Consider the following 55,052-nt stretch of genomic DNA (forward strand, 5'->3'; position numbering starts at 1 on the left):
ATACGCGGTTGTGGCGATCCTGCTGCTGGCGGCCTTCGCCACCCCGCCCGACATGATGAGCCAGGTGATCCTGTTCTGCGCCATCTATCCGCTTTACGAGGTTTCGATCTTCCTGATCCGTCGCATTGAAAAGCGGCGCGAGGCCGAACTGCGGGCCGAGGGGCTTTGGTTCGAGGATGACGAGGTTGGGGACAGCGCGAAGAAATGACTGACACGATGATCCGCATCGCCGAGGCGCTGGAGCGTCTGGCACCCGTACCCGCTGCCGCCCCCGATCTGGATGCCGCCGATGCGTTCATCTGGCATACCGGCCCCGACAGGCTGGAACCTGTGGCGCGGGTTGCGCGGATCGACATCGGCCTTCTGGTGGGGGTGGACCGTGCGCGTGACACGCTGCTTGAAAACACCCGTCATTTCGCCAAGGGCCTTCCGGCCAACAATGCGCTGCTGTGGGGCGCGCGGGGGATGGGAAAATCCTCTCTCGTGAAATCTATCCACGGCCAGATCCGCGCCGAAGGGCTGCCGCTGAAACTGGTGGAGCTTGCGCGTGAGGATCTGCCCAGCGTTCAGCGTCTTTTGTCGCATCTGCGTGCGTCTTCGCACAGGTTCGTGCTGTTTCTGGACGATCTGTCCTTCAGCCATGATGACCAGCACTACAAGTCGCTGAAGGCGGTTCTGGATGGCGGGATCGAGGGGCGGCCCGACAATGTGGTGCTTTATGCCACATCGAACCGCCGCCACCTTATGCCCCGCGACATGATCGAGAACGAACGCTCCAGCGCGATCAGCCCGTCCGAGGCGGTGGAGGAGAAGGTTTCCCTGTCGGACCGCTTCGGGTTGTGGCTGGGCTTCCACCCTTGCTCGCAGGACGATTACCTTGCGATGATCCGCGGATACTGCGATCGCCACGGCATTTCCATTGACGACGCCACCCTTCGGGCCGAAGCGATCGAATGGCAGGCGACGCGCGGCTCCCGCTCGGGCCGCGTGGCGTGGCAGTTCTTCACTGACCTCGCCGCGCGGAAGGGCGTTGCGCTTTACTGAAGGTAAGGCATCGGGTCGACGCTTTCGAACCCCTTGCGCACTTCGAAATGCAGGAAGGCCGGGTTGCCGGCCCGAACAGCGGCGATCTGCTGGCCGCGCGTGACGCTTGCCCCTTTCTGCATCGACACATTGTCGATCCCGGCGTAAACGGTCAGCGTGTTGTCCGCGTGGCGCAGCACAAGGATCGGCACCTGGTCGGTATCCTTGGTGATGGCGGCGACGGTTCCGTCTGCGGCCGCCACAACCGCGCTGCCTGCGCTGGCACCGATGTCGATCCCCTCGTTCTTGCCCTTCTGATACGGGCGAATGACGCTGCCCGCAGCGGGCATCGCAAAACGCGCCGATGAAGTGGGGGCTTGCGGTGCGGGCGCCGCTTGTTCGGTTTGTGCGGCAGGGGCCTGCTGGGTGCTTGCCGGTTGCGCGGCCGGCGTTGCGGCGGGCGCGGGGTTGGCTGCCCCGACCGGGATCATCAGCACCTGGCCTTCGCGCAGCGACAGGTTCGCATCCAGCCCGTTCCATTCCGCCAGCGCCTTGGGCGAGACGTTGTAGGTTCTTGCGATGGAATACGCCGTCTCTCCCCGCTGGACGCGGTGGCGGGCGGGCTGTTCGGAACTGGTGGATTGCGATGCGGGCGTGGCCGCAGGCGCGCTTTCGATCGCGCTGGATGCCAGCGGCGTCACGTCGATCGTGCCGGTCTGGATGCCGGTGGAAACGGGCGCTGCCGGCTGCGGCGTATCCAGGCGCTGGGGCAGGGCGATCACTTCGCCGCCCCGCAGCACCGCATCGGGCGGGATGGCGTTGTACTGGGCGATCTGCCCTGCATCGGCGCCGATGCGGCTGGCCAGCGAAGCCACCGTGTCGCCCCGCTGCGCCACCGCCACCTGATAGGTGGGATAGGTGATGACGCCGCGCGCATCGGGCTGCGGCCGCGCATCCGTCACGTTCACCGCAGCAGATCCGGTGTTCAGCCCCGACCGCATGTCCCAGTCCATGGGACCGTTGCAAGCTGCCAGCAGAACTGTCCCAGACAGTACGAAAGCCCCGCGCATGTTCATCGCCAACCTCATCCCTTACCTATTCCGAAGCCATTCCCTCGACGAGGGGCACGAAACGCACCGAGCGGAGTTCTTCATATTCGAACCCGTCATCGGTCCGTACGACCTTGATCAGCGTTTGCACGGTATCCGTCTGCCCGACGGGCACCACCATGACCCCCCCCACCTTCAACTGCGCCATCAGCGGGCCCGGCGGATCTTCCGCCGCCGCCGTCACGAGGATGCGGTCGAAGGGGGCCTGATCGGGCAGGCCGTGGCTGCCATCGCCGGTAAAGGCGGTGATGTTGGAAAGGTCCAGCAGGCGGAAGATGTCCTCCGCCTCGCGGACAAGGCGGCGATGCCGGTCAATGGTGTAGACCCGCCGTGCAAGCTGCGCCAGAACCGCCGCCTGATACCCTGATCCGGTGCCCACCTCCAGCACGCGGTCGCGCGGCTGGATCGACAGCGCCTGCGTCATCAGCGCGACCACCGAAGGCTGGCTGATCGTCTGGCCGCAGGCGATGGGCAGCGGCGTATCCTCGTACGCGCGTTCGGCAAAAAGGCCTTTCACGAACGCACCCCGGTCCACCCGTTCCATCGCCGTCAGCACGCGGCCATCGGTGATCCCGCGCGACCGCAGGGCGTAAAGGAACCGCATCTTGCGTTCGGCAATGGTATCGCCGTCCTCTGTCATGCGAGGGCGGCCTCCAGCTCCTTCAGCCGGTCATGTGCGGTCAGGTCGCAGCGCAGCGGCGTGACGGTGACGTATCCCTCAAGGTTCAGCGTGGCATCGCTGCCCTCTTCGGCCGGACCTTGCGCGCTGCCCCGCGCCCACAGGAAGTATTTCCCCGAAGGCGAGACATGCGGTTCCACCGAAAAGGCGCTGCCGGGGCGGAAGCCTTGCGGGGCCACCCGCGTTCCCTTTACATCGGCCCCCGCGCAGGGCGGGAAGTTGATATTGTAGAACAGGCGATAGGCCGCATCATCCCAGATCCCGCGATCCAGCAGGCGGCGCACGACGGCGGCGCCGTGGGTGCGGGCCGCTTCATAGGGATCGGCCAGTTCCTGCGTTCTGGGGCCCATGTATTGCGACAGCGCGATCGAGGGGATGCCCTGCAGCGCCCCTTCCATCGCCCCGCCCACGGTTCCCGAATACAGAACGTTTTCGGCCGAATTGTTGCCGCGGTTTACCCCGGACAGGACAAGATCGGGCTTGTCGCCGCCGAACACCTCGTAGATGGCGGCCAGCACGCAATCGGCGGGGCTGCCTTCGGCGGCGAAGCGGCGTTCGTCCATCTTGGCGAACAGGGTGGGGTGGGTATAGCTGATGGCGTGGCCCACGCCCGATTGTTCGAATGCGGGGGCCACGGTCCAGACCTCTCCCTCCGGGCCGGCAACCTCATTGGCAATCTCGGTCAGGACGGCAAGTCCGGCTGCATTGATGCCGTCGTCGTTCGTGATGAGGATGCGCATGGAGTTCTCCTTTGGCCCCCATGCTTAGACGAGCGATCCCTTGGCGACAAGCCGCCGGTCAGACCAGATGCAGTTGTGCGGTGCCAAGGGCACGTTCCAAGTCGGCAAGATTGAACGGCTTGGGCAGCACGATCGCGTCGGGATAATGTTCCGCAGGGGTGTCGCGCATCCCGCCCGTGGCGAAGATGAAGGGAATGTTCCTGCTGCGCAGGATGTCGGCCACCGGGAAGGACAGCTTCTGGCCAAGGTTGATGTCCAGCACCGCGAAGTCCAGATCGGCCATTCCGGCCAGATCCATCGCGCGGTCCAGCTTCATCGCGGGGCCGATGACGTGATATCCCAGATCGCTCAGGTAATCCTCGATCAGCATGGCGACAAGCAGCTCGTCCTCAACCACGAGAACGCGCGAAGCTCCGGCTGAAGCCGCAGCATGAACCGTCATTTGCCTGATCCTTCCCACTTCACGCGGCGCATCTGCCTTGGGGCAGGGCCACTTTTTCTTCCCCCGAACGCCCCGCCTCGTTGCAATGATCGGGCAGGGTTCCTGATTGCGCCGTCAACGCCCCCCAACGGCTTGTTGTTCCGGTGCGGCAGATGAAATTTCGCGCTGTCACGCGGCCGCTGCGGCACTAGGTCACGCATAGTTTCGCAAGCCAATCCCGGCGGCACAGTCCGCCCGAACAGGAGGCCAGCCATGACTGCCGCTCCCCGACCCCATCCCGTGCCGACCGGCACCTCCGTCCGCCTGACCGTCAACGGGCAACCCGCCGACCTGGTGCTGGACCCGCGCGTGACGCTGCTTGACGCCCTGCGCGAGCATCTGCAGCTGACCGGATCGAAGAAGGGCTGCGATCACGGCCAGTGCGGGGCCTGCACTGTCATGGTGAACGGGCGACGCATCAACTCCTGCCTGTCGCTGGCCGTGATGCATGACGGGGACGAGGTGACGACGATCGAAGGCATCGGCACCCCCGACGCGCTGGACCCGATGCAGGAAGCGTTTGTCAGCCATGACGGGTTCCAGTGCGGGTATTGCACGCCCGGCCAGATCTGTTCGGCCAAGGCCGTGCTGGAGGAGATCCGTCAGGGCATCCCCAGCCATGTGACCCGCGATCTGGAGCATGTCTCATTCTCGGATGACGAACTGCGCGAAAGGATGAGCGGGAACAGCTGCCGCTGCGGCGCTTATGCCAACATCCTTGCCGCCATCCGCGAGGTGGAGGAACGCGCATGAAGCCCTTCACCTATGAACGCGTGTCCACCGCTGCCGCCGCTGCGGCCGCCGCTGCCGCCAATCCCGGTGCCAAGTTCATCGCCGGCGGGACCAACCTGCTGGACCTGATGAAGCTGGAGATCGAGGCCCCGACGCATCTGATCGACGTGAACGCCACCGGCCTTGACAAGATCGAGCCGACGGCAGAGGGCGGGCTGCGCATCGGTGCGATGGTCCGCAACACCGATCTGGCCGCCGATGTGCGGGTGCGGCGCGATTACCCGGTGCTGAGCCGCGCCTTGCTGGCCGGCGCCTCGGGGCAGCTGCGCAACAAGGCCACGACGTCGGGAAACCTTCTGCAGCGCACGCGCTGCCCGTATTTCTATGACACCAACATGCCGTGCAACAAGCGCGCCCCCGGATCGGGTTGCGGCGCGATGGACGGGATCAGCCGCCAGCTTGCCGTGATCGGCGGATCGGATGCCTGCATCGCCACGCACCCGGGCGATATGCCCGTTGCGATGCGCGTGCTGGATGCAGTGGTGGAAACCGTTGACGCGGCGGGCAAGACGCGCAGCATCCCGATGGCCGATTTCCACACCCTTCCGGGTGATACGCCCGAGGTGGAAACCGTGCTGAAACAGGGCGAGTTCATCACTGCCGTCACGCTGCCTGCGCCCGTGGGCGGGCGGCAGATCTATCACAAGGTGCGCGATCGCGCTTCATACGCCTTTGCGCTGGTGTCGGTGGCGGCCATCGTGCAGCCGGACGGCACCGGCCGCGTCGCCTTTGGCGGGCTGGCCCACAAGCCGTGGCGCGTGGAAGAGGCCGAGACCGAGATGCCGAACGGTGCCCGCGCCGTCACCGCCCGCGCGCTGGCGGATGCCGATCCGACGGGCGATAACGCCTATAAACTGTCGTTGGCCGAGCGGACGCTTGCGCTGGTTCTGGCCGAAGCGAAGGAGTAAGTCATGAAGTTCGACCGTCCCGCAACGACAAATCCTTCGGACCGCATGGCGGTTCTGGGCCAGCCCCATACCCGCATCGACGGCAAGCTGAAGACCACCGGCACCGCCGCCTACGCCTATGAACGCCATGACGCGGTGGAAGGGCAGCTTTATGGTTATCCCCTTGGCGCGGGCATCGCGCGGGGGCATGTTCTGGCGATGGACACCCGCGAGGCCGAGGCCGCGCCCGGTGTCGTGACCGTTGTCACCACGCTGCAGATGGAAAAGCTGCCGCAGGATGACCGGAACATCGTGCGCCTGTTCGGCGGGCCCGAGATTGTCCATTATCACCAGGCCATCGCCGTGGTCGTGGCCGAAACGTTCGAACAGGCCCGCGCCGCCGCCAACATGATCCGCGTGACCTATGACGAGGACACGAGCGAGATCTACAACCTCGCGGAAAAGCGCGAGATGGTGGAGGATCAGGACATCCAGACCCACACCAACGTCGGTGATTTCCACACCGCCTTCGGCCAGGCCGAGGTGAAGCTGGACGCCACCTATGTCACGCCGCCCCAGACCCACGTGATGATGGAGCCGCATGCCAGCATCGCACACTGGACGGATGGCAGGCTGCGGGTCTGGACCTCCAGCCAGATGATCGACTGGCACCGGCAGGCGCTGGCCACGACCTTCAGCCTCGATCCTGAGGCCGTGCATGTGGAAAGCCCGTTCATCGGCGGCGGTTTCGGCGGCAAGCTGTTCCTGCGCGCCGATGCTGTTCTGGCGGCGCTGGGCGCGAAGAAGGCGGGCCGTCCGGTGAAGGTTGCGCTGCCGCGCCCGATGGTGATCAACAACACCACCCACCGTGCCGAAACGATCCAGCATATCCGCATCGGCGCCACGAAAGAGGGGAAGATCACCGCGATCTTCCATGACTGCGTGTCCAACACCCCGCCGGGTGGCGCGGGCGAGGATGCGACCAACCAGACGCGCTATTTCTATGCTGGGGAACATCGCCTGATCGTCAATCGGCTGGCGCAGGTGCGGCTGCCCGAATCCAACTCCATGCGCGCCCCGGGCGAGGCTGCGGGCCTGATGGCGCTTGAGGTCGCCATGGACGAGATGGCCGAAAAGCTGGGCATGGACCCGGTGGAGTTCCGCATCGCGAACGACACGCAGGTGGTGCCGGAGAACCCTTCCCAGAAATTCTCGCAGCGCCGCTTCGTGGAATGCCTTCGCCACGGCGCCGAGACGTTCGGCTGGACCAACCCCAAGCCCATGTCACAGCGCGATGGCGACTGGCTGATCGGTCATGGCATGTCGGGGGCCTATCGCGGCGCGCCGGCGCAGCCATCGGGTGCGCGCGTTCGCCTGCAGCCCAATGGCCGGCTGATCGTTGAAACCGATATGACCGATATCGGCACCGGCAGCTATACCATCCTTGCCCAGACCGCAGCCGAGATGACGGGCCTGCCGATGGACCGGATCGAGATGCGGCTGGGCAATTCGTCCTTCCCCGTTTCTTCGGGTTCGGGCGGGCAGTTCGGGGCCGCAAGCTCCACCGCGGGTCTTTATGCGGCCTGCGTGGCGCTGCGTGCGATGATCGCCGAACGGATGCAGGCCGATCCCGACACGCTGGATTTCCGCGACGGGCAGGTGATCGACGGCGCGCGCAGCCTGCCGCTGTCGGGCTTTGCCTCGGAAGGGGAGATGGTGGCCGAGGACAAGATCGAGTTCGGCGATTTCCGCAGCAAGGAATACAAGCTGGCCACCTTCGCCGCCCATTTCGTGGAAACAAGGGTCAACGCCTATACCGGGGAAATCCGGCTGCAGCGCATGCTTTCGGTCTGCGACGCGGGGCGGATCCTGAACCCCGTTACCGCACGCAGCCAGGTAATCGGCGGGATGACGATGGGCGTCGGTTCGGCCCTGATGGAAAAGCTGGACGTGGACGACAAGCGCGGCTTCTTCGTGAACCACGATCTGGCAGGATACGAGGTGCCCGTGCATCTGGACATCCCGCAGCAGGAGGTGATCTTCCTGACGGGCGACGATCCTGTCTCCACCCCGCTGAAGGCCAAGGGCGTGGGGGAGTTGGGGATCAGCGGCGTCGCGGCGGCGGTGGCCAATGCCATCCACAACGCCACCGGCGTGCGCGTCCGCGATTTTCCCATCACGCTGGACAAGTTCATTGACCGACTGCCCCCTGTCTGAGGCGACGGTGCCCGAGGGGGATGTTCCCCTTCGGGCGCTTCTTCGGCCCGGTACCGCGCTGGCTGTCATCACGGGGGTGGAGGGGACGTCCTATCGCCCAGTGGGGGCTGTCATGGCGATCGGGCCAAAGGGGCGGCGGGCTGGCAACCTTTCATCTGGCTGCATCGACGAGGATGTGGCCCTTCATGCCCTTCGCGCGATGCAGGACGGGCAGGAACGGCGGCTGCGATACGGCGCGGGTTCCCCTTTCGTTGATCTGGCGCTGCCTTGTGGCGGCGGGCTGGACATCCTGATCCTGCCGCATCCGGACCGCGACGCACTGGCCGCCGCACAAGACAGGCTGGAAGCGCGGGACACGGCCGTTCTGTCCCTGCCGGGCCTGACGCTGCACATCCTGCCCGAGTTGCGGTTCCTGATCTTCGGCAAGGGGCCTGAGGCGGCCACTTTCGCCGATCTGGTGAACCTTGCCGGGTTCCGCGCCGAGCTGTTTACGCCCGAAGCAATGGATGTCCCTTCCGGCGTGCCCGCCGTGCCGCTGCTGTCGCCGCGCTGGCCCGAAAAGGTGGCGATCGATGCGCGCACTGCGGTGACCCTGTTCTTTCACGATCATGAGTGGGAGCCGCCCTTGCTGGCACATGCCCTTGCCTCGCCCGCGCTGTATGTCGGGGCGCAGGGCAGCTTCCGCGCCCGCATGGCCCGCCGCGCCGCGCTGGAGGGGGCCGGGGTGTCGGCGGAACGCATCGATCGGCTGGCCGATCCCTTCGGGCTGATCCCCTCGGCCCGTGATCCGCGCACGCTGGCGGTGGCGGTGCTGGCCGATGTTCTGGCAAAGGCCCGGTTATGAGGGTGGCGGGCGTTCTGCTGGCCGCCGGCGCCTCGCGGCGTTTCGGGGCGGCGGACAAGCTGCTGGCCCCCCTGAAGGGCAGCCCCCTTGTTGCCCATGCCGCACGGGCGATGGCAGGGCTGCCTTTGCGCATTGCCGTGACATCATCCGATCCCGTTGCTCAGGTTCTGGCCGCGGAAGGCGTGGGCATCCTGTGCATTCTGCCGGGGCAGGGGCAGTCGGCCAGCCTTCGGGCTGCGGTGCTGTCGGTGCCTGCGGAAGCGACGCATCTTCTGGTAATGCTGGGCGATATGCCCTTCGTGACGGCGGATGATCTAGCCGTTCTTCTGGCCGCCGATCCGGCCATTCCGCATTGTGCCGTGCAGGGGGGCGTTCCGCAGCCGCCCGCGCTTTTCCCCAAGGCGTGGTGGCCGCAGCTTCTGGCGCTGGGCGGGGATCAGGGGGCGGGGCGGATATTGCGGGGGCTGGGGCCTGCCTCGTGCCACCGGCTGCCTGCGGCTTCGCTTCGGGACATCGACCTGCCTGCCGATCTGCCCTAGGCGCGGCGCAGGTCGGGCAGGATGCGATCTTCCATCAGGCGCATCAGGTCGCCGAAATAGCCCTCGCTTCGTGCGGGGCGCGTGGGATCGGAGGTGATGATCACGCTCGCCTCGTCTTCGGGGAAGACTGCGATGATCTGCCCGCCATACCCGCGTGCCATGGCCATCGGCGTGCCCGCCAGCCGCCCCAGAAACCACCCATAGCCGTAATCCAGCCCCGAGAACGGAGATCGGGTGCGCGGGGTGAACGATTGCCGCATCCACCCGGCCGACAGAACGCGCGTGCCCTTCAGCATGCCATCCTGCCGCGCCATCTCTGCCACGCGCAGCATGGCGCGGGGTGACAGCGCCATTTCGTTCCCGCCAAGGTACAGCCCCTGCGGATCGCGCGTCCATGCAGGGACCTGCACATCCAAAGGCGCCCCGATCCAGTCCCGCATCACCGCCAGAAGGCTGGCATCCGCCCGTGCCGCAATCACGGCACCAAGGATGTGGAACGAGCCGGTGGAATAAAGCATCCTTCTGCCCGGTTCCGCCACGAACGGACGGGAAAGGGCATAGGCGATCCAGTCGCGGCTGGACACCCATGCGCCGTAATTCGCCCCCGAGGTTCGGGCAAGCCCCGCCCGCATCGTCACAAGGTTTTCCACCGTCAGGCGGGCGGCGCGGGGATCGGCATCGCGTGGAATCAGGTTCGGGATCGCCTCCTCCAGCGTGGTGTCCAGCGTCATCAGGTTCCGGTCGATCGCAGCGCCCGCTGCCAGCGCGACCATCGTCTTCGAAACGGATTTCACGTTCACCGGCACGTCGGTGGCGGGGCCGCGAAATGTCTCCTCCAGCAGAACCTGCCCGCGGCGGGCAACGATCAGGCTGTGCAGCTGGTCCAGCGATCCTGCGGCAGCGCGCGTGGCGGCGTGCGCGTCCTGCGCGCCGCCGGCTGCGGGAATGGCGCAAAAGCCGGCCAGTGCGGCAAGGGCGATGCGGCGGTGCATCGGCAACTCCTTCATGTCCCCGGGGTATACAGGCGGCGGCCGGACCGCTATGCCGGATGCGATACCCGATCAGGAGCGGATATGGCCTTTCTACAGCGGTTCGGCATCGACACCTACATGCTGCTTCTTGTCGCAACCGTCGTGCTGGGCGCGATCCTGCCGGTTTCCGGGGGTGCTGCGGATATCATGGGCGGCGTCACCTTTGCGGCAGTCGCGCTTTTGTTCTTCCTTTACGGGGTCCGGATGAACGCGGCAGAGGTTTGGGCCGGTCTGACCAACTGGCGCCTTCAGGGCACGAGCTTTGCGACAACCTTCATGCTGTTTCCGGTTCTGGGCCTGATCCTTGCCTTCGTGCTGCGCCCCGTTCTGGGCAATGAGCTGGTGACGGGGCTGCTGTTTCTTTCAGTGCTGCCATCCACCATCAACTCCTCCATCGCCTTTACGGGGATGGCGGGGGGCAACGTGTCGGGGGCAATCTGCTCGGCCTCTCTTTCCAACCTGATCGGGGTGGTGCTGACGCCACTGCTGGCGGCGCTGGTGCTGCATCAGGGGGCCGGCGTGGTGACAGGCGGGGCCGTGCTGAAGATCGCGATGCAGATCCTGCTGCCCTTCGTGATCGGGCAGCTGCTGCGCCCCTGGCTGGGCAATTTCGTGCGCGCGCGCAAACGGATGACGACCATGGTCGATCGCGGGGCGATCCTGCTGATCGTTTATTCCGCCTTCAGCGCAGGCACCGTTGCCGGCATCTGGACGCTGATCCCGCCGGTGACGCTGGTTCTCCTGTTCGGCGTGATCTCTGTTTTTCTGGCCATGGGGATGGGCATGACGGTGCTGATCGGCCGCGCCGCACGGCTTGCGCCTGCTGACCGTTCCGCCCTGTTCTTTTGCGGATCAACCAAAAGCTTGGCCAGCGGCCTGCCCATCGCGGCAGCCCTGTTCCCGGCCGACATCATCGGCGTGACGATCCTGCCGGTGATGATGTTCCACCTGACACAGCTTTTCGTTTGTGCATTGATCGCCCAACGGGCGTCATCGCGATGAGCCTTGTTTCTTTTGCTCTGCCGGTAGACTTTCACGTGAACAGGTAAATACTAATATATCAGCATGGCGCGATTCGGGAGTGGAGGCCTGTCCCGCGTCAGCACGACCCAAAGCGGAGGAGGGGTCCCCCATGAAGAACTTCCTTGGGAAGCGCGCTTTTGCCAGCGGTCTGTCGCTGGTAGGGCTCGTTGTCCTTGTATTTTTTCTTTCGCGACTGACAGGCGATCCAACGGATCTTTACCTGCCGCTGGATGCCAGCCTTGAAGCGCGGGAACAGTTCCGCGAGCTGAACGGCTTCAACGATCCGTTGCTTGTGCAGTTCGGCAACTATGTCTGGGATCTTCTGCACCTTGATTTCGGCCAGTCCATCCGCGAGGCGCGGCCTGCGATCGACGTGGTGTTGGAAGGCTTCAGCTGGACGCTGAGCCTTGCGATCGTGACCATGACGATTGTGACCATCGCCGCCGTCGTGATCGGTTCGCTTGCCGCCTTCCGCGTCGGCGGGATCTTCGACCGCATCGCCACCTTCTTTTCGCTGATCGGGGCATCGGCACCCGATTTCTGGATCGCAATCGTCGCCATCGTGATCTTCGCGGTGAACCTTGGCTGGTTGCCCACATCGGGCACAGGCACGATCTGGCACTGGATCCTGCCGGTTGCGGTGCTGTTCGTACGCCCGTTCGGTTTGATCCTGCAGGTGGTGCGCGGGTCCATGATCACGGCACTCTCATCTCCCTATGTGAAGACGGCCAAGGCCAAGGGTGTGCGCCCGCGTCCCATCATCTTCGTGCACGCGCTGCGCAACGGGCTGCTGCCGGTCATCACCGTGATCGGCGATCAGGCTGCGGCGATCCTGAACGGCGCGGTGGTGGTGGAAACGATCTTCGGCTTTCCCGGCATCGGCAAGCTGATGATCGATTCCATCCTGCAACGCGATTTCACCGTCGTGCTGGCCGCCATCATGATCTCGGCCCTCGCGATCTTTATCATGAACCTGCTGATCGATCTGGCTTATGCCGCCCTCGATCCGCGCATCAGGTATTGAGCCATGGCGATGAGTGACACCGCAACAACCAGTCCGCGCCCCAAACGCCCCTTCGGCACGTTCCTGAGCCTGCTTTGGGCCGACAAGTTCGCTTTCGTGGCCATGCTTTTCCTGCTGGTGGTGATCTTCTGCGCGATCTTCGGCCCCTGGCTGATGAGCGATGCGGCAGGCTCGCTTAACCTGCGCGGCCGCAACGCGCCGCCGTTCCAGCTTGATCTGGGCTGGGCGATGATCCTTGGCGCGGATTCGCTGGGCCGCCCGCTGCTGCCGCGCGTGATCATCGCCGCGCAGAACACGATGATGGTCGCTGCCGGTGCCGTGGTCTTTTCGATGATCATCGGCACCACGCTGGGCATGATCGCGGGTTATTCCCGCGGCCGGCTGGGGCAGATCATCCCGCGCCTTGCGGATGTGATCATGTCCTTCCCGTCGCTGCTGCTGGCGGTGATCGTGCTTTACATGCTGGAGCCTAGCGTTTCCAACATCATCATCGTGCTGGCGATCACCCGCATCCCCGTTTATCTGCGGACCGCCCGCGCCGAGGTGCTGGAAATCCGCGAGCGGATGTTCGTGCAGGCCGCCAAGGTCATGGGCGCATCCACGGGCCGCATCATCTTCCGCCACATCCTGCCGGTCGTCCTGCCCACGCTGGTCACGATCGCGACGCTGGATTTCGCCTTCGTGATGCTGGCCGAAAGCTCGCTTTCCTTCCTTGGCATCGGCATCCAGGCCCCCGAGGTGACGTGGGGGCTGATGGTGGCGCAGGGACGGGCCTATCTGACGAATGCGTGGTGGCTGTCGTTCTGGCCGGGTCTGGCCATCATCCTGACGACGCTGTCGCTGAACCTGATCTCCCACTGGCTGCGCATCGCGCTTGACCCCGCGCAACGCTGGCGGCTGGAAATGGGAGGACGCAAGAATGGCTGATCATCTGCTGGAAGTGCAGAACCTGTCGGTGGAATTCCACACGGCGCAGGGCACGGTGAAGGCGGTTCAGGATGTCTCGTGGCATCTGGACCGGGGGGAAACACTCGCCATCCTTGGTGAAAGCGGATCGGGCAAATCGGTTTCGGCCAGCGCCGTCATGAACCTGATCGACATGCCGCCGGGCCGGATCAGCCAGGGCCGCATCCTGCTGGACGGCCGCGACCTTCTGAAGATGACCGACGAAGAGCGCCGCCGCATCAACGGCAAGCGCATCGCCATGGTGTTCCAGGACCCGCTGGCCCACCTGAACCCGGTTTATACCGTCGGCTGGCAGATCGCCGAGATCATGTGCGTGCATGGCACCGCCCGCGAAAAGGCCCGCGCCCATGCGCTGGCCTTGCTGGAACGCGTCGGCATGCCCGAACCGGAAGCGGCGCTGGACAAGTATCCGCACCAGTTCTCGGGCGGGCAGCGCCAGCGGTTGATGATCGCGATGGCGGTGGCGATGAAGCCCGACATCCTGATCGCGGACGAACCGACGACCGCGCTGGACGTGACCGTTCAGGCCGAGGTTCTTTCCCTGATGCAGGAACTTCAGCGCGAAACAGGCATGGGCATCCTGCTGATCACGCACGATCTTGGCGTCGTGGCCGAAATTGCGGACCGTGTTGTGGTGATGAATGGCGGCCGGATTGTCGAAACGGGCGACGCCGCAGAAGTGTATCGCAATCCCCAGCACCCCTATACCAAGAAGCTGATCGGCGCGGCCCCCGGCAAGGGCCAGATGCCCGAGGAGATGGACCGCGACGGAGAGCCACTTCTGAGCGTCCAGATGCTTCGGAAGAACTATGGCGCGTTCCAGGCATTGAAGGGCGTCAGCTTCAACATCATGCAGGGCGAAACGGTCGCCGTGGTCGGGGAGTCCGGTTCGGGAAAATCCACGCTTGCCCGCGCCATTCTGCGGCTGGAGGAACCTGACGGAGGCAAGGCGCTGTATCGCGGGCGCGATCTGGTCTCGATGGACCTCAAAGAGCTGTTCAGCCTGCGCCGCGATATCCAGATGGTGTTCCAGGACCCGACGCAATCGCTTAATCCACGCATGACGGTGTTCCAGCTTATCTCTGAAGCGTGGGTCATACATCCGCAGATCCTGCCCAAGCCCCATTGGCGCGCGCGGGTGGCAGAGCTTCTGACCAAGGTCGGGCTGCATCCGGAAATGGCGCAACGCTATCCGCACCAGTTCTCTGGCGGGCAGCGCCAGCGGATCGCCATTGCGCGCGCGCTGGCGATGGAACCCAGCTTGATCATCTGCGACGAGGCGGTTTCGGCGCTGGACGTTTCCATTCAGGCGCAGGTGATCGAACTTCTGGACGGGCTGCGCCGCGAATTCGGGCTATCCTATCTTTTCATTGCCCATGACCTGCCGGTGGTGCGTGATTTCGCCGATCGCGTGATCGTCATGAAAGCCGGCCAGATCGTGGAGGAGGGGGCCGTTCGCCAAGTGTTCGAAGCCCCGCGTGAGGATTACACACGCGCGCTTCTGGCGGCGAGCCTTGATCCCGATCCCGAGGTTCAGGCCGCCCGCCGCGAGGCGCGCCGCAAGATGGAGACTGCTGCAGCATGAAGCCGGACCTTCTGGTGGCCTTCACCCCCCGCGTGCGCCAGATGGCGCAGCTGGAGGAGGCCTATACCTGCCATCGTTACGACACCGCAGCCGACAAGGAGGCGACGCTGGCCGAGGCGGGCCCGCGCTGCCGCGCCATGTTATGCAACGGCCATTTCGATCTGGACCGGGCTTTTCTTGACCAGATGCCCAACCTTGAACTGGTTGCCGTGACGTCTGCCGGTTTCGAAACGATCGATGTCGAGGCGCTGAAGGAACGCGGCATCAAGCTGACCAACACATCAAACGCGCTGGTGGACGATGTGGCCGACATGGCAGTGCTTTTGATGCTTGCCGCCCGCCGCCAGCTGGTGGAGGGGGACGCCTATGTCCGGTCGGGCGATTGGGGGCAGATGGGGATGTTCCCGCTGACCACCTCCACTGCCGGAAAGAGGCTGGGTATCGTCGGCCTTGGCAATATCGGCAGTGCGATCGCGAAGCGGTGCGAGGCGTTCGGGCTGCAGATCGGGTATTCCGGTCGAACGAAGAAGGACGTGCCCTATGCCTTCTTCGACAATCCCAAGGATCTTGCGGCGTGGTCGGACATCCTGATCGCCGCCACCTCGGGTGGGGCGGGCACGTCCCACCTGATCTCGGCCGAGGTTCTGGCCGCGCTGGGGGAAACGGGCAGTTTCGTCAACATCTCCCGCGGGACGGTGGTGGATGAAGACGCGCTGATCGCCGCGCTGGAAAACGGCACCATCGCCAGTGCCGGGCTGGACGTGTTCCTGAACGAACCCACCCCTGATCCGCGCCTGACAAAGCTGCCGAACGTGGTGCTTTATCCCCACCATGCCAGCGGTACGACCGAAACGCGCGACGCGATGCACCAGCTTGCGGTGGACAATCTTGCGGCCTTCTTTGCCGGCAGGCCGCTGCTGACGCAGGCGGTTTAAGTGAAATAGTCGGGGTGCTTCTTGCAAAGCGCCTCGACCTGCGTGACGGTGCGGCTCAGGTGGTTGCGGACGGCCGACATGGCGGCATCGGGATCGCCCGCCTCGATTGCATCGGCGATGGCCCCATGACATTCAAGAATCTTGGCGATCTTGCCTGCTTCGGGCAGGTGCAACTGCCGGACGCGTTCCATGTGGCCGGACCGTTCGCGCACCAGCCGGTTCAGTTCCGGCTGACCGACGGCGATGAACAGCGTCTGGTGGAACAATTCGTCCAGTTCCTGAAAAATGCGGTATTGGGACGGATCATCCGCCACCGCCTGCTGCATCCGGATGATGGACTGAAGCCGCGATCCCAGCCCCTCGGGCCGGGACGAGGCAAGACGGCGGCTGACCTCCGTTTCAAGGGCCAGTCGCAGGAACTGCGCTTCGCGCAGCTGTTCCGTGTCGATCCGGCTGACGATCGTGCGCGACTGCGGACGAATCATCACGAGCCCGTCCTGCGCCAGCTTCTGCAGCGCCTCGCGCAGCGGGGTCTGGCTGACGCCGTATTCGTCCGTCAGCTCGGTCCGCGACAGGGTTGAACCGGGCGGCAGCTCCAACGTGATGATCCGTTGGCGCAAACTGTCATAGATGCGCTGGACGGTGTTGCCCGTCGGCGCGTCGTGAATGGCAAGTCCTGACAAGGTTGGATTGGGCATTCTGCCTCCTATGCAGGCGATCTATTGCGACATGAACCGACAGACAAGCAAACTTCTTTCTTGATAGGTCTACCACACTAATATATCAGTTGGAGGACGCAAGCGCGAGGAGGCGCCAGCGTGACGGAGGGATATGATGAAAAAGACCTATGCCGACCTTCGCTCGGCCCGCTGGATGGTCCCGGATGACCAGCGCTCCTTTGGCCACCGCTCCCGCACGATGCAGATGGGGTACGATCCCGCCGACTGGGAGGGAAAGCCCATCATCGCGATCATCAACACATGGTCCGAGGCGCAGCCCTGCCACGTACATTTCAAGGATCGCGTGGAATGGGTGAAGCGCGGCGTCCTTCAGGCTGGCGGTTTCCCGATGGAACTTCCGGCGCTGTCGCTTTCGGAAAACTTCGTCAAACCGACGACGATGATGTACCGCAACCTGCTGGCGATGGAAACGGAGGAGCTTTTGCGCTCTCACCCTGTTGATGGCGCGGTGCTGATGGGCGGCTGCGACAAGACAACCCCGGCGCTGACGATGGGTGCCATCAGCATGGGCATTCCGTTCATCTTCCTGCCTGCCGGCCCGATGCTGCGCGGCAACTATGCAGGCAAATACCTCGGCTCGGGCACGGACGGGTTCAAGTACTGGGACGAGCGCCGCGCCGGCACGATCACGAAGGAAGAGTGGACGGGGATCGAAGGCGGCATCGCCCGATCCTATGGCCACTGCATGACGATGGGCACGGCCAGCACCATGACCTCCATCGCAGAAGGCATGGGGCTGACGCTTCCGGGCGCATCCTCCATCCCGGCTGCCGATGCCAGCCACCAGCGGATGAGCACGCAATGCGGCCGCCGCATTGTCGACATGGTGTGGGAAGACCTGACGCCGGAAAAGATCATCACCCCCGCCGCCGTGAAGAATGCCGTGACCGTCGCGATGGCCACCGGCTGTTCCACCAACGCCATCATCCACGTGATCGCGATGGCGCGCCGCGCCGGCATCGATCTGAAGCTTGAGGATCTGGACACGATCGGCCGCACGACGCCGGTGATCGCGAACATCCGCCCGTCCGGCACGACCTATCTGATGGAAGATTTCTATTACGCGGGGGGGCTTCGCGCGCTGATGAAGCAGCTGGGCGACAAGCTGGACCCGACCGCCATCACCGTGACCGGCAAGCCGCTGACCGACGGGCTGGAAGATGCGAAGATCTGGAACGAAGACGTGATCCGGCCGCTGTCGAACCCGGTTTATCACGAAGGCTCGCTGGCGGTGCTGAAGGGCAACCTGTGCCCGGATGGCGCGGTCATCAAGCCGGCCGCCTGCGATCCGAAGTTCCACAAGCATACCGGCCCCGCGCTGGTGGCCGACAACTATCCCGCTCTGAAGAAGATCATCGACGATCCCGATTATCCGCTAACGCCCGATACGGTTCTGGTGCTGCGCGGGGCGGGTCCGCAGGGCGGTCCGGGGATGCCCGAATGGGGCATGATTCCCATGCCGAAGGCGCTGCTGAAGCTGGGCCTTCGCGACATGGTGCGGATTTCGGATGCGCGGATGTCGGGCACGTCCTTCGGGGCCTGCGTGCTGCACGTCTCGCCCGAGGCGTATGTCGGCGGGCCGCTTGCGCTGCTGAAAACCGGCGACATGGTGGAGCTGGACATCCCGAACCGCAGCCTGAACATGATGGTGGACGAGGCAGAGCTTGAAGCCCGCCGTGCCGCATGGACCGCACCCGAACCGAAGTTCGAACGTGGCTATGGCTACATGTTCTCCAAGCATATCGAACAGGCCGACAAGGGCTGCGACTTCGACTTCCTGAAAACCGAGTTCGGCGGCAAGCCCCCCGAGCCTGTCATCTACTGAGGTCCCCGCGATGAATCCCGAAACCAAACGCAAGCTGATGGGCGTGTCGGTCGCAACGTTGTGTTCGGCGCTTTTCAAGCGCGGGCTGCGCAACCAGACGATCCAGGACGTGCGGCCCCTGCGCCCGCGCGGCAAGAACATGGTCGGCCCCGCTTTCACGCTGCGCTATATGCCGGCCCGCGAAGATCGCAACCCGATGAGCATCTTCCGAGATCCCAGGCATCCGCAGCGCGTCGCGATCGAAACCTGCCCCGAAGGCCATGTTCTGGTCATGGACAGCCGCAAGGACCCGCGCGCGGCCTCGGCGGGCGATATCCTGATCACGCGCCTGATGCAGCGCGGCGGTGCGGGGGTCGTGACCGATGGCGGCTTTCGCGATGCGATGAACATCGCGGCGCTGGACATGCCTTCTTATCACAACCGCCCGTCCAGCCCCACGAACCTGACCCTGCACGAGGCGATCGACATCAACGTGCCGATCGGTTGCGGCGATGTTGCCGTGTTCCCGGGCGACGTGGTCGTGGGCGATGATGACAGCGTCATTATCATTCCCGCCGATATCGCGGACGAGATAGCGGATGAGGCCGTGGAGATGACCGCCTACGAGGATTTCGTGATCGAGCGCGTGCGCGAAGGCCAGTCGATCATCGGCCTTTATCCTGCAACGGACGAAAAGAATCTTGAGCTATTCGCCGAATGGCGCAACGCCAACGGGAGGTAATTTCATGCTGCGCGAGAAGCTGACCGGCATCTCGGGCATTCTTGTCACCCCTTTCGACGAGGATGACCGTATTGCCCCGAACCGGTTGCGCCCGATCATCGACCGGGCCTTGAAGGCGGGGATGCACATCCCCGTCGTCAACGGCAACACGGGCGAATTTTATGGCCTGACCATGGATGAGGCCGAAACCATGATCGGCGCCGTGACCGAAATGGTCGCGGGCCGCGCGCCGGTTCTGGCGGGCGTGGGGCGCAGCGTGGGCGATGCCTGCCGCCTTGCCCGCGCCGCCAGGGCCGCCGGTGCAGCCGGCCTGATGGTGCACCAGCCGCCGGATCCATTTGCCGCACCGCGCGGCGTCAAAACCTATCTTTCGCGCGTGGCCGAGGCTGCGGACGGCCTGCCGCTGGTTCTTTATCTGCGCAATGACGCGATGGGCACGAAGGCCATTGCCGATCTGTGTTCGGTTCCGGGCGTGGCAGGCGTGAAATGGGCAACGCCCAATCCGTTGCGGCTGGCCGAGGCAATGGCCGCGTCCGATCCCGATATCGTTTGGGTGGGCGGGCTGGCCGAGGTCTGGGCGCCTGCACTTTATGCCGTGGGCGCGCGCGGCTTCACCTCTGGCCTGATCAACATCTGGCCCGAACGGTCGATGGCGATCCATGCCGCGCTTGAAGGGGGCGATTATGCCCGTGCCCGCGAATTGATCGCCGCCATGGCCCCGTTCGAGGAGGTTCGCGCCGAGGAGATGAACGGCACGAACGTGACCGGCGTGAAGGCGGCGCTGGCCGCCGTTGGGAATGACTGCGGGCCAACGCGGGCGCCATCAGCATGGCCGCTGACGCAGACGCAGGATGCAAGAATGCGCGCCTTCCTGCATGACAATGGTCTTGCACCGAAGGGCACAGCATGAGGATGTAATGAAACGCGGCCCGGGGAGGGGCCGCGTTGTTCTTTCAGGGAGGAAGACATGAGACTGACACTGGCCGGCGGCCTTGCCGTCTTGCTGATGGGTACCAGCGCCTTCGCGCAGGATCAGAACCGCAACATCACCGTAGTGCTTTCCGAAAACGTCGATCTGGTCGATCCCTGTATGGCCGCGCGCCAGCATATCGGGCGTGTCATCTCGGAAAACGTGAACGAGATGCTGGTCGAATTCGATTACGTCAATGGTGGGCTGAAGCCGCGCCTTGCAACCGAATGGAACCAGCTTGACGACAAGACGTGGCAGTTCAAGCTGCGCGAGGGCGTCAACTTCCACGACGGCAAGCCGTTCACTGCCAAGGACGTGCAGTTCACGATCGAGCGGAACAAGAACCCGAACATCACCTGCGAGGTGGGCGGCAAATATTTCGGCGGGATCGAGTTTTCCTTCAACATCGTCGATGACCACACCATCGACATCACGACGGAACCGGCGCTGCCCATCCTGCCGCTGCTTTTGTCGGTCATGCCCATTTCTTCGGCCGAAGCGACGCCGGAAAACGAATATACCCGTTCGCCCGTGGGCACCGGCCCCTATGTCTTCGATACATGGAACGTGGGCCAGTCTGTCGTGCTGACGCGCAACCCCGACTACTGGGGCGAACAGCCCGAGGTGGAGCAGGCGACGTATATCGCCCGCAGCGACAGTTCGGTCGCGGCGGCGATGGTGCAAACGGGCGAGGCGGATATCGTGCCGTCCATCGCGATGCAGGATGCGACCAATCCCGAAACGGATTTCGCCTATCCCAACTCCGAAACCACCTATCTGCGGATCGACCTGCGCCATTCGCCGCTGGATGACCGCCGCATCCGGGAGGCGCTGAACATTGCCGTCGACCGCGAGGCGATGATCGGGACGCTGCTGCCCGAGGAGGCGAAGATCGCAACCCAGCTCGTGGTGCCGACGACGATCGGCTATAACGAGAAGATCGAACCTTGGCCCTATGATCCCGAACGTGCTGCCGAACTGGTCGCAGAAGCGAAGGCCGATGGCGTCCCGGTGGAAAAAGAGATCAAGATCATCGGCCGGAACGGGCTGTTCCCGAACGGGACCGAGACGATGGAAGCCATGATGGCCATGTATCAGGCCGTTGGCCTGAACGTGACGCTGGAAATGAACGATGTGTCGGTCTGGAACAACTATTTCGTCCGGCCCTTCTCGAACGAGCCGATCCCGACGCTGACCCAGGCGCAGCATGACAACGCCACGGGCGATCCCGTCTTCACCGCCTATGTTAAATATGCCTCGGACGGGATCCAGTCGATGGTGGAGGACGAGGAGCTGGACCAACTGATCGCCGATGCCACCGTTGCCGCCGGCGAAGAGCGCGAGGAGCTGTGGAAGCAGGTCTTCTGGAAGGCCGAGCACGAGATCATCGCAAACGTGCCGATGTTCCACATGGTTGGTTTCACCCGTGTTTCGCCGCGTCTGGATTATACCCCGACAATCGCGGCCAACTCGGAACTGCAACTGGCCCAGATCAGCTTCCGCTGATCGGATCGCCGCGCCCTTCCGGGGCGCGGCCATTTTCGCGGAGGTGCGGATGCCGCTGATCCACCATCAAGAATTGCAGAATTTCGCCGAAGCCATGCTTCTTGCTGCCGGCATGGAGGAGGACAAGGCCGAAGCCACCGCCGCCGTTCTGGTGGAAGGTGACATGATCGGCCATGACACGCACGGCGTCAGTCTGATTTCATGGTACATGGACGCGCTGGCCGACGGGTCGATGAACGGGCGCGGCGCGTACGAGGTTGTCAGCGATCGCGGGGCAAGCTTCGTCTGGGACGGGCACATGCTTCCGGGGGCGTGGCTTTTCACCAAGGCGCTGGATCAGGCGATGGACCGCGTGGCCACGCATGGCGTGGTGACGGCGGCGATCCGCAATTGCCATCATACCTGCGCCCTGTCGGCCTATCTTCGGCGAGTGACGGAACGCGGGCTGATTGCGCAGATTTCTTGTTCCAACGCGGGTGCGGCGCGGGTTGCGCCTTTTGGCGGTCGTAAGGCGGTGCTGACGCCGAACCCCCTGGCGGTGGGCATGCCCACACGGTCCGACCCGATCCTTGTGGATGTTTCCACCTCCATCGCGACAACAACGATGGCGCAGCAACTGGCAAAGCGGGGGGAAAGGTTTCCGGGCGACTGGGCGCTGACGGCCGAAGGCGTGCCGACGGATGATCCCGCCGCCATGACCGAGCGCGGCGGCAGCCTGATGCCATTGGGCGGGGCGGAAAAAGGCCACAAGGGCTTTGGCCTTGCGCTTATGGTGGATGTGCTGGGGCAGGGGTTGTCGGGCAAGGGCCGCGCCACGACGCCTGCGGGCACATTTTCCCAGTCGGCAATGATACAGGTGATCGACCCCGAGGCGTTCTGCGGCGTCGATGCCTTTACCGAGCAATCGGAATGGACGGCGCAGGCCTGCCGCAGCAACCCGCCCGCCGAAGGGCAGGGGCCGGTGCGGGTTCCCGGCGACAGCGCCGCCCGCAAACGCCGCAGTGCGCTGGAGGCGGGGGTGCCCATCTCGGACGAGCTTCACGCAAAGCTGCGGCGTGCCGCCGCCCGTTCAGGCGTTTCGCTGCCGGCTGCGCTGGCTTAATCGGCTTCGGGCATCACCGTGACGCTGGCCGTCATGCCGTTGGCCAGCGCAAAGCTGTGGGGGGCGCCTTCCAGCGCGATTTCCACGGGAATGCGCTGCGCCAGCCGGATCCACTGGAAGGATGGGGTCGGCGCCTGCAGCATCGAGGTCGACATGTCCTCGGAGAAGGAAATGCCGGTCGAGATGCCGGAAACACGACCCGAAAGCTCCTCGTCATGCGCGATCAGGCGCACGCGGACGGGATCGCCCACGTCGATGCCGGAGATCTGCGTTTCCATGAAAAAGGCGTCGATGCGGAAGCTGTTCGTGTCGACCATCACCATGGCATTGTTGCCCGCAGCCGCGAAATCCCCGACATTCGCCGTCAGGTTGGTGATCTGCCCGTCGCGCGGGGCGTGAACCTCGGTCCGTTGCAGATCAAGCCGCGCGCGCTCCAGCGCGGCTTCGGCCGAGCGGACCTCGGCATCGGCGGCATCGGTGGCCAGAACCGCGGAGCGCACCTCCACCTCGGCGACGGATCGGGGGCTGCTTTCCTGCTGACGAAGCAGCCGGTCTGCCTGCTGGCGGTTGTTTTCCGCGCGGGCGCGGGCGCTTGCAAGGCTTGCCTCGGCCTGCGTGACGGCAAGGCGATAATTGGAAGGATCGATCTTCATCAGCAGATCGCCCTTGCGCACCATCTGGTTGTTGGTCACCGGCACCTCGGTCACGGCGCCGGATACCTGCGGGGCGATCTGGATCAGATCGGCGCGCACATGGGCATCGCGCGTCCACGGGTCGCGGAACACATTGTCCCAGACATAGATGCCGGCGAACATCGCGGCGATGGCGATCAGCGTGGTCAGGATCAGACGGATCAGGATCATCTTAAAGGTCCGGTAGAAGCGCGACGACAAGGCCGAGGAGAACAAAATAAAGCGCAAGGCGCGCCAGCGGAGGATGCCAGAACAGCCGCCATCCTGCCACGCGCAGCATCAGCGCGTCGATCACGAACCACAGCGCCGAGGCGATGATGGCGCAGATCAGAAGGCCGGGCAGGTAAAGGCCAAGGAAGGCAATCTCGGATTTCATGGGGCACCGGCGGCTGGGGACAGAAGGTCTGCGGCCAGAAGCACGCGAAGCGCCTCGGCCTGAAGCAGGAAGCGTCGCACCAACGGATCGGCGCTGTCATGCGCGGCCTGATCAAGCGTGCGGAAGGCCGAAAGGTCGGCGCTGCGCCCGCGCACCCTGTCGCGCGTGGCGGCAAGCATCGGCGGAACCAGCGCGCCCAAATCGGCGGGCAGGGCGGGATCGGCGGCCGTGTTGCGCAGCCGGTCGCAGGCCAGCCCCGCGACCAGCGCACCGCGCGCCCGGCGGATCAGGTGGGCATCTTCCGGCCGGTCGGCATCAAGGCCCGAGGCGTAATCGCTGAACATGTCGATCATCTCGTCGAAGAAGCGAAGGCGCGGCATGTGGTTTCGCGGCGCGGCCATGCGCATCAGAAGGCCGGTGGTGCCGCGGCGCAGATGGCGTTGCAGCCAGCCGTGATCTTCGGGAAAGATCACCGTGATCGCGATGATGAAGGCCGGCGGCAGCAGGGCCATCGTCGCGGCAACGTTGAACAGCGTCGAAGGGCTGAAGGTTGGCGTGTTCGACGGCTGCAACCCGATGGAGATCATGATCATGCTGCCGATCGCCAGCGGCAGAAGCTGGATTGCCCCCGCGATGAAGAAGATGACGAAGACGGTCACCCCCATCAGAAGGGCCAATGCCGGAAACCCTTCCACATGCGCGGTGGCCATCATCAGCCCGATGGAAATGCAAAGCCCCGAGAAAAGGCCCGGGGCAAGCGCCTTGCCCGCCATCACGCGCACGGGGCGCGGCACGATGGTTGGCAGCAGAAGCGACAATGCCGGCACGATCATCGCGAGGGAGTTCCCACCCTTCCAGCCCGTGGCAAGCCAGATCGCGGAGATGAGGATCAGCATGATCGCCGGGCGAAGCCCGTATTGCACCGCCGCCAGCCTGTCACGATACCGGCGGGTGGAGGGAACATGACGGGGCGCTTCGGGCAGGCGGGCCAGCGCCACCTTCGCATCCACCAGCACCGCCCGCGCACGGGCAAGGGCCGCCAGCCGGCTTGCCAGATCCGCCAGCGATTGTTCCAGAACCGCCACATCGACGCGCCGCGCGGGAACCAGTGCCGATGCGTGAACCTCCAGCGACAGGGCGGCAGCCTCGTCCCCTGCATCCAGAAGGTCATCGGCGGCGGCCTCATCGCCCATGATGCGCGCGCAAAGCGCGGCAAGCACCTGCCGGGTGTTGCGAAGGTGGGGGATGTCGAATGCGGTTTCGGGGATATTCTCGCTGGCAAAGCGGATCGCCGTCAGGGCAACGGCCACGCGGTCAAGCTCATGCGCGACGCTGGCCATGCGCGGCTTGCGCCAGTTGTGACGCGACCGTTCATATGTCAGCGAACGCAGTTCGGTATGCGCGGCCCCTATGGCGGACATCACGCCCTTTTCCGGCGCGGCAAGCGGCGGATGCCGTTGCGCCAGAACGCTGTCGGCAAGCTGCCGCACGGCCCGCTGCGCCTGACCCAGCTGCGTGGCGGCGTTATCGGAAACCGACCGTGGGAAGACGGTCAGCATCACCACGAAGCCGCAGACGATGGGAATCATCGTTTCCGTCATCCGCGCCAGCGTCAGCGGCCATGCCTGCGCGGGATCGGCCTGCGTGTCCAGGACGATGACCAGCGCCGTGAATCCGCAGGTGGCATAGCCATAGGCGTCGATCCCGCTTTCCATCCGCGTCAGGTAACCGACAAGGAAAATCAGGATCGCCGTAGCCCCGATCGCCTGCGGGGCCGATTGCGCAAAGCACAGCGCAATGGCAAATCCGGCCAGGGCGCCTGCGAAGGTGCCGGCCATGCGGGCGACGCTGCGCCACACCATGGTTCCCGCCTCGGGCCGCACGATCAGCGGCACGGTCATCAGCGCCCAGTAGGTGTGGTTCAGATCGAACAGGAAGGCGGTGAACAGCGACAGCACGACCGTCAGCGCAACCTTGAAGGCGTAAACGGCCCGCATGCCCGAGAAGTCGGGCATGCCACGGCGCAGTCCGATCGCCATGCTGCCCGCCTGCGTCATTGCCGTCCCGCCCTTCCAATGAATACCGGCCCGAAGCGGATGTTTGTCCGTCGGGCCCGGTTAGAGATAGCGGCGATGGCCGATCAAGGCAAATCGGTCAAAATGTCCAATGCGCGCAAACCGTAAGCACGGATCGCGACCTCACCCTTTAATTGCCGCGATCGATGAAGCCTGCCTGCTCCGAACACAAAAAGATGATAGGGGCTGCGACCTTTGAAGCCGTGCCGCGGCGCTGTGCTTTCAGGAACGAGTCGATGGACGCGGACGAGCACCTTCGTGCCAGTTCCATCGCCATCTCCTTGAAGATCCGGCGCGACAACGGGCGGATGGGCGCTGTTCCGTCAGCACCACGGGGGCACTATATGATCTGGCATGAGTGATCCCATATGCCCCCTGTGCAAGCGGCCCATCCCGCCCGACGTGCCGCAAAGCCTGCATCACCTGATCCCGCGCCTGAAGGGCGGGGCGAAGGGGCCGACAGTGCTTCTGCATCACATCTGCCACAAGGAAATCCATGCTGCCCTTTCGGAGGCGGAACTGGCCCGCCGGTTCAACACCGTCGAGGCGCTGCTGACCCATCCGCGCATCGCCGCCTTTGCCGAATGGATCGCCCGCAGGCCGCCCGGCTTCCTGTCGCGTGTTCCCGGGGGCACGCGCAAACGCCGCTGAGGGAACCGGCAGGCCGTCCTGCGGGTTGGGGTGGTGAACGTGAAAGGAGCTTTCCAATGAGCGATCATGACAAGGAAAAGGTGCCGGGCGACGAGCCGGGCGAGGATGTGCGCCCCTCGGGTCCCGGCCAGATGAAGAACCCGCCCAAGGAATGGGACAAGGCAGACGAGGAATCGGACGAATCCTTTCCCGCCAGCGACCCGCCCGCGAATTACTGACCCAGAAACCCCGGCCTCACCGCCGGGGTTTTTTCCTGTCGGTGCCGCAGCTATGCTGGCCATGAACTGGACAGGACGATCCTCATGACATTGCTGCACTGGTCCGCCGCCGCCGAACGCGCACAGGCATCCTGCGATCTTTGGGGCAGGGATGCTCCGGGCGGGGCGGTTCTTGGGTTTGACCGCAATGGCATCCGCTTCGCAGTGGCCGGCGGCGTGGCGCGGGTGGGGGAACGCGGCGCCTTCACTGCCGATACGGTGGTGCGCTGGGCATCCGTGACCAAGCACGTGTTTGCCTGCTTCGTGCTGGAAAGCGGCCTGCCGCTGGATTCGACGCTGGGTTCCTTGCTGCCGATGCACCCGGTGCCGGGGGCCGTGACGGTTCGGCAGGCGCTGGCGATGCAGGGCGGGCTGCCCGACACGCGCGAGATGCTGACGCTGCTGGGGCTTCCGGCCGAAGTGGAAACGCGGGCTGCCGATCTTCTGGCCTTTTCCTGCGGGATTGACCGGCTGAATGCCGATCCGGGTACCGAGGTCGCTTATTCCAATGCCGGTTACCGCTTAGTGGAGGCTGCGCAGGAAGCGCGGGGCCTGCGCTTTGCCGATTGGGTGGCCCGGCAGGGTCACGGCATGGTCGCGCCGGATTACTGGGCCGAGCCTGTGGCCCATCTTGCGCCCGGGCATGTGCCGAAAGGCGAGGGGTGGGTCTTTGGCGGGCAGGGGATGCACCTTTCGGCGGCAGGCTCTCTGGCCGGATCGGCCACGCATCTGGCGCAATGGCTGATGCACCTGATGGAAGGGGGGCGGCTGACAACGCTTGCAGCCCCTGTGCCGCTGCGGGACGGGCGGAACACAGGCTATGGCCTGGGCATGCGGCTGACGCGGATCGGCAAGCGGCTGCTGCCGGGGCATGGCGGCGCGCAATCGGGCTATCGCTCGGCCTTTTTGCTGGATCCGGAGGCGGGGGTGGGCGTTTGCGTCGTTTCCAACCGCGACGATGCAGATGCTTCGGACATTGCCGAAGCAGTGACGGGCGCGCTGCTGGGGGCATCGCCCGCGCACCAGCCTGCACGGAACTGGGCCCCCACGGGGCTTTACGTGGCCGAAACCGGGAACCTCTGGGCCGAGGTTCGCACTGCCACCATCGTGGTGCGGGATGCGGAGGAGAAGCTGTTCGCAGCGGATGGGGGCGTCATCTCGCATGCGCCGCAATCGGAAATCCGTCTGAAGGTCAGCGGCAAGGCGCTGGTGGGGGCGATCGGCCATCTTCCCGTGCGGCTTCTTCCGGCGCAGGCGGAACCGGCGGCAGGGGCGCTGGATGGATGGTGGGAACGTGACGGTGCTGCCTTCCGGATCCAGAACGACCATGTGCAGTGGGGTGCTGGGCCGCGCCGCGAGGTGTCGCCACTGGTGCCGCTGGGCGGCGGCCGCTGGCTGTTTTCGGCGCTTGGCCGGCGCATCTGCCTGCGCCGGCTGGACGGGGACCGGATCGAGCTGTCTCTGGGCCGTGCGCGCGTGATCGAATACGCGCGGCTTTAACCGTCAGACCTTTTTGGTGGTGCCCAGTTCCTTGCGAAGTTCTTTTTCAAGATAGCGGCGCCCGAAGAAGCTGCCGATCTGCCGTGCCGTCACCTCCGTGGGGCGCAGGTGCCTGATTTCGCCCCCATCATCGCGGATGGTGACGTATTGGCGCGATGCCCCGTGAAGTTCTGCGGCAGCGGCAGTCACCGTTACGACGGTGATCGTCATGCAATGGATCATCATGTCATCGTGCACATCGGTGTTTTCCGCGCGTGCCCGGTCGATCAGCGTGCGGAAGCGGCCGATGTCCTTTTCGCCCGCGCTTGCAAGCGGCCCCATATTCGTGGCGCCGCGCGCATCAATGTCGTCGGGCAGGTCATTGTTGTCCGTAAGCTTCTCGTTCCGCTCGGGGATGATGGCGCGGATGACGGTGCCGTCGTCCAGCGTCAGGTCCAGAATGACGTCTAGAATGAAGACAGGCTCCAGCCCCAGGTTGGTCACGAAGCAGTGGGCGTTCATGCCCTTGCCCCCGCCCGCCGTTATCAGGATCGAGGGTTTGTGCTGCCGGCGATAACTGGCGAGAAAAACGTTCAGATAAACAACCCAGATCAGAGCGGTCACACCGGTCATGGCCGCTGAAATCAGCGGGGCGTAATCAATAAGAGTCTCCACGTGCCGTCAGTCCCACTCTTTCGGGCTGCCGGGCTCTTTCAGCAGCGGTTCCACCGGCTGTTTCCGGATCTTCTGGCGTTCCTCTTCGGACTGGGCGGCGCGGATACGTTCTTCGCGCACTTCCTCGGCTTCTTGATGCGGATCGTCCTTGTCGATGCTCATCCTGATCTCCCGGTTTTGAGTTTACCAACCCGCGGCAAGGAACAGGGTTCCGCCGGAACCGCCCGCAGGGCCGGGTGTTCGCATGGGGAAGGAGAATACAATGACCCCCATCGACTGCGACGTCGCCGTGATCGGCGCGGGAACCGCCGGCCTTGCGGCAGAACGCCATGCCCGTTCGGCCGGCGCACGCACCGTTCTGATCGATCCGAAGTTCCGCGGCACGACCTGCGCCGCCGTGGGCTGCATGCCGTCCAAGCTGCTGATCATGGCGGGCGAGGCCGCGCATTCGGTGCGGCAGGCACATGTTTTCGGGGTGCAGGCCACGCCGCAGGTCGACGGCGCCGCCGTCATGCGCCGCGTGCGGGAGATGCGCGATCACTTCATCAGCGGCGTGATGGAAAGCTATGACAAAGTTCCGCAGAAACTGACGGGGACGGCGCGTTTTACCTCAGTCAACAGCCTGATGCTGGATGACGGGCAGGAAGTGCGGGCAAAGGCCGTCGTGATCGCCACCGGATCCTCTACGCCCGTGCCGGAAGGGTTCGACAGCATCCGTGATCTTGTCCTGACGAACGAGACGGTGTTCGACCTTGAAGATCTGCCGGAAACGTTGGGTGTCATCGGTGCCGGCCCGTTGGGGGTGGAACTTGCGCAGGCCTTCGCGCGGCTGGGCGTGAAGGTGACGCTGTTTGACGGGGGCACTGCGGTTGCCGGCCTGCAGGGCAGCGAGGCGCAGCGCATGGTCGATCTGCTGCGCGCCGAAATGGACGTGCATGTGGGCGTGAAGCCCGACGCTCAGCCGGATGGGGGCGCGGCGCGTCTGAACTGGCCTGCCGGATCGGTGAAGGTGGACCGGGTTCTGGTTGCCGCCGGGCGCCCGCCGAGCCTTGCGTCGCTGGACCTGAAGGCGGCAGGGCTGGAACTGGATGATCACGGCACCCCGCTGTTCGATCCGCAAACGATGCAATGCGGCTCCTCCCCCGTGTTCATCGCGGGGGATGCCAATCATGACCGCCCCGTGCTGCACGAGGCGACATCCGAAGGCACCATTGCCGGCGTGAATGCCGCGAATTATCCGGACGTAAGACAGGCGCGGCGCAAGGTGCCGCTGTCGGTCACCTTCACGCATCCGGCTGTGGCCAATATCGGGGCAGTGCCCGAAGGAGCGGCCACCGTCACCGGCCATGCCGATTACAGCGATCAGGGCCGTGCGCGGGTCGAGGCGCGCAACACCGGTTTCGTGCGGATCGAGGCGGACGAGGAGGGGCGGATTCTGGCGGCCACCCTGTGCATGCCTGAGGCAGAGCACGTGGCCCATCTGTTCGCCATGGCCATTGGCGCGGGAATGACGGCAGCGGATCTTCTGGATCAGCCCATCTATCATCCAACGCTGGAAGAGGGGCTGCGGCACGCCTTGGCCGAAATCTGCGAAGGCTGCCGCATGAAGGTGCCGTGGGACCGCCGGCGCGGCCCCCAGCCGGGCGATGTTTAGCCGCGTTTGTCGTCCATCCGGGCGAAGATGTTCGCCAGCAGCGCGCCGGAAATGTTGTGCCACACACTGAAGATCGCGCTGGGTACGGCGGCCAGCGGCGAATAGTATACCGTTGCCAGCGCCGCCCCGAGGCCGGAATTCTGCATCCCCACCTCCAACGCGATGGCCTTGCGTTTCGCAAGGCTCAGACCGAACAGGCGGGCGGCGGTATAGCCGAGGGCGAAGCCGATGCCGTTATGCAGCACCACGACGGCAAAGATCATCAGGCCGGATTTGGCGATCGCCCCCTGCGATGCGCCCACGACGGCGGCCACGATGATGACGATGCCGCCCACGCTGACCAGCGGAAGAACGGGCAGGGCGGCGCGGACAAGGCCCGGGACCAGCTTTTGCGCCGCAAAGCCAAGCGCCAGCGGCAGCAGCACCATCTTCAGGATGGACAGCACCATCGCGGTGGCATCCACCGGCAGGTATTGCTGTGCGAACATCAGCACGAGGAATGGGGTGACAACAGGCGCCAGCAGCGTGGTCACGCTGGTGCAGGCCACCGAAAGCGCCACGTCGCCTTTCGACAGATAAGCCATCACGTTGGAGGAGGTGCCGCCCGGGCAGCAGCCGACAAGGATCACGCCTGCGGCCACTTCGGGTGGCATCGGGATGATCCGCGTCAGCGCCACGGCGATCAGGGGCATGATGACGAATTGCGACACGACGCCGATCCCCACTTCCATTGGGCGGCGTACCACTTCGCGGAAGTCGGAAACGGAGATGGTCAGCCCCATACCAAACATGATGATGCCCAGAAGCGGCACGATATATGGCGTCAGTTGGCGGAACATCTCGGGTGCGACAAAACCGAGCACTGCAAAAAGGATCACCCAGAAGGCGAATGTCTTGCCCACGAAAGTGGAAAAGGATGCTAATACTTTCACGTCAGGGGCCTTCCGGGATACATTATTGCGTATTTGCAGCGGGAATAGCGCAGGCGCGGCGACGGTGCAACCTGGCTTGCGCAAGGCGCCCGGATGTTCAGAAATACTGGACGCCTGCGCGCACCTCGTTATTGTGTGCAGCGCCCCGGCGTGTGCTGCGTGCGCCGGATTGGCTTTCCCCCAACGGAGATCAACCCGTGACCTTTTCAGAGGGATAAGAAGACGTGACATCTCATCAATCCGGACGCGGCGGTAACCGCAGCTTCCGCAGCTTTCTGCAAAGCGAGGCCTCGGGCGGCATCATTCTGATGGTGGTGGCCGCCTTGGCCATCATCGTGGCAAACTCGCCGTTCCAGACGCAATATTTCCACTTGCTGCATATCTATCTTGGCCCGCTGAGCCTTCAGCACTGGGTCAATGATGCGCTGATGGCGGTGTTCTTCCTGATGGTCGGGCTTGAGATCAAGCGCGAGATGACCGACGGGCAGCTTTCCACGTGGCCGCGCCGCATCCTTCCCGGCACCGCGGCGATCGGCGGCATGGCTGCACCGGCGCTGATCTATGTCGCGCTGAACTGGAACCACCCGACGGCCCTGCATGGCTGGGCCATTCCCTCGGCCACCGACATCGCCTTCGCACTGGGCGTGTTGTCGCTTCTGGGGCCGCGCGTTCCGGCTTCGCTGAAGGTGTTTCTTGCCGCGCTGGCGATCATCGACGATCTGGGCGCTGTGCTGGTCATCGCGATCTTCTACACCTCCGGCCTTTCGGTGATGGATCTGGCGGCGGCCGCGGCGGTTGTCGTCGCGCTTCTGGCGATCAACCGGATGGGCGTGCGTTCGCTTTGGCCCTATCTTCTGCTGGGCGTGGTGCTGTGGATCTTCGTGTTCCGTTCGGGCATCCATGCAACACTGGCGGGCGTGGTTCTGGCGCTTTGCATTCCGATCCAGCGCACCCCCGGCAAGCCCGAGGCGCGTGGCGCGGAATCGCCGCTGCACCGGCTGGAACATGCCCTGCACACCCCGGTCGCCTTTTTCGTCGTTCCGGTCTTCGGCTTCTTCAACGCAGGCGTTTCCTTTGCGGGCGTGAACTATGAAGTGCTGACAGAGTCGGTGACGATGGGCGTGGCCCTTGGCCTGTTCCTTGGCAAGCTGATCGGCGTGTTCGGTGCCGTGGTCTTGCTGGTGAAACTGGGCTGGGCCGATCTTCCGGCGGCGGCAAGCTGGCGGCAGGTGCTGGGCGTTTCGCTTCTTTGCGGCATCGGCTTCACGATGAGCCTGTTTATCGGCCTTCTGGCCTTCGACGATCCGGAACTGCAGGATCATGTGAAGATCGGCATCCTGATGGGCTCGTTCGTTTCTGGTCTTGCCGGCTACCTTCTGCTTCGCGGCGCCAAGCGGGAGACGCGCCGGACAGCGTGACCGGAAGCGGGTTGACGCGGTGAAGGGGGAGGGGCCATCCTTCCCCCGATCCGCGGCCTTCATGGTCGCCACTCCGAAAGGACTATGCATGAGCTATCCCGACACGCAGCTTTTCATCGACGGAACCTGGCGCGCAGCACGTGAAGGCGGCACCATCCCCGTCATCGATCCTGCCACCGAAGAGCAGATCGGCACCGTGGCCCACGCAAAGCCCGCCGATCTGGATGATGCGCTGAACGCGACGCTGAAAGGCTTCGAAACGTGGCGCAAGATGGGGGCGTTCGACCGCTCCAAGCTGATGCGCCGCGCGGCGGAGATCCTGCGCGAGCGTGCGGACACCATCGCCCCCATCATGACGCGCGAACAGGGCAAGCCGCTGGCGCAAGCCAAGGCCGAGGTTCTGGGCGCTGCCGACACGATCGACTGGTTCGCAGAAGAAGCGCGCCGCACCTATGGCCAGATCATCCCGGCCCGCACGGCTGGCGTGCAGCAGATGGCCGTGCTCCATCCGGTTGGTCCGGTTGCGGCCTTCACACCATGGAATTTCCCGATCAACCAGATCGTCCGCAAGCTTTCGGCCGCGCTTGCAGCCGGCTGCTCGATCATTGTGAAGGCACCGGAAGAAACGCCGGCATCGCCTGCCGAGCTGATTCGTGCCTTCGCCGATGCGGGCGTTCCGGCCGGCGTGATCGGTCTGGTCTATGGGGTTCCGGCCGAGATTTCGGAATACCTGATCAAGCATCCCGTCATCCGCAAGATCAGCTTCACCGGGTCCACCCCCGTGGGCAAGCTGCTGGCAGGCATGGCCGGTCAGTATATGAAGCGCGCAACGATGGAGCTTGGCGGCCACGCCCCCGTCCTGATCGCGGGCGACGCCGACTGGGAAAAAGCCGCCGCGCAGATGGCGATTCACAAGACGCGCAATGCGGGCCAGGTCTGCGTGTCCCCCACGCGTTTCCTTGTCGATCAGAAGATCTCGGACAACTTCCTCGAAGCGTTCACCTCGGGCCTTCAAAAGGTCAAGGTCGGCAACGGCATGGACGAAGGCACCGAGATGGGGCCGCTGGCCAATGAACGCCGGATCCCAATGATGGAAGAACTGATCGGCGACGCCGTGGAAAAGGGCGCAACACTTGTTACCGGCGGGCACCGCATCGGCAACAAGGGCTATTTCTTTGAACCGACGGTGCTGGTCGATGTGCCGCAAAGCGCGCGCATCATGCATGAAGAACCCTTCGGTCCCCTCGCCATCGTGAACCGCATGACGTCGCTGGACGACATGATCACGGAAGCGAACCGTCTGGAATTCGGGCTGGCCGCCTATGCCTATGCCCGCAGCCACGAAACGGTGGAACGGATCGGGCGCGAGGTTGAATCGGGTATGATCACGATCAACCATCTGGGCCTTGCGCTGCCGGAAACGCCGTTCGGCGGCATCAAGGACAGCGGTTACGGAACCGAGGGCGGATCGGAAGCCGTTGCGGCCTATCTAGATACGCGGTTCGTCACCACGTCCCACTGAATGAAAAAAGGCCGGTCATTGTGACCGGCCTTTTTGCTTACGGGTTCTGTGCCTCACGCGATTCCGAGCTGATCGCGGTTCCTGCGGCCGAAAGGTCATAGCCCGCGCCTTCGACTGTGTTGCAAGCGGCCAGGGCAGCAAGGGCGAGGATCGGCAGAAGCGTCAGTTTGCGCATGAGAAGTTTCCTTCGTTGTTTCTGCGGATCGAACGCAGCCTCTTCCGAAAATGTTCCCGATGATTTCAGCGTTTGCGCCGTTTATTGCCCCCGCGCTGCCCGGCACGCCCTGCAGTTGACCGGCCGGAGCTGGCCATCGCCGCCTCCTGCGCCTCCTCCACAGCGGATTGGCGGGCAAGGGGATCGTCGGCCACGGCCAGTTCCACGGCCTCCAGCCGCTTCACCTCGTCGCGCAGGCGGGCGGCTTCCTCGAACTCCAGGTTCTCGGCTGCCTTGCGCATCTGCACGCGCAGCGCATCAAGATGCGCCGAAAGGTTGGAGCCGACCATCGGCTTGTCCACCTTCGCCGTCACGCGCGACTGGTCGGTATCGCCCTGCCACAGGCCGGCCAGAACATCGTCCACGTTCTTCCTGACGGTTTGCGGCGTGATGCCGTGTTCCTCGTTATAGGCGATCTGCTTTTCGCGCCGCCGATCGGTTTCGCGCATGGCACGTTCCATACTGCCGGTGATGCGGTCGGCATACATGATCACGCGGCCCTCGGCGTTCCGCGCGGCACGTCCGATGGTCTGGATCAACGAGGTTTCGGACCGCAGGAAGCCTTCCTTGTCGGCATCAAGAATGGCCACCAGCCCGCATTCGGGGATGTCCAGCCCTTCGCGCAGAAGGTTGATGCCCACCAGCACGTCGAAGGCCCCAAGGCGCAGGTCGCGCAGGATCTCGATCCGCTCGATCGTGTCGATGTCGGAGTGCATGTAGCGGATGCGGATGCCCTGTTCGTGGAAGTATTCCGTCAGATCCTCGGCCATGCGCTTTGTCAGCACAGTCACCAGCGTGCGCAGGCCCTGCTGGCTGACGCGGCGAATCTCGTCCAGCAGATCGTCGACCTGCATGTCCACCGGTCGGATTTCCACCATCGGGTCCAGAAGGCCGGTGGGGCGGATGACCTGTTCGGCGAAAACGCCGCCGGCCTGCTCCAGCTCCCACGCGGCGGGGGTTGCGGACACGAACACCGATTGCGGGCGCATCGCGTCCCACTCCTCGAACTTCAGGGGGCGGTTATCCATGCAGGAGGGCAGGCGGAAGCCATGTTCGGCCAGCGTGAACTTGCGCCGGTAGTCGCCCTTGTACATCGCGCCGATCTGCGGGACCGAGACGTGAGATTCGTCGGCAAAAACAATGGCATTGTCGGGAATGAATTCGAACAGGGTGGGCGGCGGCTCACCCGGTGCGCGCCCGGTAAGATAGCGGGAATAGTTCTCGATCCCGTTGCAGACGCCTGTCGCCTCCAGCATCTCGATATCAAAGGCGGTGCGCTGTTCAAGGCGCTGCGCTTCCAGAAGTTTCCCTTCGGAAACAAGCTGGTCCAGCCGCATCCTCAACTCCGACTTGATGCCTTGCACGGCCTGCTGCATCGTCGGGCGCGGCGTGACATAGTGGCTGTTGGCGTATACGCGGATCTGCTTGAAGCTGTCCGACTTCGCACCCGTCAGGGGATCGAATTCGACAATGCTTTCCAGCTCCTCGCCGAAGAAGCTGAAGCGCCATGCCCGATCCTCAAGGTGGGCCGGCCACACTTCCACCGCATCCCCCCGCACGCGGAAGGCGCCGCGCGCAAAGGCCTGATCATTGCGCCTGTATTGCTGGGCCACCAGCTGCGCGATCACCTCGCGCTGGTCATAGTTCTGGCCCACCACCAGATCCTGCGTCATGGCCGAATACGTTTCGACCGAGCCGATGCCATAGATGCAGGACACGGAGGCCACGATGATCACATCGTCCCGTTCCAGAAGCGCCCGCGTGGCCGAGTGGCGCATGCGGTCGATCTGCTCGTTGATCTGGGATTCCTTTTCGATATAGGTGTCAGACCGCGCGACATAAGCCTCGGGCTGGTAGTAGTCATAGTAGCTGACGAAGTATTCCACCGCGTTGTCGGGGAAGAAGCCCCTGAATTCGCCGTAAAGCTGAGCCGCCAGCGTCTTGTTCGGGGCCAGGATGATGGCGGGCCGCTGCGTTTCCTCGATGATCTTGGCCATCGTGAAGGTCTTGCCCGTGCCGGTCGCCCCCAGCAGCACCTGGTCGCGTTCGCCGTTTTTCACGCCTGCCGACAGTTCCGCGATCGCTGTCGGCTGGTCGCCCGCCGCCGTGAACGGCGTTTGCATGACGAACCGCTTGCCGCCTTCCAGCTTTTCGCGTGCCGGAACGTTGGGGCGGAACATGGTCATCTCGTGGGTGTTGTGGGGCATCGGCACATCCTTTGTCGGCCCCTAATTTGATCTGTATTTGTTCCGGTTCAAGACGGGCTTGCGGGGAACACGCGGATTTCGCAAAGTGCCACGCATCAGGAGGGGCATCATGCGCGCACGAATCTATAAACCTGCCCGGACGGCCATGCAGTCCGGACTTGCCAAGACGAAAGACTGGGTTCTCGACTTTGCCCCCGCCACCGCGCGCGAGATCGATCCGCTGATGGGCTGGACCTCCTCGGACGATACGCAACCGCAGGTGCGCTTGCATTTCGACACGCGCGAGGCCGCCGAGGCTTATGCGCGCGAGCATGGGATTGAGGTGGAGGTCACGCCGGAACAGCCCCGCAAGCCCAACATCCGCCCCCGCGGTTACGGCGAGAACTTCGCCACCGACCGCCGTGGTGCATGGACGCACTGATTTGTAGCTCGGGGCATAGTTGCTGCCGTTCGGGGCAAAGAATTCCCGGTTCGGGGCATAGATTTTGCAAGCCATTGATTCTGCTATGACCGCCTTCGGGCGGTCTTTGCTTGTGGAGGGGCCATGCAGTTCCAGCGCACCATCGGCATCGACTACTCCGGGGCGGAGACGGCAGACTCCAGCCTGAAGGGCCTGAGGGTCTACATGACGGAAGCAGGCGGGCCTGCGGTGGAGGTTCCGCCACCTGCGGGTCCAAAGCGTTACTGGACGCGACGCAGGCTGGCGGACTGGCTGATCGCGCGTTTTGCCGAGGATGTGCCGACCATCGCCGGCATCGACCATTCATTTTCCTTCCCCGAGGTCTACTTCGCCCGCCACGACCTGCCGCGCGACTGGGATACCTTCCTTGACGATTTCCACGCGCACTGGCCGACGGATGAACCCGACCTCTACGTCGACTTCGTGCGGACGGGCGTGGCGGGGCTGGCGGCGCTCCGCAGTGGAGAGCCGCGATGGCGGCGTCGGGTCGAGGAGATCTGCCGTGCGAAGTCCGTGTTCCATTTCGACGTGACAGGACAGGTGGCGAAGTCCACCCATGCAGGGTTGCCGTTCCTGCGCCAGACACGTCGCACACTGCCCGACTTGCATGTCTGGCCCTATGACGGCTGGCACATGCCGTCCGGTGTCTCGTGCCTTGTCGAGATCTACCCTCGCCTGTGGGCCGGCGATTACCCAATCGAGGAACGGACACCGGACCAGCACGACGCCTTCGTCGTAGCATCCTGGCTGCGAGACGCAGATGCGGATGGCCAGTTAAGGGCAGCGTCGGAGCCAGAGCTTAGCGACGAGGCACGCCGTCTCGCGCAGCATGAGGGCTGGATCCTTGGCGTCACCACCGACGCGCTGCCTGCACGGCCACTGCGGACGACGACCACCTCGCCTCATGCTCCTCGCAGCACGAGGATGCCGGGTTACCGCAGCGGCACGGACAAGTCGTGATCGGGCCGACCGGTCGGCCGGGGATCGATCATAACCAGCAGGTCTACCGCCTGTGCTGCAGAACTTGCGGCTTGAATCACGGAGCCAACGGCTCTGACATCCATAACCGCAAATGCCCCTCATGTGGCGGTGGGCGTCCGGGGCTTGTTCTCTAGAGGCAGGAAGCGCAGTCGTGCCGAGGTCGCATTTTGGGACAGAGCGGTCATACGCTACCTAAGTAGAGTCCCCGGCTGGGCCGCTGCTTCGAAAAGGTCTGCCAAGGCAGCGGGTCGGCGGCTTGCCGTGTCTGTCAAGGCGCTGGCGCCGAAGCGAATCCTTAGTCAACAGGCATAACGCGCTGCTTGCTAACCCATTATTCGTGCTCATTACGCCAACGGATTCGGGGGGCCTCGGCTCAAGTTGGAAGCCTATTGACCTTCATCATCTTTCACGGTGCGCTGCGATAGGGCGAAGTCGTAAAGCGGCGCATCAGCTTCAGTCCCGGATGCATCCGCCGGCCTAATCGTCAGGGCATAGAAGGCGGCACGCACCACATCCTTCTTGGACGCTTTGGGATGGAGCTTGCGCACATCGGCGATAATGTCCTTCGGCTTCCGGTTCCGGGTTGCTACCGATCTTACCGTTGCCGCGAGCGTTTCGAATTTTGACATATGGTTAGGTCCACGAATTACAGCCGGTGGCGATAAGGAAAGTTTGTCCGTCTTCTCGATCTGTCGCGGCAGCAACTATGATCACGGGCAACAGACTGCGAGGCAACTTGTTCCCAACCTTTAAAAACTCAATTCGTCAAAGCGGATCGCTCATCCATGCGGCCCGAACGGCGGCTCTGGGCTCGTTCCCGCGCTGCGCCGCGGTCCGAACGTTGATCGCTGGCCAGGTTCATGAAAGCCTCGACCGGACGGAGGGTGCGCTTGGACTTGAGGCAGAATGCGTGTTCCGGGAAGAATTCGCGGATCTCGGCGATCTTGACACGCCTCACCCGATCCGCCCGCGTTGACGCCGCATCGAACATGAACCCGATACCGATGCCTTGGGCGCAGGCTTCATAGATCGCTTCGCGGGATTCCAACCAAAGAAGCGGCTGCGGCTTCAGCCCCACCTGGTGAAGCACGCGGTTCAATTGCTTCTGGGTCTGCGACTGGCCGCTGCGAAACAGGAGCGGCTCGTCCATCAGGTCGGCCAGCGCCACCTCCTGCCGCCCAGCCAGAGGATGCCCCTCGGGGACCAGTGCCACGAGGGCCTGATCGAAGAGCGTCTCTCGGAAGATGTCTTCGGCATGAGGCGCTTCGGTCAGGATGCCCAGATCGCATTTGCGCTCGCGCACGGCCGTGACCACCTGCTGCCAGTTGCCGAAGATGATCTCCAACCGGATCCCCGGATAGAGGTCGCGATAGGCGGCGACCAGCGACATCGCAGGCCCCGGCGCGCCCGCCGCGATGGTCAGCTCGCCGATCATCAGCGTGCGCGCGGAGTGGAGAATCACTGCCGCTTCCTTTTCGGTATCGCGCATCTGCCGCGTGTGACGGTAGAGCCTTTCCCCGATCGCAGTCAGGTTCGCGCCCGTTCCGACACGGTCGAAGAGGCGCACGTCATGTGCCTCCTCCATCGCGCGGATCTGTGCCGTCACCGCCGGCTGCGACACCGCCAAGGCTTTCGCCGCGCGAGAAAAGCTGCCTGTCGCGGCGACTTCGTTGAACGCTCTGATCTGGCTGGCGGTAGGGCGTTTCATCATGGCTCCGCATCTTCTCGGGCCATAACCTAGATTTATAACATGTCATAAACGTTACAACCGAAATGCCTATGCCAACCGTGACAACAAAGGGAACGGCATCTTGGCGACGGTATCACTGAAGGGAATCCAGAAGTCCTACAAGGACACGGAAATCCTGCGCGGCATCGACCTGGACATTGGCGCGGGCGAGTTCGTGTCCCTTGTCGGGCCGTCGGGCTGCGGCAAGTCCACGCTGCTGCGGATCATCGCCGGACTGGAGGCGCCGACGGTCGGCGATGTCAGGATCGGTGGCGCGTCGGTGTCCGGCACCCGCGCGGCGGATCGCAACCTGTCGATGGTGTTCCAGTCCTACGCGCTCTACCCCCATCTGACGGTGGCGGAGAACATCGCAGTGCCGCTGCGGATGCGCCGGCTGAACCGCTGGCAGCGCCTGCCGCTGATCGGGGGCCTGCTGGGCGGTGATGCGTCCATCGCAGCCGACGTGCGGCGCGCGGCCGAGATGCTGGAGATCACGCCGCTGCTGGACCGTCGCCCCGGACAGCTTTCGGGCGGGCAGCGCCAGAGGGTCGCGCTTGGCCGGGCGCTGGTGCGCGATCCTGCGGCCTTCCTTCTGGACGAGCCGCTGTCCAACCTCGACGCCAAGCTGCGCGCCCACACCCGGACCGAGATCACGGAACTGCACCGCAAGCTGGGCGCGACCTTCATCTATGTTACCCACGATCAGGTGGAGGCGATGACCATGTCCGACCGCATCGCCGTGATGATGGGTGGGCGGATCCTGCAGTGCGACACGCCCGCCCGCATCTATGCCGATCCCTGCGATCTGCGCGTGGCCGAGTTCATCGGATCACCCCGCATCAACGTCATCCCCGCCGAGGCGGATGGCGCGGGCCGCATCGCCATCCCCGGCTGCGCGCTGCCTCTGCGTCATCGCGGGCGTGCGGCGCTGCGCCTTGCCCTGCGCCCCGAGACGCTGTTCCTGACCGACCGCGCGCCGAAACTGCGCGGAGAGGTCGCGCATGTGGAGAATATGGGCCACGAATTTGTGGTTCAGGTCGCCGTCGCCGGGCTGCCCTCGCGCCTCGTGCTGCGGACGGCCATGCCCGCGACGATCGGGCAGACCGTGAGCATCGGGTTCGATCCGGCGCTGGCGCTGGTCTTCGACGCCGAAGGACGGCGCTGCCGGGATGTCACCGTTTGCGAAGGGGCCGCCGCATGACCCAAGGTCGCACGGCCCTTCTGCTGGGCGCGCCCGCGCTTGTGCTGATGATGGCGATCCTGATCCTGCCGATCCTTGCGGCGGTGATCCTCAGCTTCACCGACTACTCGCTTGGCGCGTCGGGGATCCGGTGGGTCGGCTTCGACAATTACGGCAGGATCTTCGGCAGCTCGACGTATGAGAAGATGCTGGTGGCGACGGCGACCTATGTCGCGGTGGTGGTGCCCGCCTCCATCGGGCTGGGCCTTGGTGCGGCGCTTCTGATCCAGTCGCTGTCGCGCGGGGCGGCCTTCTACAAGTCGGTCTATTTCCTGCCGGTGATGGCCACGCTGCTGGCGATGACCATCGTCTGGCAGATGATGCTGCACCCGACCATCGGTGTCGTGAACCGCGGCCTGCTGGCCGTCTGCGGCGTGCTGCCCGAAGGGGTGTGCCCGGCCGAAATGCCACTCTGGCTGGGGGATCGGGACTATGCGATCTGGGTGACCTGCTTCATCGGCGTCTGGCAAAGCTTCGGCTTCAACATGGTGCTGTATCTTGCGGGCCTGTCCGGGGTCCCGCGCGAACTTTACGGCGCGGCCGAGATGGACGGCGCACGGTCCGCGTGGGAGCGGTTCCGGCTGGTGACATGGCCCGCCCTGCGCCCGACGACAATGTTCGTGCTGATCACGACAAGCATCCGCGCCTTCCAGACGTTCGATACGGTCGAGGTGCTGTTCTCGCCCGGCGGGGGGCCGGCGAAATCCGTCTATCTCATGATGTTCGCGATCTATGAAAAGGGCATCGTGCAGAACCTCGTGGGCATCGGCGCGGCGATCACCGTCCTGTTCCTAATCTCCGTCATGGCCCTGACCGTGCTTCAGCGCCGCATCGCCGAGCGGAAGGCCCTATGATGTTCACCCAGGCCCTGAAACACCTCGTCTTGATCCTTGGCGGCATCGTCGTGCTGGCGCCCTTCGCGGTGATGCTCAGCTACTCTCTCAAATCGCCAGGAGAGATCGAGCGCGGGACCGGCGGCTTCTTCGGTGCGCAGGCTCCGATGGTGGACGCGATGTGCTTCGCCCGCAACCAGCCCGACCGCGCCGCGCTGGAGGCCGCCCGCGCCGACCCCCCCGGCCAGAGCGACGACGTGATCCTCGACCGGCTGGAGGCCGAGCGTCGCGACGCCTGTTCGATGCGCCCCGCCGTCTTCAATTACACCAAGGCCTTCACCGAGGCGCCGTTGCTGCGCTATCTGCTGAACGGGCTGATCGTCACCCTGTCTATCTTCGTCATCCAGGTGGTGGTGGCGCTGCCCGCCGCCTATGCGCTGGCCAAGCTGCGGTTCTGGGGGCGCGACGCGGCCTTTGCTCTGGTGCTGTTCTGCCTGCTGATTCCGGTGAACGCGGTGGCCCTGCCGCTTTATCTGGGGCTGGCCAAGCTGGGGCTGACCAACAGCTATGCCGCGCTAGTGATCCCGTGGACGATCTCGGCCTTCGGCATCTTCTTGATGCGTCAGTTCTTCATGAGCGTGCCCGACGATCTGGTCGATGCCGCGCGGATGGACGGGATGGGCGAGTTCGCCATCGTCTGGCGTGTGATGCTGCCCACGGCCATTCCCGCGCTGGTCGCCTTCGCCATCTTTTCCGTCACAGCGCATTGGAACGACTATTTCTGGCCGCGCATCGTCATCACGGGCGACCGCGACCTGTTCACCCCGCCGCTAGGCCTGCGCGAGTTCCAGGCCGGCGCCGACGGCAGCCTTTATGGCCCGATGATGGCGACCGCGACCATCATCGTCATCCCGCTGATCGCCGCGTTCCTTCTGGCGCAGCGCAGGTTCATCGAAGGCATCGCGCTTTCGGGCATGAAATAACCCCACTGGAGATCCCCATGAAACGTCTTTCCCTTCTTGCCGGGCTGATGCTCTCGGCCAGCGCCGCCACCGCGCAGGACAAGGTGACGATCGAGTTCGTCTATCCCTATTCCGCCATCTTCGACGTGACCTATGAAGCGATCCTTCCCCGCTTCCAAGAGGCGCATCCGGATATCGAGGTGAAGTTCCGCGCCTCCTACGAGGAATACGAGGATGCGTCCAACACCATCCTGCGCGAGGCCGTGTCGGGCAACCTGCCGGACGTGACGATGCAGGGCTTAAACCGGCAGCAGATCCTTGTGGAGAAACGCATCGCCCAACCGCTCGACCCGTTCATCACCGATGAGGCCGATTTCGAGGTCGAAGGCTATCACGAGGCGATGCTGGACCTGTCGACCTTCGACGGCAAGGTCTATGGCCTGCCATTCTCGGTCTCGTTGCCCGTCGGGTTCTACAACACTGAGGTAATGACCGATGCGGGCATCGACGGATTCCCCACGACGTGGAACGAGGTGATCGCCGATTGCGGCACCCTGCGCGAGTCGGGATACGAGAACCCGATCTTCTGGGACTGGCAGATCACCGGCAACTGGCTGTTCCAGGCGCTGATGTGGTCGCAGGACAAGCCCATCGTCGAGGGTGCCGCCATGACGCTGGACAGCCCCGAGGCGCTGGTGGCGCTGCAAACGATCCAGAAGATCGTGACCGAATGCGGGATGAAGAACCTGTCGGTCGAGGAGGCGATCACTTCCTTCACCGCCGGAGAGATCCCGATGCTGTTCTCCTCCACCTCCTATGTCGGGCGGATCACGCGCGGGAATGCGGAGCTGCCCTTCACCACGGCATCCTTCCCCGGCATTGAGGGGGCACCGCTGGGCCTTCCGGCGGGTGGCAATGCGGCAATGATGACCTCCACCTCGGACGATCCGGCGGTGCGTGCGGCGGCGTGGGAGTGGATCAAGTTCCTGACCTCGGGCGAAGGGGCGGCGGATGTGGCACGCACCACCGGCTACATGCCGCCGAACCGGGCCGCGAACGAGCTGATCCTGACCGATTTCTACAGCCGTTATTCGGAAAAGGCCGCGGCGGTTCAGCAGCTTCCGCTGATGCGCGAATGGCAGGCCTATCCCGGCGCGAACGGCCTTGCGATCACCCAAGTCATCTATGACGGGCTGGAGCGTCTGGTGACGGGCGAGCAGCCCGACATGGAAGAGTTGCAACAGGAACTGGTGGACGAGGTCGCGGACCTGCTGCCGCGCTGACACCGAACCCGCCGGTCGTGCATTCCGCGCGGCCGGCACCGGAGATCGACATGAAATTCATCCACCTGACCGACACTCACGTCATCGGCGGCGGGCGCCGCCTGTTCGGAGCCGATCCGGCGCGCCGTCTGTCGCTGGCGGTCGAAAGCATCAACCGCGACCATTCCGACGCCGCCTTCACCGTTATCACCGGTGATCTGACGCATTGGGGCGATGCCGAGGCTTATGGCGCCTTCACCCGCGCCATCGCGGCGCTGACGACACCGCTGGTGTTGATGGTCGGCAATCACGACGATACGGCATCCTTTGCCGCGGCCTTCCCCGATCAGCTGCGCGACGAAAACGGCTTCGTGCAATCGACCTGCCAGACCGAAGCGGGCCTGTGCCTGTTCCTTGACACGCGCGTTCAGGGCACCCATGCGGGCGGCTACTGCGACGAGCGGCTTGAATGGCTGGAACGACAGCTTGCGGCGTCCGAAGGTCCGGTGCTGCTGTTCATGCATCACCCGCCCATCGACACCGGTATACGGTCGATGGACGCCATCCGCATGCTGGACGCCGAGGCATTCTACACCGTCATCGCCCCGCACAAGCACCGCATCCGTCACCTGTTCTTCGGCCATGTCCACCGGGCGATCTTCGGCAACTGGCGCGGGATCTCGTTCTCGTGCATGCGCGGGCTAAACCACCAAGTCGCTTTCGATCTTGGCGAGACCGGCACCATTCCCGGAGATCTGGCGGAACCTGCCTATGGCGTCGTTCTCGCGGATGCCGACCAGATCACCGTCCACATGCACGAATTCGCCTCGCGCGCGCCCTGCTTTCCGCTGATGGCACCGGACGGCGATTTGTCCGAGCGCTGGTCCACGGAGATGCGGCACGATGGGTTCATCGACCTGTGACGCCCGATCGGAACGAGGAGTGCCGGGCGCTGGTCACCAAGGCGCGACGCATCCTGTGCGACATCGACGGCTGCCTGATCCGGGGTGACAGCCCGATAGATGGGGCCGCCGCATTCGTCCGCAGCGTGGCGGACAAGCTGGTTCTAGTGTCCAACAATTCCACCGACACGGCGGCGACCCTGTCTCTGCGTCTGTCAAGGATCGGCCTGCCAGTGCCCGAAAGCCGCCTGTTTCTGGCCGGCGAGCAGACATTGCTGCACCTCAAGGCAACACTGGGACGCCCCCGCATCATGCTGATCGCCACGGACACGATCCGAAGCCGTGCGGCGCAACTGGGGTTCGACCTGACCCCCGACCGGCCCGATCTGGTTGTCCTGTGCCGTGCACCGCATGCGCGCGTGATGGAGATCGAAGCGGCCCTCGGCCAGATCATCCGCGGCGTCCCCGCGGTTGCGGCCAACCCGGACGTGACCCACCCCGGACCCACCGGCCCGGCGATCGAGACGGGCGCCTTAGTCCATATGCTTGGCGCCTGCCATCCCGGACTATCGATGCCCATCATAGGCAAGCCGGAGCCGTCACTCTTTCATCGCGCCCTGCAAGGGATCGGAATAGAACACGCGGTCATGATCGGTGACAATTCCGAGACCGATATCGCAGGCGCAAGACGATTGGGTATGTCTTCAATTCTGGTGCATCCCGACCGGCGCTTCGGGCGTACGATCGCCGATCTGGTCGTGCCGTCCGATGAAGAAAGGCGGTTCCAACAAACCGTCGTCTAGTCGGTCCCTTCCACGATCCAGCATGCAGACTCGTTCAACAGTTTGTATGCAGGAGAGGTTATGTTGGAGCATCTGGATCGTCCGGTGTGCAGCTAAGGATAGGGCCGGGTCGGATGAACAGACTGCTTCGTATCATGCCTATTCCGAGCCAAAGCAGATAGAGGCCCACTGCGATCCGGATCACCGTCTGTGCCCAAACGACCGATGCCAATACCGCACCCAGCCCCATGACGGTTAAAGAGGTCCACACGAACGTGGCACCAGCCACGCCAAGAGCAACGCGGACACCCTCTGCACGACCATGATGAGCCGAGGTAGAGGCAATGAGCAGGAAGACCGGTCCGGGTGATCAGCCCCAGCTGAGTGGTCCAGTTTGAAAGTTAGTGCATGACCGGCCTTTGGTCCATCGAGATGAAGGTTTCCGGAGCCGGCGGGCGATAGCCCAATGCGCTGTGTGGTCGTTTTGTGTTGTAGTGCTTCCTCCATCGCTCGATCAGGATTTGAGCCTCGCGGAGGCTGTAGAAGACTTCCCCGTTCAGCAGTTCGTCGCGGAAGCGGGCGTTGAAGCTTTCGCAATAGCCATTCTCCCAAGGCGATCCCGGTTCGATGTAAGCCGTTTTTGCGCCGACAGCCCTGATCCAGTCCCGGACGGCCAGGGCGATGAACTCCGGGCCGTTGTCGGAGCGGATAAAAGACGGCACGCCGCGCAGGATAAACAGGTCGGTCAGCGCATCAATCACGTCGGTCGAGTTCAGCTTGCGCCGCACCCTGATCGTCAGGCATTCGCGGCTGAACTCGTCGAGGATGTTCAACGTCCGGAACACCTTGCCGTCATTGGTGCGGCAGTGAACGAAGTCATAAGACCAGACATGATCCCGGTGTTCCGACCGCAACCGGACGCAGGATCCGTCGTTCAGCCACAACCGGCCCTTCTTGGGTTGTCTCGATGGCACTTTCAGCCCTTCACGCCGCCACAGGCGCTCGACACGTTTGTCGTTCACCTGCCATCCGGCATCGCGCAACAAAGCTGCGATCCGGCGATAGCCATAGCGGCCATATTGCCGGGCCAACTCGATCATGTCCGCGACCAGGCGATCTTCGTCTGGCCGCCCTCGTGGCCGTTTGCGCTGCGTGGAACGATGCTGACGAAGCACCTGGCAGGCCCGACGCTCGGAAACGCCCCGCTCGTCGCAGACATGATCAATACACGCCCGACGACGAGCCGGGCTCAGAAGTTTCCCCGGGCCGCCTCACTCAGGATCAACTTGTCCAGCGTCAGGTCTGACACGGCACGCCTGAGCCGCTCATTCTCCTGCTGGAGCCGCTTCAGTTCCTTCAACTGATCCACGCCCATCCCGCCATATTGTTTGCGCCAGCGGTAATAGGTTTGCTCTACAACGCCGATCCGCCTGATCGCATCCAAACGCGACAGGCCTTGACCCATCAGAACTTCAACCTGCCGCAACTTCGAGACAATCTCTTCCGGCTTCGGTCGCTTGTTTGACATCCTCAATCCTCCGTTTCCTAAACATAACGGCGGACCACTTCATTGGGGGAGGATCACCACGTCCGAAGCCTTCAGAGAGCGAAGTAGTAGGGCTTGCGGTTCTCCCCGAGTGGCGGCGTCAGAGGTGATGGTGGGACGGAGCGGACTCTCGATCTACTTCCGATCAGTAGTTCCGCATCGATAGATGGGGGATGCCAGCGTCATCGAACATGTCGCCAAATGCCGTGAAGCCGAGTTTCTCGTAGAAGCCGAGTTTGTCGGCTTGTGCGGCAAGGTAGAACTTGTCCTGACTCTGGTTCCGCATCGCGTCCATCCCCTGAAGCATCATCGCCTTCGCAATGCCTTTGCCGCGAGCAGACATACGCACGGCGACCCGTCCGATTTTAACATGCTGCTCCGTCTGGACGAGGCGCAGGGTCCCGACGACTTCTCCGTTGGAGATAGCTACGAGGTGGGTTGCGCGCAGGTCGTGCTCGTCAAGTTCCTCCTCCTCCGGCACTTGCTGTTCGAGCACGAACACTTCGCGCCGCAGGGCAAAGGCAAGATTGCAGAGTGCTGAAAACGGCGGGACGCTGAGGATGGTGATATCTTGGATCATGCTACGGTCTACTTGCAGTGCCGTTGGCCCCGCAAGGGCAAGCCTTCCAAGGTCAATGATGGGCACGGATGTCGAGGATTGGGACGAAGCGGACTCTCACTGTAACATGGACGGATGAACGTGAGGGCAATCTATGAGTGCGTCATCCCGAAGGGTCATCTTCGTAGGACCTGGCGGTGCCGGAAAGACGACGCTTGGCAAACAGGTGGCCGCTACCCTTGGATTTCCCTTCTACGATCTGGACGACATGTTCTGCGACCAGATCCTGAACATCAGAAGCTTCATTGGTCAGAATGGCTATGAGGCCTACTCCCACAGGAACGGTCTGCTCCTTGCGGGCTTCTTGGAGCAGGCCCCCTCCCGCATGGTGGCCGCTCTTTCGTCAGGGGTTCTCAGCAAAGACATGGCTGAGCCGCTGCGCGGCTGCCTCGTGACTCTGGTGCGAAACAGTGGCGACGCGTTTCTTGTCCTTCCACATCCTGACGATGAGCGAGCTGCAGAAATCGTGGCACGCCGGCAGGTGAGGCGAGGGTTTGGCCTCCTATATGAGCCGGAACGCCAGAAGTATCTCCGTCGCCTCACGGAATATCGCGCCTTGGGCTTTCCGGAGCTTGTCGTATCGGACGCTGATCGCATCGCAATCAAGCCACCGAAGGACGGCTAAGGGCTCTGGGCGCGGATGTGGCAGCGCCGCGCCTGGCGCGGCTTAGGGTGGGACATTTGTATGTGCCGGCTGCTGTTCGCAATCGAGAATTTGGCGTGGCTTGCGGAAGTCGCTTATATGTATGCGGCCTGTGTCTCGGCTCGCGGGCCGTGGCCATTCTGGGGTTACGCACGCGCCGTGGTCTCATTAGCCGACAGGTCGATGACGACCCTTTGTCCCATCAGACTCTGGGGGCGTATGTTCTCCGTTCCATGCTGTTCTCTCTCCTGCGAACTCCTTGATGGCTGGGGGTGCGATCAGATCGCGTCCGCAGCCATGTCTCTATCATGTGGGGCGTCGAACCGAGTGCCGTGGTGCAAGATGCTCCACGCCGTTCGGGCAAGCTTGTTGGCCAGCGCGATGGCAACCTTGTTGTGCGGCATTCGAGCTGCCGCGTCCGTTAGCCACGCGCCGAAGCTAAATGCAGGCCATCGGTGCGGGCGCATCATGATGACCTTTGCCGCCTGGACGAACAGCATTCGGAGGTATCGACTGCCGCGCTTGGTGATCCGGCCAAGGACCGTGCGCCCGCCGGTGCTGAACTGACGTGGCACCAACCCGACCCAGGCTGCGAAGTCGCGGCCACGATCGAAGGCCTCACCTTTGCCGATCCCGGCAACCAAGGCTGTCGAGATCATCGGACCGATGCCGGGGATCGTCATGACGTTGACACAGTTCTCCTCGGCCTTGCTGACCTCGACGATCTCGGCCGAGATCGCTTCGATCCGCCCGTCGAGCGACTGCCAGTCGTCACGAAGACCCGTCAGGATGGCGCGCATTCTGGATGACATCTCCTCGCGGCGTTGCTCGAGGATCGTGTCGAACGAGTTGTTCAGCGCCCGCAGGCCCGGACGGACGGTGATGTTCTGCTCGATCAGGAAGGCGCGGATCTGGTTGATGGTCGCAGTGCGCCGGGACACGAGGCGGGCCCGCACCCGGCGCAGCGCCTGAAGATCGAGCTGGTCCTGGCTCTTTTCGGATACGGTTCGCAAGTTCGGGCGCAACGCCGCCTCGGCGATGGCCTCGGCGTCGTTATAGTCGTTCTTCTGGCCCTTGTTGAACGGCTTGACGTAGATCGCCGGGATGATGCGCGGCTCAAAGCCCATCCGGCGCAACGTCCGGCTGACGAAGTGGGCGCTGAGGCAGGCCTCCATGCCGACGACGCAGCGTGGAAGACCGTCGAAGACAGTGGTCAGCGCCTGTCGTCGGATCTGCTGACGCAAGACCAACTGGCCCGTCTGATCGAAGCCGACCAGGTGGAACGTGTCCTTGCCGATGTCGATGCCAACGACGGCAAGGGTCTCAAGGCTTCCTGCTTTCTTCACGCGCATGGCCGTTCTCCTTTCGATGCGGTGATCCCGTTCAGGATAACACGACGTTCGAGGGGAGCAGCCGGCACATCCCATTAGCCGACGTTGGGGTCACATCAGACGACGTGCCATGATCACTTCATCGACCTCTTCACCCTCGTGGATCATCCCGGCCGGAATGAGCCCGATGGCACGAAAGCCGCTCCGCTCATAGAAGCGGATCGCTCGACTGTTCTGGCTGCTCACGTTCAACTCGATCTGCAATACCCCGCTCTCTGCGGCAAATCTGGCTACAGCGTCCATAAGACCCTCAGCTAAGCCCTGTCCTCGTGCGCTGTCGCGCAGGTAGACCATGATGAGCGTGGACCGGTGCTTCATCTTGCTCGCTTGCTGGCGCAGCAAACCCATGATCCCCACGGGCTCCCCAGACTGAAAAGCTACGAATACAGGCATCTGCAACCTGCTGGCCCATTCGTGGTCAGACAGGGATGCCCAGTCTTCCACGCTGCTGGCGTATGCCGCTGGTTCCATCCGGAGCGCTTCCAGCCGTATCGCCTTGAACGTGGCAACATCATCCTTCGTGAGTTGGCGGATTATTACATCAGGCACAGGGGGCTCCTTTTTTCCCGGAGCATCCACCAGAAGTCCCCCTTGAGCAACCACGCGGGAAGGGCGGCTTTGGGCTCTAAACACCGATACTGCCTCGCCCGCGCTTGGCAGCGGACATGTAGTCGAGGATGGGACGAAGCCGCCATTCGTTAGATCAGGCTCCGGCAGCTTTTGTCTCCAGATGCCCGGCCATGAAATCGACGAAGACGCGGACCTTCGGTGACAGGTTGCGGCTGGACGGCCAGACCGCCCTGAACTCGACGGTGCCGGATGCAGCGCCATCAAGGATCGCGACAAGGCTTCCGTGCTCCAGGTGTTCGCGCACGGCGAAGACAGGAAGGCAAGCTATGCCCTGACCGGCCTCGGCCATGACGACGAGCGGCTCTATGGTGCTGGCAACGGCGGTGACAGGCAGGTTGATGGGGCGGGCCAGCGGCCACTCTTCCAGTCGCCCGGTCGTGGGATAGCGGTGATGTAGGCAACGGTGTCGAGCCAGATCGCTGATCGACCTAGGGCGTCCGTGCACTGTAAGGTAATTCGGACTTGCGACCAGGCTGTAGCCGAACGCCCCCAGAGTTCGGGTCATTAGGCGAGAGTCCTCTGCCTGACCCGTGCGGATGACGACATCAAATCCTTCTTCGACCAGCTCAACCATGCGGTCGGTGAAATCGAGATCGAGCTGCACGTCCGGCCACGCCCGCATGAAGGCCGTCAGCACCGGCATCATCAGCATCCCCACAAGCGGAAGGCTGACGCGGAGCTTGCCCTGAGGCGCTGCGCGGGACTGCGACAGTTCCGCCTCGGCGGCTTCCACCTCATGCAAGATGCGGCGGCACCGGACCAGCAGCAGTTCGCCCTCTGGTGTTAAGGCAACGGATCGGGTGGACCGATGCAGAAGCCGGACGGCGAGTCTGTTCTCAAGGCGCGCGATGGCCTTTCCAACGGCGGAGGCGGAGATGCCCAGCTTTTGTGCCGCGACGGTGAAGCTGCGGGCCTCGGCCGCGAGGACAAAAGCATGGAGCGTGTTCAGGTTGTCCATTGCTAGATTCCAATTGCGGACAATCCGTCCGTTGTATTGCGAACATCGGGGTCATTATCGCCCGTGAGACCATCGTCTACCAGAAGGCATGCCCCGAAAGGAATGACGATGACCACCAGTGCCGCGACCCTACCCGCAGACCGCCTTCCCTTAGTCAGCCTTCTTGCCCTTGCCATGGCAGGGTTCATCACCATCCTGACGGAAGCCCTTCCGGCGGGGGTGCTGTCGCTGATGAGCCGTGACTTCCAAACCTCCGAGGCGCTGATCGGGCAGACTGTCACCGTCTACGCGCTCGGCTCCCTGCTGGCGGCGATTCCGCTGACGACCGCAACGCAAGGGTGGAGGCGACGTCCCCTGCTGTTGCTCGCGGTCGGCGGGTTCGCCGTGGCCAACACCCTCACCGCGATCACGGACAGCTATGCGGTGCTTCTGGGCGCGAGGTTCATTGCAGGCATCTGTGCGGGTCTGGTCTGGGCGCTTCTGGCGGGCTACGCCTCCCGAATGGTGCCCCCGCACCTTCAGGGGCGGGCGATTGCCGTGGCGATGGTCGGAACCCCTCTGGCACTGGCCTTGGGCATTCCTGCGGGAACGCTCCTCGGCAAAGAACTCGGCTGGCGGATGACCTTCGGGTTGATGAGCGTGATGACCGTTTTCCTGATCTTGTGGATCGTGGCAAAGCTGCCGGACTTCCCAGGCTCCACAGCAGAGCAGAGGGCGTCATTGCGCAGGGTTTTCACCTTGCAGGGGGTGCGGCCCGTTCTGTTCATGACACTTGCCTTCGTCCTCGCGCACAACGTCTTCTACACCTACATCGCGCCATTCCTGCACGCGGGCGGCATGGGGACACGCATCGACGCAGTGCTCCTGACCTTTGGGGTCGCCTCCTTGCTCGGCATATGGGGCGTGGGAACACTGGTGGACCGGCACCTTCGGGCGCTGATCCTCGCCAGCTTCCTGATGTTCGCAATCTCGGCAATCGGCTTCGGGATTTGGCCCGATGCGCCAGCGGCTATCTATGCCAGCACCATCGTCTGGGGCCTGTCTTTCGGTGGGTCGGCCACGCTGTTCCAGACGGCATCGGCCAAAGCCGCGGGCGAAAGCGCAGACGTCGCCCAATCGATGATTGTCACCGTCTGGAACATCGGAATCGCGGGCGGCGGGATCGTCGGAGGGCTGGTGCTGGATCACTGGGGCGTGACGATCCTGCCCTGGACCTTGGTGTTCATGCTTGCCGCTGGCTTGGCGGTGGCATTGCGCAGGTAAAGTTTGCTGATCAAGGGAATAGAGGAGAAGGTCTGCAAAGGGCTCTGACTCCCGATGCAGCAGGACCTTGGCCGCTGATGCGGCTTCGGGATCGGCACGATCACAAAAAAAACGAAAACGCTCCTTCTCCAGCAACGCCGAACTTCTGGTAGAAGCCGATCGCCGCCGCGTTCCATCGCGGCGTCTGCCATTCGAGCCGAATGGCTCCGGCTTGTCGTGCGGCTTCGGCCACTGCCTGCAACAGGTGGCCTCCGAGACCGAGGCCGCGGCTGGACTCGGCCACAAACAGGCAATCGAGATTTCCCGTTCGTGCGCCCTGCCAGAGGGCGTAGTCGAAGGTCAGCGCTGCGTAACCGAGCAGGTTGTCCAGTTCCGCCACGAACAGGTGGACCGGCCGCTCGGACTGCCGCAGCAGATCGTCCAGAGCCGGGGCCGTCAGGCTCGCCGCGCTGCGCTCGAACGCGGCATGGGCGTGGATCAAGGGCAAAAGCTGCCCGCCATCGTCCAGCCGTGCCGCGCGGATCCTCATGCGCCCGTCGCCAAGTCGAACCCCTCGTCGATCCAGCCGGTGATGCCGCCGGCCATGATCTTCACTGGCAGGCCCAGTTCGGCCAGCCGAAGCGCCCCGCGCGCCGCGCCGTTGCAGTGCGGACCGGCGCAGTAGGTCACGAACAGCGTGCCCTCCGGCCACGCGCTCATCTTCGAGCGCGTGATCTTACCATGCGGCAGAAGGACCGCGCCGGGGATGTGACCGGCGGCGAACAGCGCGGGGCTGCGCACGTCGAGGAGCACGAAGTCCGCATCCTTCGACAGCGCGTCATGCACGTCCCAGCAGTCGGTCTCGAAGGTGAACTCCGTTGCGAAGTGCCGACGTGCGGCTTCGGCAGGTGCGGCGGGGATCTGCGTGACGGCGCTTGGCATCGGAATATCCTTCAGGGCTGATGGCAGGATATGGCGCTGCGCCTGGTTTCGTGCCAATTGGCAGGAATGACATCCTCCATCGATATCCTGCCAAACCGAACAACGGGGCCGCTGGTCGCGGCGCTCCTCTATGACGGGCTCTGCACGTTCGAGTTCGGCATCGTCTCGGAGGTGTTCGGGCTGGAGCGCCCCGAGATGGGGCCGGGATGGTATCGCTTCGCCAGCTGCGCCATCGAACCCGGCCCGCTGCGCGCGCAGGGCGGGTTCTCCATCACTCCGGATCAGGGGCCGGATCTTCTGGAAGAGGCCGACATCATCGTCGTTCCGGGGTGGAAGGGCGCATCCGTGGACGTGCCCGAGGCGCTGTCGAAGCGGTTGCGGGCCGTGCATGACCGTGGCGCGCGGCTGGTTTCCATCTGTTCGGGCGCGTTCGTTCTGGCCGCGACGGGGCTTCTGGACGGGGCGGTGGCGGCGACGCATTGGCGTTCTGCGGATGCCCTGCGTGCGCGGTTTCCGAGGGTCGAGGTGGATGCCGCTTCGCTCTACCGCTGCCACGGCCGGGTCTCCACTTCTGCCGGAAGCGCGGCCGGGATCGACCTGCTGATCGAGATCGTGAAGCGCGATTTCGGTCCCGAGGCCGCCAACTCGGTCGCGCGGCGTCTGGTCGTGCCGGCCCACCGGACGGGCGGGCAGGCGCAGTTCCTTGAACGCCCGGTGCCGGCCCATCGCGGAGGGCAGATCGCGCCGCTTCTTGACCGGATGCGCGAGACTCTGGATCAGGACTGGCCGGTGGAGCGCATGGCCCGAAATTGCGGGATGAGCCTGCGCACTTTCCTTCGGCGCTTCCACGACGCGACCGGCAGCACGCCGGGAGACTGGCTGATCGCCGAGCGGGTCGAGGCGGCGAAGACCCTGCTGTGCGGCGGCCCGCTCGGCATCGAGGCGGTCGCCGAGGCGGTGGGCTTCGGATCGGCCCACGCCCTGCGCCACCACTTCCGCACCCGCACCGGGCTCGCGCCCTCGGCCTACCGGCAGCGGT

The 55,052-nt window shown here is 64.0% G+C and carries 58 protein-coding genes and 1 pseudogene (2 of these 59 running past the window's edge); 34 read left to right on the plus strand and 25 right to left on the minus strand.

The annotated features are described in order from the left end of the window. Both tatC and JX25_RS03345 read left to right on the plus strand, forming a co-directional pair. Positions 1–208, plus strand: partial view of a twin-arginine translocase subunit TatC gene (tatC, locus tag JX25_RS03340; RefSeq protein ID WP_128253679.1) — the final stretch only. It extends 653 nt beyond the left edge of the window; the window shows 208 of its 861 coding nt (coding positions 654–861); the start codon falls outside the window, past its left edge; the stop codon is at positions 206–208. Next, entirely contained in the window at positions 205–1,044 is an 840-nt protein-coding gene (locus tag JX25_RS03345; protein ID WP_128253680.1) for an ATP-binding protein, read from the plus strand. The genes tatC and JX25_RS03345 overlap by 4 nt, the downstream gene beginning before the upstream one ends. Here JX25_RS03345 and JX25_RS03350 read toward each other — a convergent pair. From JX25_RS03350 to JX25_RS03365, 4 genes are all read right to left on the minus strand, one after another. Continuing rightward, positions 1,038–2,036 carry a M23 family metallopeptidase gene (locus tag JX25_RS03350; RefSeq protein ID WP_241557839.1) on the minus strand — a complete coding sequence of 333 codons (999 nt, stop codon included), beginning with the start codon at positions 2,034–2,036 and terminating at the stop codon, positions 1,038–1,040. The genes JX25_RS03345 and JX25_RS03350 overlap by 7 nt on opposite strands. A gap of 82 nt (positions 2,037–2,118) precedes the next feature. Beyond that, on the minus strand, positions 2,119–2,772 hold the full coding sequence (locus tag JX25_RS03355) for a protein-L-isoaspartate(D-aspartate) O-methyltransferase (protein ID WP_128253682.1): 654 nt from the start codon (positions 2,770–2,772) through the stop codon (positions 2,119–2,121). Beyond that, entirely contained in the window at positions 2,769–3,551 is a 783-nt protein-coding gene (gene surE, locus JX25_RS03360; RefSeq protein ID WP_128253683.1) for a 5'/3'-nucleotidase SurE, read from the minus strand. The genes JX25_RS03355 and surE overlap by 4 nt, the downstream gene beginning before the upstream one ends. Positions 3,552–3,609: 58 nt before the next feature. Beyond that, a complete protein-coding gene (locus JX25_RS03365) occupies positions 3,610–3,993 on the minus strand; it encodes a response regulator (protein WP_128253684.1) in 384 nt (127 codons plus the stop codon). A gap of 252 nt (positions 3,994–4,245) precedes the next feature. Here JX25_RS03365 and JX25_RS03370 point away from each other — a divergent pair, with 252 nt between their 5' ends. The 5 genes from JX25_RS03370 to JX25_RS03390 are packed head-to-tail and all read left to right on the plus strand — an operon-like array spanning position 4,246 to position 9,311. Beyond that, the gene (locus JX25_RS03370; RefSeq protein ID WP_128253685.1) at positions 4,246–4,785 is read left to right on the plus strand and encodes a 2Fe-2S iron-sulfur cluster-binding protein; all 540 of its coding nucleotides are present in this window, start codon (positions 4,246–4,248) and stop codon (positions 4,783–4,785) included. Beyond that, entirely contained in the window at positions 4,782–5,732 is a 951-nt protein-coding gene (locus JX25_RS03375) for an FAD binding domain-containing protein (RefSeq protein ID WP_128253686.1), read from the plus strand. Before JX25_RS03370 ends, JX25_RS03375 begins: the two co-directional genes overlap by 4 nt. A gap of 3 nt (positions 5,733–5,735) precedes the next feature. Beyond that, complete coding sequence (gene paoC, locus JX25_RS03380) at positions 5,736–7,928, plus strand: aldehyde oxidoreductase molybdenum-binding subunit PaoC (RefSeq protein ID WP_128253687.1); 2,193 nt, start codon at positions 5,736–5,738, stop codon at positions 7,926–7,928. Then, complete coding sequence (locus JX25_RS03385; RefSeq protein ID WP_164876039.1) at positions 7,906–8,772, plus strand: XdhC family protein; 867 nt, start codon at positions 7,906–7,908, stop codon at positions 8,770–8,772. The genes paoC and JX25_RS03385 overlap by 23 nt, the downstream gene beginning before the upstream one ends. Beyond that, a complete protein-coding gene (locus JX25_RS03390; protein WP_128253689.1) occupies positions 8,769–9,311 on the plus strand; it encodes a nucleotidyltransferase family protein in 543 nt (180 codons plus the stop codon). Before JX25_RS03385 ends, JX25_RS03390 begins: the two co-directional genes overlap by 4 nt. Here JX25_RS03390 and JX25_RS03395 read toward each other — a convergent pair. Then, complete coding sequence (locus JX25_RS03395; protein WP_128255161.1) at positions 9,308–10,309, minus strand: serine hydrolase domain-containing protein; 1,002 nt, start codon at positions 10,307–10,309, stop codon at positions 9,308–9,310. The genes JX25_RS03390 and JX25_RS03395 overlap by 4 nt on opposite strands. A gap of 75 nt (positions 10,310–10,384) precedes the next feature. Between JX25_RS03395 and JX25_RS03400 the strand changes: the two genes are divergently transcribed. The 5 genes from JX25_RS03400 to JX25_RS03420 all read left to right on the plus strand — a co-directional run bounded on the left by JX25_RS03400 (position 10,385) and on the right by JX25_RS03420 (position 15,875). Beyond that, on the plus strand, positions 10,385–11,344 hold the full coding sequence (locus JX25_RS03400; protein ID WP_128253690.1) for a bile acid:sodium symporter family protein: 960 nt from the start codon (positions 10,385–10,387) through the stop codon (positions 11,342–11,344). Positions 11,345–11,474: 130 nt separating this feature from the next. After that, complete coding sequence (locus tag JX25_RS03405; RefSeq protein ID WP_128253691.1) at positions 11,475–12,389, plus strand: ABC transporter permease; 915 nt, start codon at positions 11,475–11,477, stop codon at positions 12,387–12,389. A gap of 3 nt (positions 12,390–12,392) precedes the next feature. Further along, positions 12,393–13,316, plus strand: a complete 924-nt coding sequence (locus JX25_RS03410) for an ABC transporter permease (RefSeq protein WP_241557840.1) — start codon at positions 12,393–12,395, stop codon at positions 13,314–13,316. Continuing rightward, positions 13,309–14,940, plus strand: a complete 1,632-nt coding sequence (locus JX25_RS03415) for an ABC transporter ATP-binding protein (RefSeq protein WP_128253693.1) — start codon at positions 13,309–13,311, stop codon at positions 14,938–14,940. The genes JX25_RS03410 and JX25_RS03415 overlap by 8 nt, the downstream gene beginning before the upstream one ends. Next, entirely contained in the window at positions 14,937–15,875 is a 939-nt protein-coding gene (locus JX25_RS03420; protein WP_128253694.1) for a 2-hydroxyacid dehydrogenase, read from the plus strand. The genes JX25_RS03415 and JX25_RS03420 overlap by 4 nt, the downstream gene beginning before the upstream one ends. Here the strand turns inward: JX25_RS03420 and JX25_RS03425 are convergent. Beyond that, positions 15,872–16,573: a GntR family transcriptional regulator gene (locus JX25_RS03425; protein WP_128253695.1), complete on the minus strand. Its 702-nt coding sequence runs from the start codon at positions 16,571–16,573 to the stop codon at positions 15,872–15,874. The genes JX25_RS03420 and JX25_RS03425 overlap by 4 nt on opposite strands. A gap of 133 nt (positions 16,574–16,706) precedes the next feature. On the opposite strand from JX25_RS03425, the gene araD reads away from it, so the two are divergent. From araD to JX25_RS03450, 5 genes are read left to right on the plus strand one after another with little or no spacing between them, the layout of a single operon-like run. Further along, a complete protein-coding gene (gene araD, locus JX25_RS03430; RefSeq protein WP_128253696.1) occupies positions 16,707–18,440 on the plus strand; it encodes an L-arabinonate dehydratase in 1,734 nt (577 codons plus the stop codon). Positions 18,441–18,450: 10 nt separating this feature from the next. Beyond that, complete coding sequence (locus JX25_RS03435; protein WP_128253697.1) at positions 18,451–19,161, plus strand: ribonuclease activity regulator RraA; 711 nt, start codon at positions 18,451–18,453, stop codon at positions 19,159–19,161. A 4-nt stretch (positions 19,162–19,165) separates the two neighbouring features. Next, a complete protein-coding gene (locus JX25_RS03440; protein ID WP_128253698.1) occupies positions 19,166–20,071 on the plus strand; it encodes a dihydrodipicolinate synthase family protein in 906 nt (301 codons plus the stop codon). Positions 20,072–20,128: 57 nt separating this feature from the next. Then, positions 20,129–21,637, plus strand: coding sequence for an ABC transporter substrate-binding protein (locus JX25_RS03445; protein WP_128253699.1), 1,509 nt, complete (start codon positions 20,129–20,131; stop codon positions 21,635–21,637). Between the two features lie 49 nt (positions 21,638–21,686). Beyond that, on the plus strand, positions 21,687–22,739 hold the full coding sequence (locus tag JX25_RS03450) for an Ldh family oxidoreductase (protein ID WP_128253700.1): 1,053 nt from the start codon (positions 21,687–21,689) through the stop codon (positions 22,737–22,739). Here the strand turns inward: JX25_RS03450 and JX25_RS03455 are convergent. The 4 genes from JX25_RS03455 to JX25_RS14740 all read right to left on the minus strand — a co-directional run bounded on the left by JX25_RS03455 (position 22,736) and on the right by JX25_RS14740 (position 26,153). After that, the gene (locus tag JX25_RS03455) at positions 22,736–23,602 is read right to left on the minus strand and encodes an efflux RND transporter periplasmic adaptor subunit (protein ID WP_128253701.1); all 867 of its coding nucleotides are present in this window, start codon (positions 23,600–23,602) and stop codon (positions 22,736–22,738) included. The genes JX25_RS03450 and JX25_RS03455 overlap by 4 nt on opposite strands. Before the next feature lies 1 nt (position 23,603). Then, on the minus strand, positions 23,604–23,807 hold the full coding sequence (locus JX25_RS03460; protein ID WP_128253702.1) for a DUF1656 domain-containing protein: 204 nt from the start codon (positions 23,805–23,807) through the stop codon (positions 23,604–23,606). Then, positions 23,804–25,846, minus strand: a complete 2,043-nt coding sequence (locus JX25_RS03465) for an FUSC family protein (RefSeq protein WP_164876041.1) — start codon at positions 25,844–25,846, stop codon at positions 23,804–23,806. Before JX25_RS03465 ends, JX25_RS03460 begins: the two co-directional genes overlap by 4 nt. A gap of 166 nt (positions 25,847–26,012) precedes the next feature. Then, a complete protein-coding gene (locus tag JX25_RS14740) occupies positions 26,013–26,153 on the minus strand; it encodes a hypothetical protein (RefSeq protein WP_164876042.1) in 141 nt (46 codons plus the stop codon). Between the two features lie 83 nt (positions 26,154–26,236). Here JX25_RS14740 and JX25_RS03470 point away from each other — a divergent pair, with 83 nt between their 5' ends. The 3 genes from JX25_RS03470 (at position 26,237) to JX25_RS03475 (ending at position 28,290) form a co-directional block, all read left to right on the plus strand. Then, positions 26,237–26,533 (plus strand): HNH endonuclease family protein, encoded by a 297-nt coding sequence (locus JX25_RS03470; protein ID WP_128253704.1) that lies wholly within the window; start codon positions 26,237–26,239, stop codon positions 26,531–26,533. A 56-nt stretch (positions 26,534–26,589) separates the two neighbouring features. After that, positions 26,590–26,751: a hypothetical protein gene (locus JX25_RS14745; protein WP_164876043.1), complete on the plus strand. Its 162-nt coding sequence runs from the start codon at positions 26,590–26,592 to the stop codon at positions 26,749–26,751. 84 nt (positions 26,752–26,835) lie between these two features. Then, on the plus strand, positions 26,836–28,290 hold the full coding sequence (locus tag JX25_RS03475) for a serine hydrolase domain-containing protein (protein ID WP_128253705.1): 1,455 nt from the start codon (positions 26,836–26,838) through the stop codon (positions 28,288–28,290). Positions 28,291–28,293: 3 nt separating this feature from the next. On the opposite strand, the gene JX25_RS03480 is transcribed toward JX25_RS03475, so the two are convergent. Next, positions 28,294–28,944 (minus strand): hypothetical protein, encoded by a 651-nt coding sequence (locus JX25_RS03480; RefSeq protein ID WP_128253706.1) that lies wholly within the window; start codon positions 28,942–28,944, stop codon positions 28,294–28,296. A gap of 6 nt (positions 28,945–28,950) precedes the next feature. Next, positions 28,951–29,106 carry a hypothetical protein gene (locus JX25_RS14750; protein WP_164876044.1) on the minus strand — a complete coding sequence of 52 codons (156 nt, stop codon included), beginning with the start codon at positions 29,104–29,106 and terminating at the stop codon, positions 28,951–28,953. Between the two features lie 100 nt (positions 29,107–29,206). Between JX25_RS14750 and JX25_RS03485 the strand changes: the two genes are divergently transcribed. Then, positions 29,207–30,598, plus strand: a complete 1,392-nt coding sequence (locus JX25_RS03485) for a dihydrolipoyl dehydrogenase (protein ID WP_128253707.1) — start codon at positions 29,207–29,209, stop codon at positions 30,596–30,598. Here JX25_RS03485 and JX25_RS03490 read toward each other — a convergent pair. Beyond that, a complete protein-coding gene (locus JX25_RS03490; RefSeq protein ID WP_128253708.1) occupies positions 30,595–31,530 on the minus strand; it encodes a bile acid:sodium symporter family protein in 936 nt (311 codons plus the stop codon). The genes JX25_RS03485 and JX25_RS03490 overlap by 4 nt on opposite strands. A gap of 224 nt (positions 31,531–31,754) precedes the next feature. Between JX25_RS03490 and nhaA the strand changes: the two genes are divergently transcribed. Next, positions 31,755–32,948: a Na+/H+ antiporter NhaA gene (nhaA, locus tag JX25_RS03495; RefSeq protein ID WP_128253709.1), complete on the plus strand. Its 1,194-nt coding sequence runs from the start codon at positions 31,755–31,757 to the stop codon at positions 32,946–32,948. A gap of 88 nt (positions 32,949–33,036) precedes the next feature. Next, the gene (locus tag JX25_RS03500; protein ID WP_128253710.1) at positions 33,037–34,470 is read left to right on the plus strand and encodes an NAD-dependent succinate-semialdehyde dehydrogenase; all 1,434 of its coding nucleotides are present in this window, start codon (positions 33,037–33,039) and stop codon (positions 34,468–34,470) included. A 37-nt stretch (positions 34,471–34,507) separates the two neighbouring features. On the opposite strand, the gene JX25_RS03505 is transcribed toward JX25_RS03500, so the two are convergent. Further along, a complete protein-coding gene (locus tag JX25_RS03505; protein ID WP_128253711.1) occupies positions 34,508–34,645 on the minus strand; it encodes a lipoprotein in 138 nt (45 codons plus the stop codon). A gap of 65 nt (positions 34,646–34,710) precedes the next feature. Beyond that, on the minus strand, positions 34,711–36,891 hold the full coding sequence (uvrB, locus tag JX25_RS03510) for an excinuclease ABC subunit UvrB (protein WP_128253712.1): 2,181 nt from the start codon (positions 36,889–36,891) through the stop codon (positions 34,711–34,713). A 109-nt stretch (positions 36,892–37,000) separates the two neighbouring features. On the opposite strand from uvrB, the gene JX25_RS03515 reads away from it, so the two are divergent. Both JX25_RS03515 and JX25_RS03520 read left to right on the plus strand, forming a co-directional pair. Beyond that, positions 37,001–37,312 carry an ETC complex I subunit gene (locus tag JX25_RS03515; RefSeq protein ID WP_128253713.1) on the plus strand — a complete coding sequence of 104 codons (312 nt, stop codon included), beginning with the start codon at positions 37,001–37,003 and terminating at the stop codon, positions 37,310–37,312. A 123-nt stretch (positions 37,313–37,435) separates the two neighbouring features. Continuing rightward, positions 37,436–38,311, plus strand: coding sequence for a hypothetical protein (locus JX25_RS03520; protein ID WP_206611509.1), 876 nt, complete (start codon positions 37,436–37,438; stop codon positions 38,309–38,311). Positions 38,312–38,718: 407 nt separating this feature from the next. Here the strand turns inward: JX25_RS03520 and JX25_RS03525 are convergent, their stop codons facing one another. After that, positions 38,719–38,961, minus strand: coding sequence for a hypothetical protein (locus tag JX25_RS03525; protein ID WP_128253714.1), 243 nt, complete (start codon positions 38,959–38,961; stop codon positions 38,719–38,721). A 128-nt stretch (positions 38,962–39,089) separates the two neighbouring features. Continuing rightward, the gene (locus tag JX25_RS03530; RefSeq protein WP_128253715.1) at positions 39,090–40,040 is read right to left on the minus strand and encodes a LysR family transcriptional regulator; all 951 of its coding nucleotides are present in this window, start codon (positions 40,038–40,040) and stop codon (positions 39,090–39,092) included. A gap of 103 nt (positions 40,041–40,143) precedes the next feature. Between JX25_RS03530 and JX25_RS03535 the strand changes: the two genes are divergently transcribed. Genes JX25_RS03535 through JX25_RS03560 form a run of 6 tightly spaced genes read left to right on the plus strand, consistent with a single transcriptional unit; the run spans position 40,144 to position 46,063 of the window. Beyond that, positions 40,144–41,262 (plus strand): ABC transporter ATP-binding protein, encoded by a 1,119-nt coding sequence (locus JX25_RS03535; protein WP_128253716.1) that lies wholly within the window; start codon positions 40,144–40,146, stop codon positions 41,260–41,262. Continuing rightward, positions 41,259–42,155 carry a carbohydrate ABC transporter permease gene (locus tag JX25_RS03540; RefSeq protein WP_128253717.1) on the plus strand — a complete coding sequence of 299 codons (897 nt, stop codon included), beginning with the start codon at positions 41,259–41,261 and terminating at the stop codon, positions 42,153–42,155. The genes JX25_RS03535 and JX25_RS03540 overlap by 4 nt, the downstream gene beginning before the upstream one ends. Continuing rightward, complete coding sequence (locus tag JX25_RS03545; protein ID WP_128255162.1) at positions 42,155–43,117, plus strand: carbohydrate ABC transporter permease; 963 nt, start codon at positions 42,155–42,157, stop codon at positions 43,115–43,117. The genes JX25_RS03540 and JX25_RS03545 overlap by 1 nt, the downstream gene beginning before the upstream one ends. Before the next feature lie 17 nt (positions 43,118–43,134). Further along, positions 43,135–44,379, plus strand: a complete 1,245-nt coding sequence (locus JX25_RS03550) for an ABC transporter substrate-binding protein (RefSeq protein WP_128253718.1) — start codon at positions 43,135–43,137, stop codon at positions 44,377–44,379. A gap of 50 nt (positions 44,380–44,429) precedes the next feature. Next, positions 44,430–45,281 (plus strand): phosphodiesterase, encoded by an 852-nt coding sequence (locus JX25_RS03555; protein ID WP_128253719.1) that lies wholly within the window; start codon positions 44,430–44,432, stop codon positions 45,279–45,281. Next, a complete protein-coding gene (locus tag JX25_RS03560) occupies positions 45,278–46,063 on the plus strand; it encodes an HAD-IIA family hydrolase (protein WP_164876045.1) in 786 nt (261 codons plus the stop codon). The genes JX25_RS03555 and JX25_RS03560 overlap by 4 nt, the downstream gene beginning before the upstream one ends. A 58-nt stretch (positions 46,064–46,121) precedes the next feature. Here the strand turns inward: JX25_RS03560 and JX25_RS15325 are convergent. From JX25_RS15325 to JX25_RS03575, 3 genes and pseudogenes are all read right to left on the minus strand, one after another. After that, positions 46,122–46,400: pseudogene (locus JX25_RS15325) on the minus strand (LysE family translocator); the annotation flags it as partial. Positions 46,401–46,443: 43 nt separating this feature from the next. Further along, a protein-coding gene (locus tag JX25_RS03570) for an IS3 family transposase (protein ID WP_128253721.1) occupies positions 46,444–47,570 on the minus strand; the annotation gives its coding sequence in 2 pieces (ribosomal slippage) (positions 46,444–47,306 and positions 47,306–47,570; 1,128 coding nt in all). A 163-nt stretch (positions 47,571–47,733) separates the two neighbouring features. Beyond that, a complete protein-coding gene (locus JX25_RS03575; RefSeq protein WP_128253722.1) occupies positions 47,734–48,168 on the minus strand; it encodes a GNAT family N-acetyltransferase in 435 nt (144 codons plus the stop codon). 133 nt (positions 48,169–48,301) lie between these two features. Here JX25_RS03575 and JX25_RS03580 point away from each other — a divergent pair, with 133 nt between their 5' ends. Further along, on the plus strand, positions 48,302–48,832 hold the full coding sequence (locus JX25_RS03580; protein WP_128253723.1) for a shikimate kinase: 531 nt from the start codon (positions 48,302–48,304) through the stop codon (positions 48,830–48,832). Positions 48,833–49,128: 296 nt separating this feature from the next. Here the strand turns inward: JX25_RS03580 and JX25_RS03585 are convergent, their stop codons facing one another. The 3 genes from JX25_RS03585 to JX25_RS03595 form a co-directional block, all read right to left on the minus strand. Continuing rightward, positions 49,129–50,202 (minus strand): IS110 family RNA-guided transposase, encoded by a 1,074-nt coding sequence (locus JX25_RS03585; RefSeq protein ID WP_128255164.1) that lies wholly within the window; start codon positions 50,200–50,202, stop codon positions 49,129–49,131. 90 nt (positions 50,203–50,292) lie between these two features. Further along, complete coding sequence (locus JX25_RS03590) at positions 50,293–50,790, minus strand: GNAT family N-acetyltransferase (RefSeq protein WP_128253724.1); 498 nt, start codon at positions 50,788–50,790, stop codon at positions 50,293–50,295. 154 nt (positions 50,791–50,944) lie between these two features. Beyond that, positions 50,945–51,829, minus strand: a complete 885-nt coding sequence (locus tag JX25_RS03595; RefSeq protein WP_128253725.1) for a LysR family transcriptional regulator — start codon at positions 51,827–51,829, stop codon at positions 50,945–50,947. 108 nt (positions 51,830–51,937) lie between these two features. Between JX25_RS03595 and JX25_RS03600 the strand changes: the two genes are divergently transcribed. Then, positions 51,938–53,092 (plus strand): MFS transporter, encoded by a 1,155-nt coding sequence (locus JX25_RS03600; RefSeq protein WP_128253726.1) that lies wholly within the window; start codon positions 51,938–51,940, stop codon positions 53,090–53,092. 100 nt (positions 53,093–53,192) lie between these two features. Here JX25_RS03600 and JX25_RS03605 read toward each other — a convergent pair whose 3' ends face one another. Further along, positions 53,193–53,621 (minus strand): GNAT family N-acetyltransferase, encoded by a 429-nt coding sequence (locus JX25_RS03605; RefSeq protein ID WP_128253727.1) that lies wholly within the window; start codon positions 53,619–53,621, stop codon positions 53,193–53,195. Continuing rightward, a complete protein-coding gene (locus tag JX25_RS03610) occupies positions 53,618–54,013 on the minus strand; it encodes a rhodanese-like domain-containing protein (RefSeq protein WP_128253728.1) in 396 nt (131 codons plus the stop codon). The genes JX25_RS03605 and JX25_RS03610 overlap by 4 nt, the downstream gene beginning before the upstream one ends. A gap of 30 nt (positions 54,014–54,043) precedes the next feature. On the opposite strand from JX25_RS03610, the gene ftrA reads away from it, so the two are divergent. Then, on the plus strand, positions 54,044–55,052 hold the 5' portion of the coding sequence (gene ftrA / locus JX25_RS03615) for a transcriptional regulator FtrA (protein ID WP_241557841.1). The gene runs 32 nt beyond the window's last position; only the first 1,009 of its 1,041 coding nucleotides appear in the window; its start codon is at positions 54,044–54,046; the stop codon falls past the right edge of the window.

The sequence above is a fragment of the Falsirhodobacter deserti genome (assembly GCF_004015795.1).
GTDB classification, from domain to species: domain Bacteria; phylum Pseudomonadota; class Alphaproteobacteria; order Rhodobacterales; family Rhodobacteraceae; genus Falsirhodobacter; species Falsirhodobacter deserti.

What these genes read in the sequence shown, in the direction of transcription:
- JX25_RS03345 (WP_128253680.1), top strand. Translation starts at nt 205, where the DNA reads ATGACTGACACGATGATCCGCATCGCCGAGGCGCTGGAGCGTCTGGCA.
- JX25_RS03350 (WP_241557839.1), bottom strand. Translation starts at nt 2,036, where the DNA reads ATGGACTGGGACATGCGGTCGGGGCTGAACACCGGATCTGCTGCGGTG.
- JX25_RS03355 (WP_128253682.1), bottom strand. Translation starts at nt 2,772, where the DNA reads ATGACAGAGGACGGCGATACCATTGCCGAACGCAAGATGCGGTTCCTT.
- surE (WP_128253683.1), bottom strand. Translation starts at nt 3,551, where the DNA reads ATGCGCATCCTCATCACGAACGACGACGGCATCAATGCAGCCGGACTT.
- JX25_RS03365 (WP_128253684.1), bottom strand. Translation starts at nt 3,993, where the DNA reads ATGACGGTTCATGCTGCGGCTTCAGCCGGAGCTTCGCGCGTTCTCGTG.
- JX25_RS03370 (WP_128253685.1), top strand. Translation starts at nt 4,246, where the DNA reads ATGACTGCCGCTCCCCGACCCCATCCCGTGCCGACCGGCACCTCCGTC.
- JX25_RS03375 (WP_128253686.1), top strand. Translation starts at nt 4,782, where the DNA reads ATGAAGCCCTTCACCTATGAACGCGTGTCCACCGCTGCCGCCGCTGCG.
- paoC (WP_128253687.1), top strand. Translation starts at nt 5,736, where the DNA reads ATGAAGTTCGACCGTCCCGCAACGACAAATCCTTCGGACCGCATGGCG.
- JX25_RS03390 (WP_128253689.1), top strand. Translation starts at nt 8,769, where the DNA reads ATGAGGGTGGCGGGCGTTCTGCTGGCCGCCGGCGCCTCGCGGCGTTTC.
- JX25_RS03400 (WP_128253690.1), top strand. Translation starts at nt 10,385, where the DNA reads ATGGCCTTTCTACAGCGGTTCGGCATCGACACCTACATGCTGCTTCTT.
- JX25_RS03405 (WP_128253691.1), top strand. Translation starts at nt 11,475, where the DNA reads ATGAAGAACTTCCTTGGGAAGCGCGCTTTTGCCAGCGGTCTGTCGCTG.
- JX25_RS03410 (WP_241557840.1), top strand. Translation starts at nt 12,393, where the DNA reads ATGGCGATGAGTGACACCGCAACAACCAGTCCGCGCCCCAAACGCCCC.
- JX25_RS03415 (WP_128253693.1), top strand. Translation starts at nt 13,309, where the DNA reads ATGGCTGATCATCTGCTGGAAGTGCAGAACCTGTCGGTGGAATTCCAC.
- JX25_RS03420 (WP_128253694.1), top strand. Translation starts at nt 14,937, where the DNA reads ATGAAGCCGGACCTTCTGGTGGCCTTCACCCCCCGCGTGCGCCAGATG.
- JX25_RS03425 (WP_128253695.1), bottom strand. Translation starts at nt 16,573, where the DNA reads ATGCCCAATCCAACCTTGTCAGGACTTGCCATTCACGACGCGCCGACG.
- araD (WP_128253696.1), top strand. Translation starts at nt 16,707, where the DNA reads ATGATGAAAAAGACCTATGCCGACCTTCGCTCGGCCCGCTGGATGGTC.
- JX25_RS03435 (WP_128253697.1), top strand. Translation starts at nt 18,451, where the DNA reads ATGAATCCCGAAACCAAACGCAAGCTGATGGGCGTGTCGGTCGCAACG.
- JX25_RS03440 (WP_128253698.1), top strand. Translation starts at nt 19,166, where the DNA reads ATGCTGCGCGAGAAGCTGACCGGCATCTCGGGCATTCTTGTCACCCCT.
- JX25_RS03445 (WP_128253699.1), top strand. Translation starts at nt 20,129, where the DNA reads ATGAGACTGACACTGGCCGGCGGCCTTGCCGTCTTGCTGATGGGTACC.
- JX25_RS03450 (WP_128253700.1), top strand. Translation starts at nt 21,687, where the DNA reads ATGCCGCTGATCCACCATCAAGAATTGCAGAATTTCGCCGAAGCCATG.
- JX25_RS03455 (WP_128253701.1), bottom strand. Translation starts at nt 23,602, where the DNA reads ATGATCCTGATCCGTCTGATCCTGACCACGCTGATCGCCATCGCCGCG.
- JX25_RS03460 (WP_128253702.1), bottom strand. Translation starts at nt 23,807, where the DNA reads ATGAAATCCGAGATTGCCTTCCTTGGCCTTTACCTGCCCGGCCTTCTG.
- JX25_RS03465 (WP_164876041.1), bottom strand. Translation starts at nt 25,846, where the DNA reads ATGGCGATCGGACTGCGCCGTGGCATGCCCGACTTCTCGGGCATGCGG.
- JX25_RS14740 (WP_164876042.1), bottom strand. Translation starts at nt 26,153, where the DNA reads ATGGAACTGGCACGAAGGTGCTCGTCCGCGTCCATCGACTCGTTCCTG.
- JX25_RS03470 (WP_128253704.1), top strand. Translation starts at nt 26,237, where the DNA reads ATGAGTGATCCCATATGCCCCCTGTGCAAGCGGCCCATCCCGCCCGAC.
- JX25_RS14745 (WP_164876043.1), top strand. Translation starts at nt 26,590, where the DNA reads ATGAGCGATCATGACAAGGAAAAGGTGCCGGGCGACGAGCCGGGCGAG.
- JX25_RS03475 (WP_128253705.1), top strand. Translation starts at nt 26,836, where the DNA reads ATGACATTGCTGCACTGGTCCGCCGCCGCCGAACGCGCACAGGCATCC.
- JX25_RS14750 (WP_164876044.1), bottom strand. Translation starts at nt 29,106, where the DNA reads ATGAGCATCGACAAGGACGATCCGCATCAAGAAGCCGAGGAAGTGCGC.
- JX25_RS03485 (WP_128253707.1), top strand. Translation starts at nt 29,207, where the DNA reads ATGACCCCCATCGACTGCGACGTCGCCGTGATCGGCGCGGGAACCGCC.
- JX25_RS03500 (WP_128253710.1), top strand. Translation starts at nt 33,037, where the DNA reads ATGAGCTATCCCGACACGCAGCTTTTCATCGACGGAACCTGGCGCGCA.
- JX25_RS03505 (WP_128253711.1), bottom strand. Translation starts at nt 34,645, where the DNA reads ATGCGCAAACTGACGCTTCTGCCGATCCTCGCCCTTGCTGCCCTGGCC.
- uvrB (WP_128253712.1), bottom strand. Translation starts at nt 36,891, where the DNA reads ATGCCCCACAACACCCACGAGATGACCATGTTCCGCCCCAACGTTCCG.
- JX25_RS03515 (WP_128253713.1), top strand. Translation starts at nt 37,001, where the DNA reads ATGCGCGCACGAATCTATAAACCTGCCCGGACGGCCATGCAGTCCGGA.
- JX25_RS03520 (WP_206611509.1), top strand. Translation starts at nt 37,436, where the DNA reads ATGCAGTTCCAGCGCACCATCGGCATCGACTACTCCGGGGCGGAGACG.
- JX25_RS03525 (WP_128253714.1), bottom strand. Translation starts at nt 38,961, where the DNA reads ATGTCAAAATTCGAAACGCTCGCGGCAACGGTAAGATCGGTAGCAACC.
- JX25_RS03530 (WP_128253715.1), bottom strand. Translation starts at nt 40,040, where the DNA reads ATGAAACGCCCTACCGCCAGCCAGATCAGAGCGTTCAACGAAGTCGCC.
- JX25_RS03540 (WP_128253717.1), top strand. Translation starts at nt 41,259, where the DNA reads ATGACCCAAGGTCGCACGGCCCTTCTGCTGGGCGCGCCCGCGCTTGTG.
- JX25_RS03545 (WP_128255162.1), top strand. Translation starts at nt 42,155, where the DNA reads ATGTTCACCCAGGCCCTGAAACACCTCGTCTTGATCCTTGGCGGCATC.
- JX25_RS03550 (WP_128253718.1), top strand. Translation starts at nt 43,135, where the DNA reads ATGAAACGTCTTTCCCTTCTTGCCGGGCTGATGCTCTCGGCCAGCGCC.
- JX25_RS03555 (WP_128253719.1), top strand. Translation starts at nt 44,430, where the DNA reads ATGAAATTCATCCACCTGACCGACACTCACGTCATCGGCGGCGGGCGC.
- JX25_RS03575 (WP_128253722.1), bottom strand. Translation starts at nt 48,168, where the DNA reads ATGATCCAAGATATCACCATCCTCAGCGTCCCGCCGTTTTCAGCACTC.
- JX25_RS03580 (WP_128253723.1), top strand. Translation starts at nt 48,302, where the DNA reads ATGAGTGCGTCATCCCGAAGGGTCATCTTCGTAGGACCTGGCGGTGCC.
- JX25_RS03585 (WP_128255164.1), bottom strand. Translation starts at nt 50,202, where the DNA reads ATGCGCGTGAAGAAAGCAGGAAGCCTTGAGACCCTTGCCGTCGTTGGC.
- JX25_RS03595 (WP_128253725.1), bottom strand. Translation starts at nt 51,829, where the DNA reads ATGGACAACCTGAACACGCTCCATGCTTTTGTCCTCGCGGCCGAGGCC.
- JX25_RS03600 (WP_128253726.1), top strand. Translation starts at nt 51,938, where the DNA reads ATGACCACCAGTGCCGCGACCCTACCCGCAGACCGCCTTCCCTTAGTC.
- JX25_RS03605 (WP_128253727.1), bottom strand. Translation starts at nt 53,621, where the DNA reads ATGAGGATCCGCGCGGCACGGCTGGACGATGGCGGGCAGCTTTTGCCC.
- JX25_RS03610 (WP_128253728.1), bottom strand. Translation starts at nt 54,013, where the DNA reads ATGCCAAGCGCCGTCACGCAGATCCCCGCCGCACCTGCCGAAGCCGCA.